General features: G+C 72.1%; 48 protein-coding genes and 3 pseudogenes. 33 read left to right on the top strand and 18 right to left on the bottom strand.

Going from position 1 to position 56,584, the window contains the following annotated elements; translation table 11 throughout:
- Positions 1–328: 328 nt before the first annotated feature.
- The gene (locus ABTY56_RS25915) at positions 329–532 is read right to left on the bottom strand and encodes a hypothetical protein (protein ID WP_350631573.1); all 204 of its coding nucleotides are present in this window, start codon (positions 530–532) and stop codon (positions 329–331) included.
- Positions 533–669: 137 nt separating this feature from the next.
- Here ABTY56_RS25915 and ABTY56_RS25910 point away from each other — a divergent pair, with 137 nt between their 5' ends.
- On the top strand, positions 670–1,428 hold the full coding sequence (locus tag ABTY56_RS25910; protein WP_350631572.1) for a GntR family transcriptional regulator: 759 nt from the start codon (positions 670–672) through the stop codon (positions 1,426–1,428).
- A 20-nt stretch (positions 1,429–1,448) separates the two neighbouring features.
- Here ABTY56_RS25910 and ABTY56_RS25905 read toward each other — a convergent pair whose 3' ends face one another.
- From ABTY56_RS25905 to ABTY56_RS25895, 3 genes are all read right to left on the bottom strand, one after another.
- On the bottom strand, positions 1,449–1,709 hold the full coding sequence (locus ABTY56_RS25905; RefSeq protein ID WP_350631571.1) for a Txe/YoeB family addiction module toxin: 261 nt from the start codon (positions 1,707–1,709) through the stop codon (positions 1,449–1,451).
- Entirely contained in the window at positions 1,706–1,978 is a 273-nt protein-coding gene (locus ABTY56_RS25900) for a type II toxin-antitoxin system Phd/YefM family antitoxin (protein ID WP_350631570.1), read from the bottom strand. The genes ABTY56_RS25905 and ABTY56_RS25900 overlap by 4 nt, the downstream gene beginning before the upstream one ends.
- 142 nt (positions 1,979–2,120) lie before the next feature.
- Entirely contained in the window at positions 2,121–3,788 is a 1,668-nt protein-coding gene (locus ABTY56_RS25895) for a fumarate hydratase (RefSeq protein ID WP_350631569.1), read from the bottom strand.
- A gap of 147 nt (positions 3,789–3,935) precedes the next feature.
- Between ABTY56_RS25895 and ABTY56_RS25890 the strand changes: the two genes are divergently transcribed.
- Both ABTY56_RS25890 and ABTY56_RS25885 read left to right on the top strand, forming a co-directional pair.
- Complete coding sequence (locus ABTY56_RS25890) at positions 3,936–4,697, top strand: DUF1707 SHOCT-like domain-containing protein (protein WP_350631568.1); 762 nt, start codon at positions 3,936–3,938, stop codon at positions 4,695–4,697.
- Positions 4,698–4,961: 264 nt separating this feature from the next.
- Entirely contained in the window at positions 4,962–5,393 is a 432-nt protein-coding gene (locus tag ABTY56_RS25885; RefSeq protein WP_350631567.1) for a WhiB family transcriptional regulator, read from the top strand.
- A gap of 133 nt (positions 5,394–5,526) precedes the next feature.
- On the opposite strand, the gene glpX is transcribed toward ABTY56_RS25885, so the two are convergent.
- A complete protein-coding gene (gene glpX / locus ABTY56_RS25880) occupies positions 5,527–6,567 on the bottom strand; it encodes a class II fructose-bisphosphatase (protein WP_350631566.1) in 1,041 nt (346 codons plus the stop codon).
- A 236-nt stretch (positions 6,568–6,803) separates the two neighbouring features.
- Here glpX and ABTY56_RS25875 point away from each other — a divergent pair, with 236 nt between their 5' ends.
- Positions 6,804–7,319, top strand: coding sequence for a DUF4245 domain-containing protein (locus tag ABTY56_RS25875; protein ID WP_350631565.1), 516 nt, complete (start codon positions 6,804–6,806; stop codon positions 7,317–7,319).
- A 71-nt stretch (positions 7,320–7,390) separates the two neighbouring features.
- Here the strand turns inward: ABTY56_RS25875 and ABTY56_RS25870 are convergent, their stop codons facing one another.
- The 4 genes from ABTY56_RS25870 to ABTY56_RS25855 form a co-directional block, all read right to left on the bottom strand.
- A complete protein-coding gene (locus tag ABTY56_RS25870; RefSeq protein ID WP_350631564.1) occupies positions 7,391–7,993 on the bottom strand; it encodes a malonic semialdehyde reductase in 603 nt (200 codons plus the stop codon).
- 165 nt (positions 7,994–8,158) lie between these two features.
- Complete coding sequence (locus ABTY56_RS25865; protein ID WP_350631563.1) at positions 8,159–8,419, bottom strand: exodeoxyribonuclease VII small subunit; 261 nt, start codon at positions 8,417–8,419, stop codon at positions 8,159–8,161.
- A gap of 32 nt (positions 8,420–8,451) precedes the next feature.
- Entirely contained in the window at positions 8,452–9,666 is a 1,215-nt protein-coding gene (gene xseA, locus ABTY56_RS25860) for an exodeoxyribonuclease VII large subunit (protein ID WP_350631562.1), read from the bottom strand.
- A 10-nt stretch (positions 9,667–9,676) separates the two neighbouring features.
- A complete protein-coding gene (locus ABTY56_RS25855; RefSeq protein WP_350631561.1) occupies positions 9,677–11,032 on the bottom strand; it encodes an APC family permease in 1,356 nt (451 codons plus the stop codon).
- A 109-nt stretch (positions 11,033–11,141) separates the two neighbouring features.
- Here ABTY56_RS25855 and ABTY56_RS25850 point away from each other — a divergent pair, with 109 nt between their 5' ends.
- Together ABTY56_RS25850 and ppgK are read left to right on the top strand one after the other, a co-directional pair.
- Complete coding sequence (locus ABTY56_RS25850) at positions 11,142–12,116, top strand: 4-hydroxy-3-methylbut-2-enyl diphosphate reductase (RefSeq protein WP_350631560.1); 975 nt, start codon at positions 11,142–11,144, stop codon at positions 12,114–12,116.
- 130 nt (positions 12,117–12,246) lie between these two features.
- Positions 12,247–12,993 (top strand): polyphosphate--glucose phosphotransferase, encoded by a 747-nt coding sequence (ppgK, locus tag ABTY56_RS25845; protein WP_350631559.1) that lies wholly within the window; start codon positions 12,247–12,249, stop codon positions 12,991–12,993.
- Positions 12,994–13,082: 89 nt separating this feature from the next.
- Here the strand turns inward: ppgK and ABTY56_RS25840 are convergent, their stop codons facing one another.
- Positions 13,083–13,562, bottom strand: a complete 480-nt coding sequence (locus ABTY56_RS25840) for a DUF6542 domain-containing protein (protein ID WP_350631558.1) — start codon at positions 13,560–13,562, stop codon at positions 13,083–13,085.
- A 298-nt stretch (positions 13,563–13,860) separates the two neighbouring features.
- Here ABTY56_RS25840 and ABTY56_RS25835 point away from each other — a divergent pair, with 298 nt between their 5' ends.
- The 4 genes from ABTY56_RS25835 to ABTY56_RS25820 all read left to right on the top strand — a co-directional run bounded on the left by ABTY56_RS25835 (position 13,861) and on the right by ABTY56_RS25820 (position 16,118).
- On the top strand, positions 13,861–14,250 hold the full coding sequence (locus tag ABTY56_RS25835) for a VOC family protein (protein ID WP_350631557.1): 390 nt from the start codon (positions 13,861–13,863) through the stop codon (positions 14,248–14,250).
- A gap of 84 nt (positions 14,251–14,334) precedes the next feature.
- Entirely contained in the window at positions 14,335–15,408 is a 1,074-nt protein-coding gene (ychF, locus tag ABTY56_RS25830; RefSeq protein WP_350631556.1) for a redox-regulated ATPase YchF, read from the top strand.
- A 177-nt stretch (positions 15,409–15,585) separates the two neighbouring features.
- Positions 15,586–15,867, top strand: coding sequence for a type II toxin-antitoxin system Phd/YefM family antitoxin (locus ABTY56_RS25825; RefSeq protein ID WP_344325967.1), 282 nt, complete (start codon positions 15,586–15,588; stop codon positions 15,865–15,867).
- Positions 15,864–16,118, top strand: a complete 255-nt coding sequence (locus tag ABTY56_RS25820) for a Txe/YoeB family addiction module toxin (RefSeq protein ID WP_350631555.1) — start codon at positions 15,864–15,866, stop codon at positions 16,116–16,118. Before ABTY56_RS25825 ends, ABTY56_RS25820 begins: the two co-directional genes overlap by 4 nt.
- Before the next feature lie 183 nt (positions 16,119–16,301).
- Here ABTY56_RS25820 and ABTY56_RS25815 read toward each other — a convergent pair whose 3' ends face one another.
- Positions 16,302–16,964 (bottom strand): HAD-IA family hydrolase, encoded by a 663-nt coding sequence (locus ABTY56_RS25815; protein ID WP_350631554.1) that lies wholly within the window; start codon positions 16,962–16,964, stop codon positions 16,302–16,304.
- Positions 16,965–17,021: 57 nt separating this feature from the next.
- Positions 17,022–18,163, bottom strand: a pseudogene (locus ABTY56_RS25810) (dihydrofolate reductase family protein).
- Positions 18,164–18,326: 163 nt separating this feature from the next.
- Here ABTY56_RS25810 and ABTY56_RS25805 point away from each other — a divergent pair.
- From ABTY56_RS25805 to ABTY56_RS25775, 7 genes are all read left to right on the top strand, one after another.
- Positions 18,327–19,145 (top strand): methyltransferase domain-containing protein, encoded by an 819-nt coding sequence (locus ABTY56_RS25805; protein ID WP_350631553.1) that lies wholly within the window; start codon positions 18,327–18,329, stop codon positions 19,143–19,145.
- Positions 19,146–19,294: 149 nt separating this feature from the next.
- A complete protein-coding gene (locus ABTY56_RS25800; protein ID WP_350631552.1) occupies positions 19,295–20,818 on the top strand; it encodes a DUF4190 domain-containing protein in 1,524 nt (507 codons plus the stop codon).
- 224 nt (positions 20,819–21,042) lie between these two features.
- The gene (locus ABTY56_RS25795) at positions 21,043–21,255 is read left to right on the top strand and encodes an SPOR domain-containing protein (RefSeq protein ID WP_350631551.1); all 213 of its coding nucleotides are present in this window, start codon (positions 21,043–21,045) and stop codon (positions 21,253–21,255) included.
- An 18-nt stretch (positions 21,256–21,273) separates the two neighbouring features.
- The gene (locus tag ABTY56_RS25790) at positions 21,274–21,774 is read left to right on the top strand and encodes a (deoxy)nucleoside triphosphate pyrophosphohydrolase (RefSeq protein ID WP_350631550.1); all 501 of its coding nucleotides are present in this window, start codon (positions 21,274–21,276) and stop codon (positions 21,772–21,774) included.
- A 139-nt stretch (positions 21,775–21,913) separates the two neighbouring features.
- Positions 21,914–24,658: a SpoIIE family protein phosphatase gene (locus tag ABTY56_RS25785; RefSeq protein ID WP_350631549.1), complete on the top strand. Its 2,745-nt coding sequence runs from the start codon at positions 21,914–21,916 to the stop codon at positions 24,656–24,658.
- A 240-nt stretch (positions 24,659–24,898) separates the two neighbouring features.
- Complete coding sequence (locus tag ABTY56_RS25780) at positions 24,899–27,508, top strand: SpoIIE family protein phosphatase (RefSeq protein WP_502893183.1); 2,610 nt, start codon at positions 24,899–24,901, stop codon at positions 27,506–27,508.
- A gap of 119 nt (positions 27,509–27,627) precedes the next feature.
- Positions 27,628–29,442, top strand: coding sequence for an ABC transporter family substrate-binding protein (locus ABTY56_RS25775; RefSeq protein WP_350631548.1), 1,815 nt, complete (start codon positions 27,628–27,630; stop codon positions 29,440–29,442).
- Here ABTY56_RS25775 and ABTY56_RS25770 read toward each other — a convergent pair.
- Complete coding sequence (locus ABTY56_RS25770) at positions 29,397–30,164, bottom strand: alpha/beta fold hydrolase (protein WP_350631547.1); 768 nt, start codon at positions 30,162–30,164, stop codon at positions 29,397–29,399. The two genes, ABTY56_RS25775 and ABTY56_RS25770, sit on opposite strands and share 46 nt — an antisense overlap.
- Positions 30,165–30,489: 325 nt before the next feature.
- Between ABTY56_RS25770 and typA the strand changes: the two genes are divergently transcribed.
- The 12 genes from typA to ABTY56_RS25710 all read left to right on the top strand — a co-directional run bounded on the left by typA (position 30,490) and on the right by ABTY56_RS25710 (position 45,943).
- Positions 30,490–32,394: a translational GTPase TypA gene (typA, locus tag ABTY56_RS25765; protein WP_350631546.1), complete on the top strand. Its 1,905-nt coding sequence runs from the start codon at positions 30,490–30,492 to the stop codon at positions 32,392–32,394.
- 431 nt (positions 32,395–32,825) lie between these two features.
- On the top strand, positions 32,826–34,469 hold the full coding sequence (locus tag ABTY56_RS25760) for a peptide ABC transporter substrate-binding protein (protein WP_350631545.1): 1,644 nt from the start codon (positions 32,826–32,828) through the stop codon (positions 34,467–34,469).
- Between the two features lie 144 nt (positions 34,470–34,613).
- Positions 34,614–35,540 (top strand): ABC transporter permease, encoded by a 927-nt coding sequence (locus tag ABTY56_RS25755; RefSeq protein WP_350631544.1) that lies wholly within the window; start codon positions 34,614–34,616, stop codon positions 35,538–35,540.
- Entirely contained in the window at positions 35,533–36,477 is a 945-nt protein-coding gene (locus ABTY56_RS25750) for an ABC transporter permease (protein WP_350631543.1), read from the top strand. The genes ABTY56_RS25755 and ABTY56_RS25750 overlap by 8 nt, the downstream gene beginning before the upstream one ends.
- A gap of 19 nt (positions 36,478–36,496) precedes the next feature.
- Positions 36,497–37,546 carry an ABC transporter ATP-binding protein gene (locus ABTY56_RS25745; protein WP_350631542.1) on the top strand — a complete coding sequence of 350 codons (1,050 nt, stop codon included), beginning with the start codon at positions 36,497–36,499 and terminating at the stop codon, positions 37,544–37,546.
- On the top strand, positions 37,539–38,555 hold the full coding sequence (locus ABTY56_RS25740; protein WP_350631541.1) for an ABC transporter ATP-binding protein: 1,017 nt from the start codon (positions 37,539–37,541) through the stop codon (positions 38,553–38,555). The genes ABTY56_RS25745 and ABTY56_RS25740 overlap by 8 nt, the downstream gene beginning before the upstream one ends.
- Before the next feature lie 194 nt (positions 38,556–38,749).
- Complete coding sequence (locus ABTY56_RS25735) at positions 38,750–40,372, top strand: peptide ABC transporter substrate-binding protein (protein WP_350631540.1); 1,623 nt, start codon at positions 38,750–38,752, stop codon at positions 40,370–40,372.
- Positions 40,373–40,482: 110 nt separating this feature from the next.
- A complete protein-coding gene (locus ABTY56_RS25730) occupies positions 40,483–41,409 on the top strand; it encodes an ABC transporter permease (RefSeq protein WP_350631539.1) in 927 nt (308 codons plus the stop codon).
- A gap of 76 nt (positions 41,410–41,485) precedes the next feature.
- Positions 41,486–42,400, top strand: coding sequence for an ABC transporter permease (locus tag ABTY56_RS25725; RefSeq protein ID WP_350631584.1), 915 nt, complete (start codon positions 41,486–41,488; stop codon positions 42,398–42,400).
- Positions 42,401–42,412: 12 nt separating this feature from the next.
- Positions 42,413–43,468: an ABC transporter ATP-binding protein gene (locus tag ABTY56_RS25720; RefSeq protein WP_502893184.1), complete on the top strand. Its 1,056-nt coding sequence runs from the start codon at positions 42,413–42,415 to the stop codon at positions 43,466–43,468.
- Positions 43,458–44,732 (top strand): ABC transporter ATP-binding protein, encoded by a 1,275-nt coding sequence (locus ABTY56_RS25715; protein ID WP_350631537.1) that lies wholly within the window; start codon positions 43,458–43,460, stop codon positions 44,730–44,732. The genes ABTY56_RS25720 and ABTY56_RS25715 overlap by 11 nt, the downstream gene beginning before the upstream one ends.
- Positions 44,733–44,893: 161 nt before the next feature.
- Positions 44,894–45,943 (top strand): ABC transporter ATP-binding protein, encoded by a 1,050-nt coding sequence (locus tag ABTY56_RS25710; protein WP_350631536.1) that lies wholly within the window; start codon positions 44,894–44,896, stop codon positions 45,941–45,943.
- A gap of 23 nt (positions 45,944–45,966) precedes the next feature.
- On the opposite strand, the gene ABTY56_RS25705 is transcribed toward ABTY56_RS25710, so the two are convergent.
- The 5 genes from ABTY56_RS25705 to ABTY56_RS25685 form a co-directional block, all read right to left on the bottom strand.
- A complete protein-coding gene (locus tag ABTY56_RS25705) occupies positions 45,967–47,685 on the bottom strand; it encodes an ABC transporter family substrate-binding protein (protein ID WP_350631535.1) in 1,719 nt (572 codons plus the stop codon).
- Between the two features lie 118 nt (positions 47,686–47,803).
- Complete coding sequence (locus ABTY56_RS25700) at positions 47,804–50,167, bottom strand: peptidoglycan binding domain-containing protein (protein ID WP_350631534.1); 2,364 nt, start codon at positions 50,165–50,167, stop codon at positions 47,804–47,806.
- Positions 50,168–50,410: 243 nt separating this feature from the next.
- Positions 50,411–50,869 (bottom strand): DUF6113 family protein, encoded by a 459-nt coding sequence (locus ABTY56_RS25695; protein ID WP_350631533.1) that lies wholly within the window; start codon positions 50,867–50,869, stop codon positions 50,411–50,413.
- Entirely contained in the window at positions 50,866–51,774 is a 909-nt protein-coding gene (gene mshB, locus ABTY56_RS25690; RefSeq protein ID WP_350631532.1) for an N-acetyl-1-D-myo-inositol-2-amino-2-deoxy-alpha-D-glucopyranoside deacetylase, read from the bottom strand. Before mshB ends, ABTY56_RS25695 begins: the two co-directional genes overlap by 4 nt.
- 31 nt (positions 51,775–51,805) lie before the next feature.
- Positions 51,806–52,000 (bottom strand): DUF2304 family protein, encoded by a 195-nt coding sequence (locus ABTY56_RS25685; protein ID WP_350631531.1) that lies wholly within the window; start codon positions 51,998–52,000, stop codon positions 51,806–51,808.
- Between the two features lie 316 nt (positions 52,001–52,316).
- On the opposite strand from ABTY56_RS25685, the gene ABTY56_RS25680 reads away from it, so the two are divergent.
- The 4 genes and pseudogenes from ABTY56_RS25680 to ABTY56_RS25665 form a co-directional block, all read left to right on the top strand.
- A complete protein-coding gene (locus ABTY56_RS25680) occupies positions 52,317–54,479 on the top strand; it encodes a S9 family peptidase (RefSeq protein ID WP_350631530.1) in 2,163 nt (720 codons plus the stop codon).
- A gap of 246 nt (positions 54,480–54,725) precedes the next feature.
- Positions 54,726–55,616: pseudogene (locus ABTY56_RS25675) on the top strand (ABC transporter ATP-binding protein); the annotation flags it as partial.
- Positions 55,613–56,335, top strand: coding sequence for an ABC transporter permease (locus ABTY56_RS25670; protein WP_350631528.1), 723 nt, complete (start codon positions 55,613–55,615; stop codon positions 56,333–56,335). The pseudogene ABTY56_RS25675 and the gene ABTY56_RS25670, both read left to right, overlap by 4 nt.
- A gap of 8 nt (positions 56,336–56,343) precedes the next feature.
- Positions 56,344–56,584 (top strand): annotated as a pseudogene (locus tag ABTY56_RS25665) (hypothetical protein); the annotation flags it as partial.

Below are 56,584 nucleotides of genomic sequence, written 5' to 3'. Positions count from 1 at the left end.
TGTTGTGACCGCCGGCTATGTGGCGACCGCCGCTGGTGCCTTCGCGAACGTCGTCGGCGGCCACCCGTAAACCGTGCCGCCCGAGTGCCCTGTGCCCCCGTGCCCCCGTCCGGGCGCGGGGGCGCTGTCGGTTATGTGCACGCCAGTTCGTGCGCTGGTGCGCCGGTGGCCGATTCCCGTCCCTGGCGCACGCATGGTGACCGGTGTCATCCGTAACGTGCCCGGCGGGGTGCGCGGGGCGTTCCGGAATTCCGGATTCACCGGGGGGATAGCAGGGTCCGGAATGTAGCCGTTCGCGTGGATTTCGCCGGAATTACCGGAGGCGAAGTCATTCAGCCGAATCGAGGGGTCCGGGGACGGGCGAGACGTGGTTCGGTTCGGCGGCCCATTCGAGGCCGCCGCCCTCGGGGCGCAGGTAGTGCTCGCCGCCGATGGTGTCCATGTAGATGCCGGTGCGTCCGGTCCTCCGGTCGAGGACGAGTTCACCCACGTGCGGTCGGTAGGCCGGGGCGTTGCGCTGTCGGATGCTCACCGCTGTGCTCCTCGCTCTGGCAGGCGACTGGCCAGCATCTCTAGAGAAGCTAATATCTCTAGAGATGTCAACGGTCGTATCGGCTTACTAGCGGCCGCGTGCGCGCCTACGATTTGTCCGAGGCAGAGGGAGCGGCGATGACCGGCAGCAGTGGCGACAAGCAGCCCAAGTACCAGCGGATCGCCGAGGCGCTGAAGGCGGCCATCGACGCCGGCCGGTACCGCGCGGGCGACCGTCTGCCCGGCGAGAACGACCTCATGGACGAGTACGGCGTGGCCCGGATGACCGCCCGCCAGGCGCTGGGCGTGCTGCAGAGCGAGGGCATCGCCGAGGCGCGCCGCGGTGCCGGGGTGTTCGTGCGGGACTTCCGACCGCTGCGCCGGCGCGGCATCCAACGGCTGGCGCAGGGGCAGTGGGGGTCCGGCCGGTCGATATGGTCGGCCGACATCGACAACCGCAGCCTGGTGGTCGACCAGGTGTCCGTCACCGAGCGGGGCGCGCCCGAGCACGTCTCCCGGGTGCTCGGCGTGGACCCGGGTGTCCCGATGTGCGTACGCAACCGCCGCTTCGTCCTGGACGGCAAGCCGGTGCTGCTCTCCACCTCCTACCTGCCCGCCGGTCTGGTCGCCGGTACGGCCATCACCCGTGAGGACACCGGCCCCGGCGGCACCTACGCCCGGCTGGCCGAGATCGGCGCCAAGCCCGTGCACTTCCGCGAGGAGGTCCGCTCCCGGATGCCCAGCGGGGAGGAGTCCACCCGCCTGGAGCTGTCCGCCGGCACCCCGGTGATCCTGATCTGCCGCACCGCCTTCGCCGACGAGGGCCAGGTGGTCGAGCTCAACGAGATGATCCTGGACGCCGCCTCCTACGTCCTGGAGTACGACTTCGACGCGTGAGCGCCCCTGGTGGCCCGGTTCTACTGGTAGTGGTAGCGGGCCTTGAGGACCTTCACTTCCTTCTCGTCGGCTCGGTACACCAGGCGGTGTTCGTCATCGATCCGGCGCGACCAGTAGCCGGCCAGGTCGCCCTTCAGCGGTTCGGGCTTCCCGATGCCACCGAACGGGTCGCGCTGGATCTCGCCGATGAGGCGGGTGATCCGTTGAGCCATCTTCCGGTTCGACGCGAGCCAGAACAGGAAATCCTCCCAGGCGTCCGGGTCGAAGTGAACGCTCCTCATACCTCACCCGTCAGGGATTCCAGCTCCTCCATGGTCCGGCTGACGCCGGCCTGGCCGGCCTTGTCGCGGGCGACGGCCGCCATGAGCCGTTGGGCGTTGGCGGGTGAGCGCAGGAGGTGGATCGTCTCCTGCCACGAGTCGTAGTCCTCGGCGGACATGAGGACCGCGTCCCCGTTCTTCGAGGTGATTCTTACGGGGGCGTGGTCGTCGTTGACCTTCTTGATCAACGGGAAGAGCTGCGAGCGGGCCTCGCTTGCGCTGATCGCCATCGACGTGCCTCCAGGTTCGTACCGTATCTCCGTACCGTGATGGTACGAGTTCTCGGTACCGTGCGCCACGAGAAGACCGCCCCGGTCGCAGGGGCGGCCGGGGCGGTCGGGGGGCGTGCGGGGTCACTCCCCGGGCGCGGGGTTACTCCTTGGAGCGGACCCGGAGGTTGGTGATCAGCGGGCCCTCCGTCGTCTCGCGGAAGAAGTCGTTGCCCTTGTCGTCCACCACGATGAACGCCGGGAAGTCCTCGACCTCGATGCGCCAGACGGCCTCCATGCCGAGCTCCGCGTACTCCAGCACCTCGACCTTCTTGATGCAGTCCTGGGCGAGGCGGGCCGCCGGGCCGCCGATGGAGCCCAGGTAGAAGCCGCCGTGCTCGGCGCAGGCGTCGGTGACCTGCTTGCTGCGGTTGCCCTTGGCGAGCATGACCATCGAGCCGCCGGCCGCCTGGAACTGGTCGACGTAGGAGTCCATCCGGCCGGCCGTGGTGGGGCCGAAGGAGCCGGAGGCGTAGCCCTCGGGGGTCTTGGCCGGGCCCGCGTAGTAGACCGGGTGGTCCTGGAGGTACTTGGGCATGCCCTCGCCGGCGTCCAGGCGCTCCTTGATCTTGGCGTGGGCGATGTCGCGGGCGACGACCAGGGTGCCGGTGAGCGAGAGGCGGGTCTTCACCGGGTACTTGGAGAGCTCGGCGCGGATCGCGGACATCGGCTGGTCGAGGTCGATGCGCACCACGTCGTCGTCGAGGTGCTCGTCGGTGGTGTCCGGCAGGTACTTCGCCGGGTCGGTCTCCAGCTGCTCCAGGAAGACGCCTTCGGCGGTGATCTTGCCCAGCGCCTGGCGGTCGGCGGAGCAGGAGACGGCCATGGCGACCGGCAGCGAGGCGCCGTGGCGCGGCAGGCGCACCACGCGCACGTCGTGGCAGAAGTACTTGCCGCCGAACTGGGCGCCGATGCCGATCTTCTGGGTCAGCTCGGTGACCTTGGCCTCCAGCTCCAGGTCGCGGAAGCCGTGGCCGGTCTTGGCGTCGCCCGAGGTCGGCAGGTTGTCCAGGTAGTGCGCCGAGGCGTACTTGGCGGTCTTCAGCGCGAACTCGGCGCTGGTACCGCCGATCACGATGGCCAGGTGGTACGGCGGGCAGGCCGCGGTGCCGAGGGAGCGGATCTTCTGCTCCAGGAACGAGAGCATGCTCGCCTCGTTCAGGATGGCCTTGGTCTCCTGGTACAGGTACGACTTGTTGGCGGAGCCGCCACCCTTGGCCATGAAGAGGAACTTGTACGCGTCGCCGTCGGTGGCGTACAGCTCGATCTGGGCCGGCAGGTTGTTGCCGGTGTTCTTCTCGTCCCACATGGTCACCGGGGCCATCTGGGAGTAGCGCAGGTTGAGCTTGGTGTACGCGTCGTACACGCCGCGCGCGATGGCGGACTCGTCGCCGCCCTGGGTGAGCACGTTCTGGCCGCGCTTGCCCATGACGATCGCGGTGCCGGTGTCCTGGCACATCGGGAGGATGCCGCCGGCCGAGATGTTGACGTTCTTCAGCAGGTCGAGCGCGACGAAGCGGTCGTTGGGGCTGGCCTCCGGGTCGTCCAGGATGCGGCGCAGCTGGGCGAGGTGGGCGGGGCGCAGGTAGTGCGAGATGTCGTGCATCGCCTCGGCCGTGAGCAGCCGCAGGGCCTCGGGCTCGACCTGGAGGAAGGTGCGACCGCCCGCCTCGACGGTGGAGACACCCTCGGAGGTGAGCTTGCGGTACGGGGTCGGGTCAGCGCCCAGGGGGAGCAGGTCGCTGTACTCGAAGTCTGGCGTGGGAGCCATCGGGGCGGTCCTTAGCTATCCAGTGGTCCGGCTGCGTCGTCGAAGCACCATCCAGGGTAGGACCCGGCCGGAGCCGTCCTGCGGACAGGTCAGCCTTGCGTGACCGGGCTCACTCGGGCAGTAGTGCGAGCGACTAGGCTGAGCCCCGTGGACAACTCGCCGTCGCACGACGATCCGGGGCAGCCGGTGCCGGCGCCCGTACCGATGACCAAGTCCGAACTCAAGCCCGAGCTCAAGCCGGAGGCGAAGCCCGAGGCCAAGCCGAAGCCGCCGCACGCGCCGGCGGCGGAGGCGGAGATGCGCGTCTCGGACGCCGACCGGGAGAAGATCGCGGAACTGCTGCGCGACGCCTACGCCGAGGGGCGGCTGGACGCGGACGAGCACGCGGAGCGCATCGAGGCCGCGTACGCCGCCAAGACCTTCGGCGACCTGGCGCCGCTGACCCGGGACCTGCCGGCCCGGCCGCTGTCCTTCGAGAAGCAGCCGCTGGGCGCGGCGGCCCCGACCCCCCAGCCGCCCGCGCGGCAGGAGTCGCCGGCGGTGGTGGCGATCTTCGGCGGCGCGTCCCGCAAGGGCCGCTGGCGGGTGGGTTCGCACCTGAAGGCCTTCGCCGCGTTCGGCGGCGTGGAGATCGACCTGAGCGACGCCGTCTTCGAGTCGCCCGAGGTCGAGATCGTGGTCGTGGCGATGTTCGGCGGGGTTGAGGTCCGGGTGCCGGAGAACGTCAGCCTGCAGGGCGGCGGGGTCGGCCTGTTCGGTGGCTTCGACGTCCGCGAGCAGACCGCCGCGGACCCGTACGCTCCGGTTGTCCGGGTCAAGGGCCTTGCGATGTTCGGCGGTTGCACCGCCAAGCCGCGCCGGGGCAAGAAGATCAAGGAGTGGGTGCGCCGCCAACTCGGTGCCGAGTAACCCCTGTTGACCAGTGCAGAGCCCGACCGTGGACCAACTCCCGGTCGGGCGCTCGACGTTGTGGCCGGTGCACTCCGTAGTCGATTGCGTGCAGTGTGCATGAATCGCGGCCGGGCGGGGTAGTTCCTTCCGCACATCGCTTCTTGTACGGCTGCGCACCGGAGGCGGCCGAGCGGCCGTTCCGGAGGGTTGGACAGCGGGGGCTCGCAGCCGGGCAGGGGAGCGGGGTTCCCCGTGTCCGAGAGCCTCGTCAGGAGTACGGCCGTGCTGCATCCGATCGAGTCCCGCACCACCTCGCCAGTCGCCGCCGCGCAGCTGCTGGAGCGCCGGCCGGGCGTCCGTCCGCAGCCGCAGCCCCCGGGCGGCCCGACGGGTGCCCCCGCGGGCGAGGACGACCCCTGGCACACCGGCGCGGCGTGCCGGCGGGACGAGGCGGGGTTGTTCTTCGCGCCCTCCAAGGAGCCGACGGCGGCCCGGCTGTCCCGCGAGGAGCAGGCCAAGCAGGTCTGTGCCCGCTGCCCGGTGCTGCTGGAGTGCCGCGAGCACGCGCTGGCCCAGCCGGAGCCGTACGGCGTCTGGGGCGGGCTGACGGCCGCCGAGCGGCGGGTGGTGCTGGCCCGGCGGCGCCGCCGGGACGGCGAGCTGCGCGAGGCGGCCCGGGTGACGGCGGCCGCCGGGCGCCGGATAGCCGGGTGACGGCGGTCCGAAGACCCGGGGGTCGGGCGCCGCGGGGCCGGGGGCCCGGGGCCGGACGTGCCGCGGCCCCGGCGGAGGGGGATTCCGCCGGGGCCGCTGCCTGCTGTCCGCAGGACGCGCCGTTCGCCGGTCGTCAGTTGGCGCGGTCGAAGTCGATCGCGCTGTAGGCCCGCAGCTTCGAGAGCTTGTGGGTGGAGTGGATCTCGCGGATGGTGCCGCTCTTGGAGCGCATCACCAGCGAGCTGGTGGTGGCGGTCTCCGAGCGGTAGTGCACACCGCGCAGCAGCTCGCCGTCGGTGATGCCGGTGGCGACGAAGAACACGTTCTCGCCGCTGACCAGGTCGTCGGTGGTGAGCACCCGGTCCAGGTCGTGGCCGGCGTCCAGGGCCTTCTGCCGCTCGGCGTCGTCCTTGGGCCACAGCCGGCCCTGGATCACGCCGCCCATGCACTTCATCGCGCAGGCCGCGATGATGCCCTCCGGGGTGCCGCCGACGCCCATCAGCAGGTCGACGCCGGTGCCCTCGCGGGCGGCCATGATGGCGCCGGCCACGTCACCGTCGGAGATGAACTTGATCCGGGCGCCCGCCTCGCGGATCTCCCGGACCAGGCCGTCGTGGCGCGGGCGGTCGAGCACGACGACGGTGACGTCCTCGACGGCGCTGCCCTTGGCCTTGGCGACCCGGCGGATGTTCACCGCCGCCGGGGCGGTGATGTCGACGAACTCGGCGGCCTCCGGGCCGGCCACCAGCTTGTCCATGTAGAACACGGCGCTGGGGTCGAACATGGTGCCGCGGTCGGCCACGGCCAGCACGGCCACGGCGTTGTTCATGCCCTTGGCGGTGAGGGTGGTGCCGTCCACCGGGTCCACCGCGACGTCGCACTCGGCGCCGGTGCCGTCGCCGACCCGCTCGCCGTTGTAGAGCATCGGGGCTTCGTCCTTCTCGCCCTCGCCGATGACGACGACGCCGTTCATCGAGACGGTCGAGACCAGGGTGCGCATCGCCTTGACGGCCGCGCCGTCCGCGCCGTTCTTGTCGCCACGTCCGACCCACCGGCCGGCGGCCATCGCGGCCGCCTCGGTGACCCGGACGAGTTCGAGTGCGAGGTTCCGGTCCGGAGCCTCGGGCGCGACCTCCAGGGCACTGGGAAGGTGGTGCGGGTACTGCGTGGTCATCGTCGTTACCTCTCTGTACGCGACGGCCAGTGAGCGCCCGACTACTGCCAGGTCGAACGCCGTGGTGAGGGTTCTGCGATCGTATCTGCCCACGAGATGACTGTCTGTGGCGCGGGTCGCCGCGCTCAGGCGAAAAGCGCCGCTTCGTCCCGGTTCACCCGTACGTGGGCACCCCGGGTGGCCGCGTCGTTGTGTGGATGAGTCACCATGTGGGGGTGGCTGCAGAGAGCAAGGGCATGAGAGGTCGCCAGAGCGTACGGGACATGGTCCTGTCGATGCTGGCGGTCGGTTTCGTCGTCTGGATCGGGTACCTGTTTCTCCCGCACGACGCCGACGGCGACCCGGTGCACGTGGTCGAGTACAAGGTGGCCGCGGCCACCGCCAAGCGTGCCGCGCCGTACCCGCTGCTCTCCCCGGACGGGCTGTCCGACAAGTGGCGGGCCACCTCGGTCAGCTACCGGTCGGCCGACCAGAGCAACGGCAAGGGCAACGCCTGGCACCTGGGCTTCGTGACGCCCTCCGGCCAGTACGCGGCGGTCGAGCAGAGCGACGCTCCGCGCGACTCGCTGCTCGCCGACAAGGTCGCCGGCGGCAAGCCGGACGGCACCTCCGACGTGGCCGGCCGCACCTGGGACCGGGTGCAGGGCGAGAAGGCCCGCGCGCTGACCGTGCAGACCGGCTCCGGGACCACCGTGCTCACCGGCACCGCCTCCTACGACGAGCTGGCCGAGCTGGCGCAGGCGCTCAAGTAGCACCGGCCCGCACCGGACGCCGAAGGGCCCCGCATCGGACGAACCGGTGCGGGGCCCTTTCGCGCGGCGGGTCAGACCGTGGTGACGACCTCGTCGTAGGCCAGGCGCGGCGAACGCGGGAACCAGGCGTCCTCGCCCGGCTTGCCGATGTTGACCACGGCCAGCACCGAGTGCTCGCCGTCGCCGAAGAACTCCTTGTTGATGCCCTCGGCGTCGTAGCCGGTCATCGGGCCGGCGGCCAGGCCGGCGGCGCGCACGCCGATGATGAAGTAGGCGGCCTGCAGGGCGCCGTTCAGCGTGGCGGACTGCTCGCGGACGCTGCGCTCCGAGAAGAACATGTCCTTGGCCTGCGGGAAGTGCGGCAGCTGGGTCGGCAGCTCCTCGTGGAACTCGTTGTCCTGGGCCAGGATGGCGACCAGCGGGGCGCCGGCGGTCTTGGCCTTGTTGCCGTCCGACATGTGCTGGACGAGGCGCTCGCGGGCCTCGGCCGAGCGGACCAGGACGACGCGCAGCGGCTGCTGGTTGAACGCGGTCGGGCCGAACTTGACCAGGTCGTAGATGGCCTGGACCTGCTCCTCGGAGACCGGCTCGTCGGTGAAGGTGTTCGCGGTGCGGGCCTCGCGGAACAGCAGGTCCTGCGCGGCGGCGTCGAGTACCAGGGCGTCGGTGGTCATGCTTCTGCACCTCATGCGGGAGGGGGTTCGTCGGAGTGACCGGCCTCGGCCGATCACTGGATCCAACATAGGTGAATCTTCAACTATTCCCCAAGTGAATGTGACTCGAATCACTTCTGCCCGTCGACCGTGCTCCCGCCGCCGGGCCTGCCCTCCTCGGCGGCCTCACTCGCCGCCCGGGGCCCCGCCCTCCTCGGCCGCCAGCGCGGCGTCCAGCCGGGCCCGGGCGCCGTCCAGCCAGCGCTGGCACACCTTGGCCAGCTGCTCGCCGCGCTCCCACAGGGCCAGCGACTCCTCCAGCGACGTGCCGCCGTTCTCCAGCTGCCGGACCACGTCCAGCAGCGCGTCCCGGGCGTGCTCGTAGCCCAGTGCGTCGTCCGGGTTCGGGGCCGCCGCCGCGCCCTGCTGCTCCTGCTGCTCTGCCATGCGTGCCAGCGTAGGGGGTGGGACGGACACCGCTAGCCCTCCTCAGCCACCGTGACCGGGAAGCCGCCGCCCGCGACCCGGGCGTGCAGCCCCTCGCCGGGCGCGACCTGCGCCGGGTCGGTCACCACCGTGCCGTCCGTCCGCTGGAGCACCGCGTAACCGCGCTCCAGGGTGGCCGCCGGGGAGAGCGCGACCACCCGGGCGAGGGTGTGCCCGAGGTCGCTCTGCGCGTGGTCCAGCCGGTGCCGCAGGGTGCGCCGGGCCCGCTCCAGCAGGCCCTCCACCTCCTGGCCGCGCCCGTCCAGCATCCGGTGCGGGGCGGCCAGCGACGGCCGGCTGCGCAGCCCGTCCAGCCCGTGCTGCTCGCGCTCGACCCTGGCCAGCACGTGCCGGCGGGCGCGGTCGCGCAGCTGGCGGACCTTGGCCAGCTCCTCGCCGACGTCCGGAACCACCCGTTTGGCGGCATCGGTCGGGGTGGAGGCGCGCAGGTCGGCGACGAAGTCCAGCAGCGGCTGGTCCGGCTCGTGCCCGATCGCGCTGACCACCGGCGTACGGGCGGCCGCGACCAGCCGCACCAAGCCCTCGTCCGAGAACGGCAGCAGGTCCTCCACGCTGCCGCCGCCGCGGGCCACGATGATCACGTCGACCTCGGGGTGCTCGTCCAGCTCCCGCACCGCCGCGCTCACCCGCTCCACCGCGCTGACCCCCTGCACCGGGACGTTGCGCACCTCGAAGCGGACGGCCGGCCAGCGCCGCCGGGCGTTCTCCAGCACGTCCCGCTCGGCCGCCGAGTCGCGCCCGGTGACCAGCCCGACGCACTGCGGCAGGAACGGCAGCGGCCGCTTGCGCTCGGCCGCGAACAGGCCCTCCCCGGCGAGCCGCCGCTTCAGCTGCTCCAGCCGGGCCAGCAGCTCGCCCAGGCCCACCGGCCGGATCTCCGAGGCGCGCATCGACAGCTGCCCGCGCGCCGCGTACCACTCCGGCTTGGCGTGCACGACGACCCGCGCGCCCTCCTGCACGACGTCCGCGACCTGGTCGAACACCGAGCGGAAGCAGGTCACCGTGAGCGACACGTCCGCCTGCGGGTCCCGCAGGGTCAGGAACACCACGCCCGCCCCCGGGCGGCGGCTGAGCTGGGTGATCTGCCCCTCCACCCACACCGCGCCGAGCCGGTCGATCCAGCCGCCGATCAGCGCGGAGACCTTGCCGACCGGGAGCGGGGCTTCGGGGGAGCTGGTGTTGGCCATGCGTACGAGGCTAGCGGCGCCTGCCGACAGTTCCCGGCGAACCCTGCACGCCGAGCACCACCAAGCCGACCGCCAGCCAGACCAGCCCGACCAGCTGGGCGGTGGCCGAGGCCTCGTAGACCACCGCGCCGATCACGGCGATCCCCAGCAGCGGGACGACGAGGTGCCGCAGCCGGTCCCGCGAGCCGTGCAGCACGGTGTACCAGCCGATCACCGAGGCCTGCAGCAGCGCGAAGGCGGTCAGTGCGCCCACGTTCACCACCGAGGTCAGCCGGTCCAGCCCGTCGTCCCGGTTCGCCGCCCAGACCGCCGCCGCCATCGTGATCACCGCGGCCGCCAGCAGCGCCCGGCGCGGCACCGCACTGGCCGGGTCGACCGAGCCGAGCGGGCGCGGCAGCCGCCCGTCCCGGGCCATCGCGAAGACCAGCCGCCCGGCCGCCGCCTGCCCGGCCAGGGCCGCGAAGGCCGCGCCGATCGCCTTGCTCGCCGCCACCAGCACGTGCAGCCAGTGCCCGACGCCGCTCTCCACCGTGTCGTAGAAGGCCGATCCCTGTGCCACCGGGTCGACCGCCAGCTGCCGCGGCCCCAGCGGCTCCAGCAGCGCCGCCAGGTAGGTCTGCGCGACGAACAGCACCCCGGCCAGCGCCAGGCACCAGAGCAGCGCCCGGGCCACCGCCGCCGAGGCGCCGACCGCCTCCTCCACGAAGGTCGCGATCGCGTCGAAGCCCAGGTAGGAGAGCACCGCGACGGACACCGCCGAGACCACGGCGGTCGCCGAGAAGCCGCCGACGGCGGTGAACGGGGTGTCCCAGCCGCGCCGGGCGCCGTCCTGGGCCCGCGCCACCACGGCTGCGACCACGAACACCAGCAGCACCGCGATCTCCATCGCGAGCACCGCGAAGCCGACCGCCGCGGCCGTCCGCACCCCGACCAGGTTGAGCGCGGTGGTCACCACGACCGCGACCGCCGTCCACACCCAGCGCGAGACGCCCGGCACCAGCGAGTGCAGCGCGATCCCGGAGAACAGGTAGGCCACCGCCGGGATCAGCAGGTAGTCGAGCATCGCCATCCACCCCGCGATGAACCCGAGCCCCTCGCCCAGCCCGGCCCGTGCGTACGCGTACACCGACCCGGTCTGCGGCACCGCACGCACCATCTGGGCGTACGAGAAGGCGGTGAAGCCCATCGCCACCGTCGCGACCAGGTAGACCGTGGCGACGGCCCCGTGGCTCTTGGCGTCCAGCACGCCGAACACGCCGACCGGGGCCATCGGGGCGATGAACAGCAGCCCGTAGACCATCAGATCGCGGACGCCCAGGCTGCGGCGCAGGCCGCTCGGCGTCGCCTGCTCGCTCACAGAGCTCATAGACACCACATTTGAGCACTCGTGATCGGGTCTGCATGGAAAGTGCCCGCTGTCGGCGCGGCTCTCCGCCCCGGGCGGCGCCGCCCGCAGCCGCCCGTACGATGGAGCCATGTCCAACACCGCGCAGCGCCGTGTCCTGCTCGCCGCTCCCCGGGGCTACTGCGCGGGTGTCGACCGCGCCGTGATCGCCGTGGAGAAGGCCCTGGAGCAGTACGGGGCACCCATCTACGTCCGCAAGCAGATCGTCCACAACAAGTACGTGGTGCAGACCCTGGAGAAGAAGGGCGCGATCTTCGTCGACGAGACGGAGGAGGTGCCCGAGGGCTCGATCGTGGTCTTCTCCGCGCACGGGGTCGCCCCGTCCGTCCACGACGAGGCGCGGGCCGGCAAGCTCGCCACCGTCGACGCCACCTGCCCCCTCGTGACCAAGGTGCACAAGGAGGCCGTGCGCTTCGCCGACGAGGGCTTCGACATCCTGCTGGTGGGCCACGAGGGCCACGAGGAGGTCATCGGCACCATGGGCGAGGCCCCGGACCGGATCCACCTGGTGGACGGCGCCGAGGACGTCGCCAACGTGCAGGTCCGGGACGAGTCCCGGGTCGTCTGGCTGTCCCAGACCACCCTGTCGGTGGACGAGACCATGGCCACCGTCGGTGAGCTGAAGAAGCGCTTCCCGGCGCTGGTCAGCCCGCCCAGCGACGACATCTGCTACGCGACCCAGAACCGCCAGGTCGCGGTCAAGCAGATGGCTCCCGAGACCGACCTGCTGATCGTGGTCGGCTCCAAGAACTCCTCGAACTCGGTCCGCCTGGTCGAGGTCGGCCTGGAGTACGGCGCCAAGGCCGCCCACCTGGTCGACTTCGCCGAGGAGATCCGTGAGGAGTGGCTGGAGGGCGTCGGCACCGTCGGCCTGACCAGCGGCGCCTCGGTCCCCGAGATCCTGGTCGAGGGCGTGCTCGAATTCCTGGCCGCGCGCGGCTACGACACGGTCGAGACGGTCAAGACCGCCGAGGAGCACCTGACCTTCTCGCTGCCCAAGGAACTGCGCCGCGACCTGCGCGCCGAGGCGGCCGGCAAGCTCTGACGCCTCGGGAGGACCCGGCGTCCCCTCGGGGGTGCCGGGTCCTCTGCTGTGCGGGCCCGTGCGCCCTCTCGTAGTTTTGTTCACAGGCTGTGGACAAGCGGGTCCGCGGCGGCAGCGGAGGGTGGATGTGATGACGGCGGTATTCGGCGTGGACATCGGCGGCTCGGGCATCAAGGGCGCACCGGTCGACCTCGCCCGGGGCGCGCTCGCCGAGGAGCGCCACAAGGTCCTCACCCCGCAGCCGTCCGCCCCCGAAGCCGTGGTCGCCGCCGTGTGCGAGGTCGTCCGCCACTTCGACCACCGCGGCCCGGTCGGGCTGACCTTCCCCGGCGTGGTGGTCGGCGGCCGGACCAGGACGGCGGCCAATGTGGACAAGGGCTGGATCGGCCTGGACGCCGAGGGCCTGTTCCGCGAGGCGCTGGACCTGCCGGCGACCGTCCTCAACGACGCCGACGCGGCCGGCCTCGCCGAGATCACGCACGGCGCGGGCCGCGGGCGCTCCGGCCTCGTCATGGTGCTCACCTTCGGCACCGGCATCGGCAGCGCGCTCTTCGTGGACGGCGCGCTGGTGCCCAACACCGAGCTGGGCCACCTAGAACTGCGCGGCAAGGACGCCGAGCGGCGGGCCTCCTCGGCCGCCAAGGAGCGGCACGGGCTGAACTGGGCGCAGTGGGCCGGGCGGGTCGACGAGTACCTGGACCTGGTGGAGATGCTGTTCTCGCCGCAGCTGATCGTGATCGGCGGCGGGGTGAGCCGCAAGCACGAGAAGTTCCTGCCGCTGCTGAAGGAGCGCGAGGCGGGGGTGGTGCCCGCGGAGCTGCGCAACGACGCGGGCATCGTCGGGGCCGCCATGGCGGCGGCCCGGGCGGCGGGCTGAGGCCCGCGCCCGGTGGTCCGGCCGGTTCGCGGGGTCGGTCCGCTGCGGCTGCCGGGCCGGCCGCTCCCGCCGGGGTCGGCGGGAGCGGTTCAGCGGGAGCGCTGGATCCGGCGCTGGGCGACGAAGCGCGCGAGCACGATCAGCGCGGCGAGCCCGGTGCCGGAGAACAGCCACCCGGCCCGCAGGGCCAGTCCGGTCGCCAGCGAGACCACCTGGGCGGTGACGCCCGAGGAGCCGACCGGTGCGAGCAGCAGCAGCGCCACGGCGAAGGCGATCGGCCCGCTGATCGGCGCGGCCAGCAGGTCGATGTAGCGGACCCGGACGGCCAGCTGGAAGCAGACCACCAGGTAGCCGAGGCCGAACAGCCAGCCCAGGTCGCCGAAGAGCAGCCGGTCCAGGCCCGCCACCGCGAGCGTGGCCAGGACGGCGACCACGCCGGCGCCGATGGCCGTCAGCCGGGCCGGCCGACCGGTCCGGCGCCGCCCGTACGGCTGCTCGTCACCGCGCCCGCGCAGCGGCAGCCGCAGCCGCGGGCCGGCGGGACGTGCGGGGCCGGACGGGCCGGTCACCGGCCGTAGCCGGGAGGCGGGGGCGGACCCGGCCGTCTCGGGAGCCCGGCCTGGACCGGGGACGGAGGCTGCGGCCGCGCCGTTAGGCGGACGGCGTCTGGGCCCTGGCGGCTGGGTTCGGATGCGCTGCTCCACCCGCCCAACGTACGGTCCGATCATCGCCACACTGTGTAATGGACCGTTCAGGTCTTGTCCCGTGTCTCCGGATGGCGTAGTCATGTGATCGTCGCTCAGATGGGCTGACCTGCCCGGCCGAGTCGACGCACCATGATCATCGGATGGTCGCACGGGGGTTCGTATGACCGGTTTCACGTTCGAACGGCTCGACCACGTCCAGCTCGACATCCCGGCCGGCACCGAGGACGAGTGCCGCGCGTTCTGGTCCGGCGTGCTCGGCATGACGGAGCTGGCGAAGCCGCCGGTGCTCGCCGCCCGCGGCGGCTGCTGGTTCCGCGGGGGAGGGGTCGAGGTGCACCTGGGGGTGACCCCCGACTTCCGCCCGTCCCGCAAGGGGCACCCCGGGATCCTGGTGAGCTCGCTGGACGCGCTGGCCGAACGCCTCGCCGCGCACGGCCACGAGGTGCTCTGGGACGACAACCTGCCCGGCCACCGGCGCTTCCACAGCGCCGACACGCTGGGCAACCGGCTGGAGTTCCTGGAGCCCCGGGCGGCGGCGACCGACGCGTGAGGCAGCGCGGGTGCTGCCCGTAGACTTGGGGGTCGGCCCGTACGGTGCCGACCCAACTCCTCCAAGCCCACGGGACTGCGCTTCATGTCGCTCACGATCGGAATCGTCGGCCTGCCGAACGTCGGCAAGTCGACCCTGTTCAACGCCCTGACCAAGAACGACGTGCTGGCGGCCAACTACCCGTTCGCCACCATCGAGCCGAACGTGGGCGTGGTCGGCGTCCCGGACGCGCGGCTGGCCAAGCTCGCCGAGATCTTCGGCTCGCAGCGCATCCTCCCGGCCACCGTCGACTTCGTCGACATCGCCGGCATCGTGCGCGGCGCCAGCGAGGGCGAGGGCCTGGGCAACAAGTTCCTCGCCAACATCCGCGAGTCGGACGCGATCTGCCAGGTCGTGCGCGCCTTCACCGACCCGGACGTGGTGCACGTGGACGGCAAGGTGTCGCCCAAGGACGACATCGAGACCATCCACACCGAGCTGATCCTGGCCGACCTCCAGACCGTCGAGAAGGTCCTGCCCCGGCTGCAGAAGGAGGCGCGCCTCAAGAAGGACACCGCCCCGGTGCTGGCCGCCGCCGAGGCCGCGCAGGCGATCCTGGAAACCGGCAAGACCCTCTTCGAGGCCGGCTTCGACACCGCCCCGATCCGTGACCTCCACCTGCTGACCGCCAAGCCCTTCCTCTACGTCTTCAACGTGGACGAGGACGAGCTGGCCGACGAGGACTTCAAGAACGCCCAGCGCGAGCTGGTCGCCCCGGCCGAGGCGATCTTCCTCAACGCCAAGATCGAGTCCGAGCTGATCGAGCTGGACGACGCCGAGGCCCTGGAGCTGCTCCAGTCGATGGGCCAGGAGGAGCCCGGCCTGGCGACCCTCGCCCGGGTCGGCTTCGACACCCTCGGCCTGCAGACCTACCTGACGGCCGGCCCCAAGGAGACCCGGGCCTGGACCATCAAGAAGGGCGCCACCGCCCCCGAGGCCGCCGGTGTCATCCACACCGACTTCCAGAAGGGCTTCATCAAGGCCGAGGTCATCTCCTTCGCCGACCTGGTCGAGACCGGCTCCATCGCCGAGGCCCGCTCCAAGGGCAAGGCCCGCATCGAGGGCAAGGAGTACGTCATGCAGGACGGCGACGTGGTGGAGTTCCGCTTCAACGTGTGATCGTTTGATTACTTTGAGATAGATCGATCTGTCAAATGCGCAGGTCGGACGGGGCCCGCCTCCTTTGAGGTGGGCCCCGATCTCTTTTCCGTGCTGACTTGGTGCTGACTTCTTCGTCCCGTTGCATCCTCGTGAGTGGTACGTTATGTGGTACCACTCATGGAGGGAGTTCAGTCCATGTCGATCACTGCCAGCGAGGCGCGCAAGGCTCTCTTCCCGTTGATCAAGAAGGTCAATGACGATCACGAGGCCATTGAGATTGTCTCCAAGCACGGAAATGCCGTACTCGTGTCGGCCGAGGACTATGCCGCCTTGCGTGAGGGCTCCTACCTGTTGCGCTCGCCGGTGAATGCCCGCCGCTTGCTCAAGGCGTACGAGAACGCCCTTGGCGGCATAGGGCTTTCCGAGCGGGAGCTCATCGACCCTGATGCGGCGGATGGCGAGAAGGGTGCCGCGTGAGGCTCGTCTTCGAGGAGACCGGCTGGGAGGACTACACCTCCTGGCTCAAGAACGACCGCAAGATGCTCGCCCGGATCAACAAGCTCATCGAGGACGTGTTGCGCGACCCGTTCACTGGCATCGGCAAGCCCGAGCCGCTGAAGTACCACTTGCCCGGGGCCTGGTCGCGGCGGATCGATGACGAGCATCGCCTCGTCTACTTGGTGACGGACCGGGAGATCATCGTTCTGGCCGCCCGCTACCACTACTGATGGCTGGCTGCGAGTTCGAGTCACCGTGCTGATTCCGTGCTGACTTGAGCCGTCAGAATCGACGTTTTCGCAGGTCGCAGCGTTGTGGTGGAAGTTCCGCTTCAACGTGTGACCGGCTGATGCGTGATCGGACCGCCCGGCCCCGTGAGTACGGGGCCGGGCGGTTCGGCGTTCGCCGGGTGCTCAGCCGACGGTGACGGTGAGCAGGCCGTCGGGGGCCGGTGTGACGGTGACGGTGGTGAGGGTCTCGGCGTGGGCGTCCGGGTGGTGGGCGGCGGCGCGGGGGCCGATGCCGACGACGCGGATGCCGGCCGCCCTCGCGGCGGCGATGCCGGCGCCGGAGTCCTCGAAGGCGAGGCAGTCGGCCGGGGCGAAGCCGACGGCGGCGGCGCCCTTGAGGAAGCCCTCGGGGTCCGGCTTGCTGGCGCCGACGGACTCGGCGGTGATCAGGACGGGCGGCAGAGGCAGCCCGGCGGCGTCCATCCGGACCCGGGCGAGCGGCTGGTCGGCGGAGGTGACCAGGGCGTGCGGGAGGCGGGCCAGCGAGGCGAGGAAGGCGGCGGCGCCGGGGACCGGGACGACGCCCTCGGTGTCGGCGCGCTCGTGGTCGAGCATCCGCGCGTTCTCGGCGAGGTTGACCTCGACCGGGCGGTCGGGGAGCAGGGCGGCCATGGTGGCGTGGCCCTGGCGGCCGTGGGCGACGGCGAGCACCTCGGCCGGGTCCAGGCCGTGCTGCTCGGCCCAGCGGCTCCACCAGCGTTCGACCACGGCGTCGGAGTCGACCAGGGTGCCGTCCATGTCCAGGAGGAGGGCGCGGGCGGTCAGCCGGATGGGGACGGCGGGCATGGGGGCTCCTCGGCGGAAACGGAACGCGAGCTGTTTGTTCCTCGATGATACAAAAGATCAGCCGAGCAGGTGGGCGTTGACCGCGCGGGCCTCCTCGGCCAGCTCCGGCAGTTCCACCACCTCGACCCCGGCCGCCTCCAGCAGGGCGGTGCCCTGGCAGTCAGTGACGAAGAGGTCCGGCTCGCGCCAGGCGACCACCACCCGCGGCACACCCGCCGCGATGAGCCGGCGGGCGCACGGCACCGGCCGCGAGGCGCGCTGCCCGCAGGGCTCCAGCGAGCTGTAGACCGTCGCGCCGCGCAGCCGGGGGTCGTCGGCCGGGAGCTTGGCCAGGGCGGCCTCCTCGGCGTGGTCGTGGGGGTCCGCCTCCCGGCTGTAGCCCTCCGCCAGCACCCGGCCGTCGGCGCCGACGATCACCGCGCCGACCGAGAACGCCGTCTCGGACGGCGGGCAGCGGCGGGAGAGTTCGACGGCCCGGCGCAGGTGGTCGAGGTCGGTGGTCGCGGGGCGGTTCACGGCGCGGGCTCCTTCGGGGCGTACCTGAGCAGGACGACGTCGCCCACGGTACGTGCCTCCAGCAGCCGCATCCGCCGGGCCGGGCCGCCCGGGAAGGCGGCCGGGCGGACGAACCGGGGCGCCTCGGCCTGGCCGACCAGCAGCGGGGCGACGGCCAGCTGCAGCTCGTCCGCGAGGCCCAGGGCCAGGAACTGGGTGTGCACGCCCCCGCCGCCCTCGACCATCAGCCGGCGCACTCCGCGCGCGCCCAGGTCGTCCAGTACCGTGCCGAGGTCCACCGTGCCGCCGAGTGCGACCACCTCGGCCCGCCCGTCCAGCCGGGGGCGCAGGACCGCCGCCCCGGCGTCCGTGGTGTAGGCGAGCTTGGCGCCGCCGGTGTGCCAGAACCGCAGGTCGGCGTCGAGGTCGCCGCTCGCGCTGAGGGTGACCTTCAGCGGGTACTCGGGCCGGCCCGCCGCCAGCCGGGCGGCCCGGCGCGCGGGGTCGTTGACCAGCAGGCGCGGATTGTCGGCGCGCAGGGTGTTGCCGCCGACCAGGATCGCGTCGGCGGCGGCACGCTCCTCGTCCACCCGGTCGAAGTCGGCGGCGTTGGAGAGCAGCAGTCGCTCGGGGGAGGCGTCGTCGAGGTGGCCGTCGAGCGACACGGCGGCGCTCAGCAGGACGAAGGGGCGCTGGCCGGGCATGGGCGGGACCGTTCTGTCGGGGGCGCCTCCACGGTACGGCGACGGAGTGCGGGCGGAACGCCGCACGGTCGGAATGTGAGACGGAACTTCTCGACATGCGGGATGGGGAGTAGCGTCGAGGTGTCGAGGAGAACGGAAAACCGACCACGCCCAGGGGGATCCCATGTCCGGACCGCAGCCCTCCGTCGTCTACACCCACGGCCACCAGGAAGCCGTGCTGCGCTCGCACCGCTCCCGTAGCGCCGCCGATTCGGCCGCCTACCTGCTGCCCGAACTGCGGCCGGGGCAGGCCCTGTTGGACATCGGCTGCGGGCCCGGCACGATCACCGCCGACCTGGCCGAGCTGGTCGGCCCGGACGGTCGGGTGGTGGCGGTGGACACCTCCGCCGAGGTGCTGGAGCGGGCCGCCGACCACGTGGCCGGACGCGGTCTGTCCAATGTGGTCTTCGAGCAGGCCGATGTGCACCGACTGCCCTACCGGGACGGCGAGTTCGACGTGGTGCACGCCCACCAGGTGCTGCAGCACGTGGCCGACCGGGTGGCCGCGCTGCGCGAGATGCGACGGGTGGCGGCTCCCGGCGGCGTCGTCGCGGCCCGGGACGTCGACTACGCCTCGATGACCTGGTTCCCCGAGGTGCCCGCGCTGGACCGGTGGCTGGAGCTGTACCGGCGCACTGCCCGCGCCAACGGCGGTGAGCCGGACGCGGGCCGACGGCTGCTGTCCTGGGCCCGCGCGGCGGGCTTCGCGGAGGTCACCGCGAGCGCCACCACCTGGACGTACGCGACGCCCGACCGACGCGCCTGGTGGGGCGGGATGTGGGCGGACCGGGTCACCGGTACCGCGCTGGGCCGGACGGCGGTCGAGCGGGGTTACGCGGAGCCGGAGGAGCTGGAGCGGATCGCGGCCGGCTGGCGGGAGTGGAGCGCCGCGGGGGACGGCTGGTTCTCGATGCTGCACGGCGAGGTCCTGGCCCGCGGCTGAGCGGCCGACGGGGGGCCGGCCGGGGCGGGCAGGTGTTCGGAAAGATCGGGTAAAGTCGCGCGACCGTTCACATCGGGCCCGTTGGGGGGTCCGAGCCATGGTGCCGAACGCCGAGCAGATGCCCGCCCCGGCGGGTTGGGGGAGTCCACGTGTCCAAGCCCGAGTCCGAGCCGTCCGCCCCGGGGCCGGAGACGCCCGCGCGGACCGGGCCGGACACGGGCACGGGCACGGAGGCGGACATGGGGGCGGACGCGGCTCCGACGACGGGTCAGGACCCGAGGGTGGACTTCCGCAAGGAGGCCGACGAGTCGGTGGCCACCCCGGTGCACCCCGAGCCCGCGGCTGCCCCGGCGGGCCCCGAGCCCGCCCCGCTCGCACCCACGGCCCCGGCGGCCCCCACCCTGCCCGCGGACGCCGTGCAGCCGCCCGCCCCCGCCGACCCCTGGGCCGCGCCCGACCTCCTCGCCGCGCCCGCCGCCGCGCACCCGCAGCCTCTCGCGCACCCGCAGCCCGCCCCCCTGCCGTCGGCCGCCCCGCCCCAGCCGCCGCACCCGCTGCCCGCCGGCGGCTGGGCCTCCGTCACACCCTCCGCCCAGTCCGGCTTCCGGACCGACCACCCGTACCCGCAGCCGCCCGGTCCGGCGCCCACCAACGGCTTCGCGGTCGGCTCCCTGGTGACCGGCCTGGTCATGGTGGCGCCGGTGGCCCTGGTGTTCGGCATCGTGGCGCTGGTCCAGATCAACCGGCGCAAGGAGCGCGGCTTCGGCTTGGCGGTGGCCGGCGTGGTGCTCGGCACGATCGGCACGCTCCTGCTCTCCCTGCTGCTGGGCGCGGGGAACTTCAGCGGTGCCGGCGGCGGCCGGTTCGCCCACGCGCCGAAGGCACCGGCCGGCTCCGTCCACTGGTCCGACCTCAGGACCGGCGACTGCTACAGCTCCCCCGGCGGGGGATCGGTGACCGGCGCCGACGGCGACGAGACGGTCTACTGGGTGAACCGGGTGGCCTGCGCCGAGCCGCACCACGGCGAAGTGGCCGGCACCGCCCCGTTCCCCGCGAGCAACGGCCCCTACCCGGGGGAGAGCGAGGTCCGCGAGTCGGCCGCCCGGCTGTGCCGCAAGGTGCTGGACGACTACGCGCTCGACCAGTGGGTCGTGCCGGACGGCATGGACGACGTCTACCTCTACCCGACCGCGAACAACTGGGCGGCCGGCGAACGGTACGCCACCTGCGCCTTCGAGGACCGCGACGACCAGCACCGGGGCACCGTCCGCACCGACCGGAGCCGCCTGAGCGCGCCTCAACTGGCCTACCTGGAGGCGGTCCGGGTCTTCAATGACGCCTACCTGGACCAGCCGAAGCAGGACGTCTCCGAGGCCGGGGCCGACTACCGGAGCTGGGCCCGCCGGATGGCCGTCGCCTCCCGGACCGAGGCCGCCGTGCTCGGCGCGCCGTCGACGGACTGGCCGGCCGACGTCCGGCCGAACGTCGCCAAGCTCGTCGAGGCCCAGTCCCAGGCGGCCGCCGCGTGGGACGCCGCGGCCTCCGCCGACGACCTGGAGGGTGCCGTCCGCCGCGCCAAGGGCCTGGTGGCCAAGACGGTGCCGGTGAGCGTGGACATCCGCCGCGGGCTGGGCCTGTCCACCGGCGAGCAGGTGCCCGACCTGCGGGTCTGAGCCTCCGTGCACGTGGTTACCGGCCGTTAACAACGCCCATACCTGCCGGTAGCGAACGCCGCGTAGCGTCGCGGGTGTGCCCCCGGCCCGACCCCCACGCGAGCCGGGGGCACGACGGCATCCGGCCGGCCGGACGAGGCGGACCTGCCGGTCCTGCCAGGTCGGCAGGACCGGCCGACGGAGGCCACCGGAGGCGTCGGCGGAGCGCCGGATATCCTCCCGCCATGGGCACCTATCGGGTGATGCGGCAGGACGACAATGGCAACCGCTTCCTGGTCGCCGACGGCTTGGACGGCGCCGAGGCGCACCGGCTGGCCGCCGAGTTCGAGGCCCGCGGCCACAAGCAGCTGTACTGGGTCGAGGCGGTCGGGGCCGTACGTGCGACGGAAGCGACGGAACCGGCCGAGCGGGGGAACGGAGCCGCCCGGAACGCCTGAGGCCGTAGGGTCGGGGCCATGGACGCCCCGCACGCCCCGCACTCCACCGACCACCCCACCGGCCACCCCGTCGGCCGCCCCACGGACAGTCCCGCCGGGCCCCGGATCGTGGTCGGCGGCGCGCTGGTCCGTGACGGCCGGGTGCTCGCGGCCCGGCGCAGCGCGCCCGCGGCGGTGGCCGGGCGCTGGGAGTTCCCCGGCGGGAAGGCCGAGCCGGGCGAGACCGAGGCGCAGGCGCTGGAGCGCGAGCTGCGGGAGGAGCTGGGCGTCCGGGCGCGGGCGCTGACCCGCCTGCCCGGCGCGTGGGCCGTGCGCCCCGGCCTGGAGTTGCGTTTCTGGGCGGCTGAGCTGCTGGCCGGCGAGCCGCGCGCGCTGCAGGACCACGACGCGCTGCGCTGGCTAGGCCCGGACGAACTGGACGCGGTGGACTGGATCGACCACGACCGCGACGTGTTGCCGTACGTCGCCCGGCTGCTCGCGGGGCCGGGGGCCGGGGGCGACGCGCAGTCCGCCGGGTAGGTCAATCGGACAAGACGACCCAGCGACCGGGATAGCCTGGGATCTGCTGGGTATGTCACTTTTCGGCACTATTCGTCACCATCGGTGAGCCGCCCCCAGCCGGCGACGCCGATCCCGACCAGAGCCGGAGGCCCCGTCGGTGTCGAGTACCGGGAACGGCGGCGGGGGAGAGCGGCGGGCAGGACCCGCGGGCAGCGCGGCCGCCCGCGCCCGGCTGCGCCGCGCCGCCCGCCCGACCGCCCCCCAGCCGCCGGCCGGTCGCCGCCGCGGTCCCGTCGCCGCCCCCGACACCGAGCGGCCCGCCCAGCCGGCGCCGACCCTGTCCCTGCCCGAACCGGGCGCCCGGTCCGGACTGCGCAGCCGCCCCGGCCGCCCGTTCCCCGGCGGGCCCGGCGACGCCCCGAACGCGCTCGGCGCGTCGTCCGGGGGCGGCCTGCTCGACATGCTCAAGGTCGCCATCGCGATCCTGGACACCGCGGGCCGGGTGGTGCTGTGGAGCCCCGCCGCCGAGGAACTGCTCGGCTGGCCGAACGAGTTGCTGGTCGGCCGCCGGATCGACGAGCTGATCCCTGACCAGGAGCAGGTCGTCCGGATCCGGGCCGCGATTCAGGACACCCTGCGGCACGGCCGCTGGGCCGGTTACGCGGAGCTGCGCGACCGGGACGGCGTGCCGGTCGCCATGGAGGCCCGGATCTCCCTCCTGGTGGACGGTGACGGCACCCCGTTCCTGCAGGTCAGCATGGCCGAGTCGGCCGCCGTGGGGGCCGTCGAGCGCGACCTCGCGGTGCGCGACGCGCTGTTCGAGCAGTCTCCGCTGGGCATCGCCATCCTGGACACCGAGCTGCGCTACACCGCGGTCAACCAGACCCTCGCCGAGATGAACGGCGTCGCCCTGGAGGACCACGTCGGCCGCACCACCGGCGAGACCCTGCCCGAGCGGGCCGCCGACGAGATCACCGCCATCCAGCGCCAGGTGCTGGCCACCGGCGAACCGGTCATCGACGTCACCCTGGCCTCCCCGGTCACCACCCGGGCCGGCTACCGGTCGATCTCCTACAGCCGGATGACCGACCGCTCCGGCCGGGTGCTCGGCATCTCCGGCACGGTGATGGACGTGACGGAGCGCTACCGGGCTGTCGCCAAGGTCGAACACGCCCGGCGCCGGCTCTCGCTGCTCAACGAGTTCGGCTCCCGGGTGGGCGACCTGCTGGACGCCTCCCGGATCGCCCAGGAGCTGGCCAGCTCGGTCGTCCCCCGGCTCACCGACCACTCGGCGGTGATCCTGCTCCAGGCCGTCGCACACGGCGACGACCTGCCCCGGCACGGCCACGACAGACGCACCTCGCTGCTCCAGCTCGGCACCGCCTCCGTCCAGGACGGCCCCGAGGTGGACGTGATGCTGCGCCGCGGCGCCCGGATCACCTTCGCCGAGGACTCCGTCTGCGGCCGGGTGCTGCGCACGGGAGTGCCCGAGCTGCTCTCCGGGGCCGAGCAGCTGGACGACGTCACCTACCCGGGCGACCCGAAGATGCAGGCCGCCCGGGACCTCGGGGTGCACTCGATGCTGGCCGTCCCGCTGCGTGCCCGCGGCATCGTGATCGGCCTGCTGCTGGTCAGCCGGGCCGGCTACCGCGAGGCCTTCGACCGGGACGACCTGGCCTTCACCGTCGAGCTCGCCGACCGGGCCGGCAGCTCGCTGGACAACGCCCGCCTCTACGCCCGCGAGCGCACCGCCGCGCTCACCCTCCAGCGCACCCTGCTCCCGCAGCAGGTCCCGCAGCCCACCGGCGTCGAGGTCGCCTACCGGTACGTGCCCGGCAGCAGCGGCACCGAGGTCGGCGGTGACTGGTTCGACGTCATCCCGCTGCCCGGCGACCGCACCGCGCTGGTGGTCGGCGACGTGATGGGCCACGGCCTGCGGGCCGCCGCCACCATGGGCCGGCTGCGCACCGCGGTCCGGGTGCTGGCCGCCCTCGACCTGCCGCCGGACGTCCTGCTGCGGCACGTCCACGAACTGGCCGACGACCTCGCCCAGGGCCCGGACGAGGCGCTGCTCGCCACCTGCGTCTACGCGGTCTTCGACCCGGCGACGGCCCGGCTGACCGTCGCCAAGGCCGGGCACATCCCCCCGGTGCTGGTGGTGCCGGGCCAGGAGAGCGAGGAGCCCACCCGCAACGGCAGCCCGCTGCCCGGCGGCGCCGGCCGGATCCTCGACCTGCCCTCCGGCGCCCCGCTCGGCGTGGGCGGAGTCCCGTTCGAATCGGTCGAACTGAAGATCCCCGAGGGCAGCCTGCTCGCGCTGTGCACCGACGGCCTGGTCGAGTCCCGGGACAAGGACCTGGACGTCGGCCTCGGCCGGCTGCTCACCGTCCTCCAGGAGCCGCACGCCTCCATCCAGGCCGCCTGCGAGGCGGTGCTCGACACCATGGAGCAGGGCCGCGAGCCGGACGACGTCGCGCTGCTGCTGGCCAGGCTGGGGCACGGCCAGGCCGGCACCCCGACGGCCGGCTGGACCCTGCCGGCCGAGCCCACCGCCGTCTCCCGGGCGCGTCGGCTGGTCCGCGCCACGCTCGCCGAGTGGGGCGTGGAGGCGCTCACCGACACCGCCGAGTTGCTGGTCAGCGAGCTGGTCACGAACGCCGTCCGGTACGCCAGTGCCCCGATCGGGGTACGGCTGACGCTCGGCGAGACGTTGCTGGTCGAGATCTCCGACCCGCTGCCCGACCCGCCCCGGGAGCGGCACGCGGCCGAGGCCGACGAGGGCGGCCGGGGCCTGGAGCTGGTCCGCCGGCTGGCGCTGCGCTGGGGCGCCCGGGCCGAGGGCATCGGCAAGGTGGTCTGGTTCGAGCAGGCGCTGCCGGGTAATGAGCCCGACGAGTCGTGACTCGATCGAACGCCGGACGACGTGCCAGGAGAGCGGTGCCGCATATGCCATCGGGGGCCCGGGGGGAGCGCGCGCCCCGGAAGGGGGCGCGAGCGTGGCATTGTGGTTGCGCGGGCGGTAGGACAAAAACCTTCGCCCGATCTGATGTTGTGATGTTGAGGGCGTGTGAACGCACCCCTCGATGATGAATACTCGGTCTTCTCGACATCCGGACGGTCGCGGGTTGGAGGGGTCGGTCCGTTGAACAGCACTCCGGCGCGGAGCGCGCCGATCAGCAGCGGTCATGCCGCTGTGCCCGGGCAGGCCGGCTCGTTGCACCTGCCCGTACCGGCGACCCGGCCGGACGGCGACAGCGCGAGCCGCGGCGCCCACCCCGGCGCCGAGGCGCGACCGTGGGGCGCCGGCGACCCCGGCACGATCTACGACTACATCCGGGTCGCGACCTTCGCGATCGGCCCCGACGGGCGGATCAATCAGTGGAGCGAGCGCGCCGCCGAGTTCTTCGGAGTCCCGGCCGCCGACGCCGTCGGCGCCGACCCGATCACCACCTTCGTCCCCCGCGAACTCTGGCAGCGCGGCCGCGCCCGGCTGGAGCGCACCCTGGCCGGCGAGGAGTGGGTCGGCACCACCCCGTACCGGGCCGCCGACGGCGGCGAGGGCCTGGCCGAGCTCTACCTGATGCCCGACAGCGCCCTGCCCACCGCGGGCGCCACCTGCCTGGCCGTCGACCTCGGGCGGCTGCGCCGGATCGAGACCGACCTCGCCGCCTCCGAGGCCGTCTTCGGGCAGACCCCCACCGGCTTCGTGCTGTTCGACGACCGGCTGCGCCTGCAGCGGGTCAACGACGCCTTCGCCTCCGGCATGGGCCTGGTCCCCACCGACCTCGAAGGCCTCACCCCGCACGACCTCTTCCCGCCGTCCGAGGCCGACCGGCTCACCGCCGCCCTGCGCAAGGTCCTCGCCACCGGCGAGCCCGTGTTCGACCTGCGCTTCCACGGGGCCGTCCCGACCCGCGACGGCAACCGGCTCTGGGCCGTCTCGCTGTACCGCCTCAACGGCGCCGCCGGGCAGCCGATGGGCGTGGCCGGACAGGTCTCCGACGTCACCAGCCGGCACGTCGCCGAGCGCGAGGCCGACGGCGTGCGCCGCAACCTCGCCCTGCTCAACGAGGCCAGCGCCCACATCGGGTCCACGCTCGACCTGGAGACCACCGCCAAGGAGCTGCTGGACGTCGTCGTCCCGCCGTTCTGCGACCTCGCCACCGTCGACCTCTACACCGCCCTGCTCTCCGGCGAGACCGTCCCCAGCGCCGGCCGGCTCGGCGACACCGTGCTCACCGACGGCAGCGGCGAACTGCGCCGGGTCGCCGTCTCCAGCGTGGTCGGCGGCGCCTCCTCGGTGCTCGGCTCGGTCACCGGCCTGCCCATCGCCGAGGCCGGCGGCACCCTCTGTTACCCGCGCCGCTCCCCACACGCCCGGGCACTGCGCACCGGCCGCAGCGTCGTCCCCGAGCCCGGGCCCGACCCGCTGCTGCGCTCCACCCTGATCGTCCCGCTGGTCGCCCGCGACCAGGTGCTCGGCCTCGTCCAGCTCTCCCGGGCGATCGGCAGCGAGCCCTTCGACGCCCGCGACGTCGCGATCGCCGAGGAGCTCGTCGCCCGCGCCGCCGTCTGCATCGACAACGCCCGGCTCTACCGCCGCGAGCACGAGCGCGCGCTGATCCTCCAGCGCAGCCTGCTGCCCCCCGGCAACCCGGCCGCCAGCGGCCTGGAGATCGCCTGCCGCTACCTGCCCAGCAACAACAACACCGAGGTCGGCGGCGACTGGTTCGACGTCATCCCGTTGCCCGGCAACCGCACCGCGCTGGTCATCGGCGACGTGATGGGCCGCGGCCTGCGCGCCGCCGTCGCCATGGGCCAGCTGCGCACCGCCGTCCGCACCCTCGCGATGCTCGACCTCGAACCCGCCGAGGTGCTCACCGCCCTGGACGAGATCGCCCGCGGCCTCGGCGACGACTCCGTGCCGGCCGGCCCGCCCACCCCGTACGGGCGGCTCACCTCGACGGCGGACGAGGAGGCGCGCGAGGTCTACCTGGCGACCTGCGTCTACGCGGTCTACGACGCCGTCACCCGGCGCTGCTGGATCGCCAACGCCGGACACCTCCCGCCGGTGCTGCTCAGCCCCGGCGAGGGCGCCCGGATGCTCGACGTGCCGCCCGGCCTGCCGCTGGGCGTCGGCGGCGAGCCCTTCGAGGAGGTGGAGGTGGACCTCCCGGACGGCGCCGTGCTCGGCCTCTACACCGACGGCCTGGTGGAGAGCCGCAAGCACCAGCTGGACGAGGGCCTGCGCGCCTTCCGCTCGGCGCTCTCCGTCGAGGGCAAGGGCCTGGAGGACCTCTGCGACCACGTGCTCGGCGAGCTCAACCCGCACCACGGCGAGGACGACATCGCCCTGCTGATGGCCAAGGTGCACGCGTTCCCCGAGGACGCCGTCGGCAACTGGTTCCTGCCGCCCGAGCCCACCTCCGTCGCCAAGGCCCGCGAGCTGGCCTGCAGCTGGCTGCTGACCAGGGGGCTGGAGGAGCTGGTCGACACCACCGAGCTGCTGGTCAGCGAGCTGGTCACCAACGCGCTCAAGCACGGGCGCGGCGAGATCCGGCTGCGGCTGCTGCGCGAGCGCGGCCTGGTCTGCGAGGTCTGGGACGACGGATACGCCCAGCCCCGGCAGCGGCGCGCCCAGGAGACCGACGAGGGCGGGCGCGGCCTGCAGCTGGTCAGCCTGCTGGCCGAGCGCTGGGGCAGCCGGCGCACGCCGAAGGGCAAGATCGTCTGGTTCGAGCTGGCGCTCTAGCCGGACCGGGAGCCGCCGTGGACGGCCCGACCGCACGGGTTGGGCCGTAAGGGTGCAGTCACCCCCGGTTCGCCGTGTCGGCGCGGGTCGGGCCGTGCGGGCGGCGTTCGATGGCCGCCATGCGCGTCCGCCAGCTCACCGCCGCAGCCGCCGCGCTGCTGCTCGCCGCCGGTCTCGGCGGCTGCTCCGACGACCCCGCCCCCGGCCGTACCCCGGCCCCGGCCCCCGCGCCGGCCTCGGCCGATCCCACCGCGACCACCGGGGACGTCCGGCCCGCCGATCGCACCGACGTCCGGGGCGGCGGCACGCTGCGCTGGGCGGTGGACGGCGTCCCGACCACGCTGAACGTCTACCAGGGCACGGCGACCGCCGACTCGGCGCTGCTCGCCCACGCGCTGTACCCCTCGCTGTTCCGCCCCGACGAGCACGGCCGGCTGGTGCCCGATCCGGACTACCTGGCGGGCGCGGAGTCCACCCCGCCCGGGCAGCAGCCGCAGGTCGTCACCTACCGGCTCAACCCGCACGCCGTCTGGAGCGACGGCACCCCGCTCTCGGCCGCCGACCTCGCCGCCCAGCGGGCCGCCCTGTCCGGACTGGACCCGTCCTACCGGGGTGCGCACCCGGCCGGGTACGAGGCCATCGACTCGGTCGCCCGGGGCGAGGACCCGCACGAGGTGCGGGTCACCTTCCGGCGGCCGTACGCCGAGTGGCGCTCGCTGTTCGGGCCGCTCTACCCGGCGGCCGAGACGGGCACCCCGGACACCTTCGACCGGGCACTGACCGACGGCGGCCACCCGAGCGCCGGGCCGTACACCGTCTCCCGGTACGACGCCGCGGGCGGGCGGGTCACCGTGACGCGCAACCCGCTCTGGTGGGGCGACGTGCCGAAGACCGACCGGATCGACTTCCTCGCCGTGCCGGCCGAGCAGCGGCTGGACGCGCTCGACCAGGACCGGCTGGACATCGCCCTGCTCACCGCGGCGGTGGACCGGGCGGCGCCGCAGCCCACTGCGTCCGCCCCGGCACCCGGCGCGTCCGCCCCGGCGGCTGCGCCACCGGCTGCGGCACCCGAGGCGTCGGCGTCGGCGCTGCGGCGGGCCGAGTCGCTGCCCGGCGTCACCGTGCACCGGGCGGCCGCGGCCTCGCTCACCCAGCTCACCGTCAACGCCGCCCGCGGTCCGCTCACCGACCCGGCCGTGCGGCGCGCCCTCGCCCGGGCCGTCGACCGGCGGCGGATCGCCGACGCCGCGCTCACCCCGCTCGGCCTGCCCGCCGCTCCCCTCGGCAACCACCTGCTCGCCGGGGACCAGGAGGGCTACCGGGACAACAGCGTGGCGGTCGGCCCGCAGGACGCGGCCCGGCTGCTGGACGCGGCGGGCTGGAAGCGGTCCGCCGGCCGGGGCACCCGGACCAAGGACGGGAAGCAGCTCGCCCTCACCCTGCTCGTCCCGGCCGGTTCGGCGATCGCCAAGCGCACCGCCGACGCGCTCACCGCCGACCTCGCGGAGTCCGGGATCGCCCTGAAGCCGGTGACGGCGCCCGCCGAGACCTTCGTCCGGGACCACCTGTCCGTCGGCGACTACGACCTCGCGCTCTTCTCCTGGCCGGCCGGCCCCGGCCCGGTGGGCGAGCAGCGCCCCGCCTACGCCAAGCCCCGGCCCGGCCCCGACGGCGCACTCGACGCCGGCACCAACTACGGCCGCAGCGGCACCGAGGAGATCGACCGGCTGTTCGACCGGGCGTCCGCCGAACCGGACCCGGCGGCCCGGCTGGACCTGCTGCAGGAGGCGGACGTCCGGATCTGGCAGCTCGGGCACTCGGTGCCGCTGTACCAGCGGCCGGAGCTGGTCGGTGTCCGGGAGGGAGTGGCGGGCGCCGGAGCGTTCGGCTACGGCTGGCCGCGCTTCCAGGACGTGGGGTGGACGGGCTCCTGAGGAGCGGCCTCCAGCTCCCGGGCGAAGCGGCACAGCGCTGCGGTGAAGGCCGCGGGGTCGTCGAAGTTCGCCAGGTGGCGGGCCCGCGGGATCAGCTCGATCCGGGCCCGCCCGTGCGGGTGGGCGGCGGCGAAGGCACGCTCGCCGGAGCGGAAGGCCGGGTCCTTCTCCCCGTTCAGGATCAGGACCGGCGCCTCGACCCGGCGCAGCGCGTCCGGGGCGAAGCGGCCCAGCACCGAGGCCCAGGCGGCGGGCAGGGCCTCGAAGGCGTACCCGGTGCGGATCGTCTCCGCCACCACCTCCGGCGGGTGGAGCCGGCGCAGCAGCCGGTCGTTCCAGCGGGCCAGCAGCGCCGCCGGGAGCCGCGGCACCAGCGCGCCGACGGCCCGGTAGGGGAGCGCCCAGGGCCCCCGGGTGTCGGCGCTCGCACCCGCCAGGACCAGCCCGCGCAGCCGTTCCGGCGAGCGCAGGGCGAACTCCAGCGCGACGTACCCGCCCAGCGAGTGCCCGACCACCAGGGCGGGCCCGCCGCCCAGCGCGTCCACCCCTTCCGCCACGGCCTCGCAGGCGGCGGTCAGGCTCCACGGCTCGCCGCGCCGGGCACCGTGCCCCGGCAGGTCGACGGCGGTGACGGGGAACTCCTTGCGCAGCCCGGGCAGCTGCGGGCTCCACTGCGCGGCACTCAGCCGGGTGCCGTGCACCAGGACGACGGGGACGGTCATCGCACGGCCTCCACGGGGACGGCGGCGTTGAACGGGCGGGGCAACGGGTTGCCGGGTCGCTGGATCACGAACGGCAGACTGTCGGAGCGCGGCCGCCGGGTGAAGAGCGCGTGACCCACCTGTGATCTTGATCCCGCCCGACCTGCTCGTTTCCGCCCACCTGGGCCCTTCCCCGTACGATAGGAGGAAGCCGAGGCATGTCCATATGCCCGGCGGGTGGACCGGTAGTAGCAGGCGGAACGGGCGGCGGCGATCGACAGGGATCGCAAGTGCGCGTCACGCAGCCGGGCGCCGCAACCCACGATTCCGGGAGAATCCGCAAGGCATGCCCACGCGCAACGACATCCGTAACGTCGCCATCGTCGCCCACGTCGACCACGGCAAGACCACGCTGGTCGACGCCATGCTGAAGCAGGCCGGCGCCTTCGCCGCCCACCAGCAGCTCGACGACCGCATGATGGACTCGAACGACCTGGAGCGCGAGAAGGGCATCACCATTCTCGCGAAGAACACCGCGGTCAAGTACCACCCCAAGGACGGTGGCGCGCCGATCACCATCAACATCATCGACACCCCGGGCCACGCCGACTTCGGTGGCGAGGTCGAGCGCGGTCTGTCGATGGTGGACGCCGTCGTCCTGCTGGTCGACGCCTCCGAGGGCCCGCTGCCGCAGACCCGCTTCGTGCTGCGCAAGGCGCTCACCGCGCGGCTGCCCGTCATCCTCTGCATCAACAAGACCGACCGTCCGGACTCCCGGATCGACGAGGTCATCAACGAGACCTACGACCTGTTCCTGGACCTGGACGCGGACGAGGACCAGATCGAGTTCCCGATCGTCTACGCCTGTGCCCGTGACGGCGTCGCCTCGCTGACCAAGCCTGAGAACGGCACCGTCCCGGCCGACAGCACCAGCCTGGAGCCGTTCTTCTCCACCCTGCTGGAGCACGTCCCGGCCCCGAGCTACGACGCGGACGCCCCGCTGCAGGCGCACGTCACCAACCTGGACGCCGACAACTTCCTCGGCCGCATCGCGCTGCTGCGCGTCGAGCAGGGCGAGCTGCGCAAGGGCCAGACCGTGGCCTGGATCAAGCGCGACGGCTCCATCTCGAACGTCCGCATCTCCGAGCTGCTGATGACCGAGGCACTCACCCGCAAGCCGGCCGAGGTGGCGGGCCCGGGTGACATCTGCGCCGTCGCCGGCATCTCCGAGATCATGATCGGTGAGACCCTCGCCGACCCGGAGAACCCGATCGCGCTGCCGCTGATCACGGTGGACGAGCCGGCCATCTCGATGACCATCGGCACCAACACCTCGCCGCTGGTCGGCCGTGGCGGCAGCGGCAAGGGCGCGGACGCGAAGTCCGGCGCCAAGGTGGACCGCAAGGTCACCGCCCGCCAGGTGAAGGACCGCCTGGACCGCGAGCTGATCGGTAACGTCTCGCTGCGCGTCCTGGACACCGAGCGCCCGGACGCCTGGGAGGTGCAGGGCCGCGGTGAGCTGGCGCTGGCCATCCTGATCGAGACCATGCGCCGCGAGGGCTTCGAGCTGACCGTCGGCAAGCCGCAGGTGGTCACCAAGGAGGTCAACGGCAAGACCCACGAGCCGGTCGAGCGCCTCACCGTGGACGTCCCCGAGGAGCACATGGGCGCGGTCACGCAGCTCATGGGCATCCGCAAGGGCCGGATGGACAACATGTCCAACCACGGCTCGGGCTGGGTCCGGATGGAGTTCGTCGTGCCGTCCCGTGGCCTGATCGGCTTCCGGACCGAGTTCCTCACCAACACCCGCGGCACCGGCATCGCCCACTCGATCCACGAGGGCCACGAGCCGTGGTTCGGCACCCTGACGACCCGCAACAACGGCTCGCTGGTCGCCGACCGGGCCGGCGTGGTGACCGCCTTCGCGATGACCAACCTGCAGGAGCGCGGCGTGCTCTTCTGCGAGCCGGGCACCGAGGTGTACGAGGGCATGATCGTCGGTGAGAACTCGCGCTCCGACGACATGGACGTGAACATCACCAAGGAGAAGAAGCTCACCAACATGCGGTCCTCGAACGCCGACGTGGCCGAGTCGATCGTCCCGCCGCGCAAGCTCTCGCTGGAGCAGTCGCTGGAGTTCTGCCGCGAGGACGAGTGCATCGAGGTGACCCCGGAGACGGTTCGCATCCGTAAGGTCGTCCTGGACCAGAAGGACCGCGGACGCACTGCCTCGCGCGCCAAGAAGGCGTGATCCGGACGCACTGACGGCCATTGGCCGGAATGTTTCGCCCCCCTTTCCAATGGAGAGGGGGGCGAACTTTTTCAACTACTCCAAGTTGTCAGGGCCGGTATTAACCGAATAACGCTCATCACACCCGGGTGTCCGCTGAGCGGACGCGACGGTTCGTCATGCATGACGACTGTCCGTTTGGTACCTGTCTGGCTATGTCTCAAATGTCCGGTTTTCGAAACTTACCGACTGTTCATGTGACCTAATTGAGATCGTCACTGGTCACTTTCGTGTCCGTGCGTGACGGATAGTGGAGCCAGTCAGGCTCGGGTCAAGGGTGAACGCGCAGGGGTGCGCGCCGAAACCACGAGCGCGGACGGCATTACGGGCCCGGTGACAACCGTTCCGTGGTGCCCTCCTCGTTGCAATCGTCGAATTCAGGAGGCACACCGATGCGTGGTGGGAGCCAGGCCAAGTGGGTTGTCGCAGCTGTTGCGGTCGCCCTTGCCGCGACTGCTTGTAGCAGCAGCAGCGACTCCTCCAGCGGGGGCAGCTCGGACGGTGCCGCGGTCAACCCCGCGGGCGTCTTCAGCTACCAGAGCGCCGAGCCGCAGCGTCCGCTGCAGCCGGCCAACGCCATGGAGAACCAGGGCGGCCGTATCGTCAAGCAGCTCTTCACGGGCCTCGTCGACTACGACCCCGCGACCGGTGCCCTGCGCAACCAGGTGGCCGACAAGATCGAGACCACCGACTCGAAGACCTACACCGTCACGCTGAAGTCCGGCTGGACCTTCCACGACGGCACTCCGGTCACCGCCTCGTCCTTCGTCAAGTCCTGGAACTGGTCGGCCAACCCGGCCAACAACCAGATCAACTCGGACTGGTTCTCGGACATCGTCGGCTACGACGCCGTCCACCCGGACAAGGACAAGGGCGCCCCGACGGCGAAGGAGATGTCGGGCCTCAAGGTCATCGACGACACTCACTTCACCATCGAACTGACCGACACCGTCTCGTACTTCACGTACAAGCTCGGCTACTCGGCCTTCTTCCCGCTGCCCGAGGGCTTCTTCTCCGACCCGGACGGCTACGGCCAGAAGCCGATCGGCAACGGCCCCTACAAGTTCGTGTCGTGGGAGCACAACAAGGCCATCACGCTGGCCGCCTACGACAAGTACACGGGCACCAACAAGGCGAAGAACGGCGGAATCGTCTTCCGCAACTACACCTCGCCCGAGGCCGCGTACAAGGACCTGATGTCCGACACGCTGGACGTGCTGGACCAGGTCGACTCGACCGACCTGCCGAAGTACAAGGACGACCTGGGCAAGCGCGCCGTCGACCAGGCGCAGGGTGCCATCCAGAACATCTCGTTCGCCCTGTACAACGCGGACTGGAGCGACCCGGCCAAGGCCAAGGTCCGCCAGGGTCTGTCGATGGCGATCGACCGCGACACCATCACCAAGACCGTGCTGAACAACAGCCGTCAGCCCGCCGACTCGTTCGTGGCGCCGGGCGTCATGGGCTACAAGGCCGGCACCTGTGGTGACGCCTGCAAGTACAACCCGGAGAAGGCCAAGGCGCTGATCGCCGAGGGCGGCGGCGTCCCCGGCAACAAGATCACCGTCCTGTACAACTCCGACGGTGGCCACAAGGAGTGGGTGGACGCGGTCTGCAACTCGATCCGCCAGGCGACCGGCGTCGAGTGCCTCGGTGACCCGAAGCCGGACTTCAAGACCGCGCGTGACCTGATCACCAAGAAGACGGTCCCGAGCATGATGCGTACCGGCTGGGTGCAGGACTACCCGCTGAACGCCAACTTCCTGCGTGACGTCTACGGCACCGGTGCCGCGGCCAACGACGCCGGCTACTCCAGCGCCGAGTTCGACAAGCTGTCGCACGAGGCCGACGCCGCCACCTCGGTCGAGAAGACCGCCGACCTGTACCAGCAGGCCGAGGCCGTTCTGGCCAAGGACATGCCGGCGATCCCGCTCTGGTACTACAAGACCAACTCGGGCTACTCGAACAAGGTCCAGAACGTCAAGTTCAACTCCTTCGGCGACCCGGTCTACACCGACGTCGAGGTCAAGAAGTAGTAATCGGTCGGCACCGCCTGACCCGGTGACAACGGCCGGTGCCCGTCCCATCCCCACAAGGGCGAGGACTGGCACCGGCCGTTGGCACGCCGACTTATCTCTTGCCGGGTTGACGGGCCCGGCAGAGTCATACATGGAGGCACGATGGGGCGCTTTGTCGCGAGGCGACTGCTCCAGATGATCCCGGTGTTCCTCGGAACGACCGCACTCATCTTTTTCATGGTGCACTTGCTGCCCGGTGACCCGCTGGCAGCGCTGTGGGGCGACAAGGCACCGGACCCGGTGCAGCTCGCCGCCCTGAAGCACCAGCAGGGCTTCGACAAGCCGCTGGTCCAGCAGTACCTCGACTACATGGGCAAGCTGTTCACCGGCGACTTCGGTACCTCGCTGGACGGCCGCCCGGTGCTCGACAAGATCACCGAGGCGCTCCCCGTGACGGTCCGACTGGCGCTGTTCGCGTTCGTCATCGAGATCGTGATCGGCATCGGCATCGGCCTGTTCTCCGGCCTGCGCCGCGGCAAGCTGTTCGACAAGGGCACCCTGGTCTTCACCCTGCTGCTGATCTCGATCCCGGTTCCGGTGCTCGGCTTCATCGTCCAGACGGTCTTCGGGCAGAACCTCAAGTGGGTCACCCCGACCGTCCAGGACAGCAACGACATCACCCAGCTGGTGCTGCCGGCCGTCGTGCTCGGCTCGCTGTCGCTGGCCTACGTCGCGCGCCTCACCCGTACCTCCATAGCCGAGAACATCAAGGCCGACTACGTCCGCACCGCGGTGGCCAAGGGCCTGCCGCGCCGGAAGGTCATCGGCACCCACCTGCTGCGCAACTCGATGATCCCGGTCGTCACTTTCCTCGGCACCGACCTCGGTGCCCTGATGGGCGGCGCGATCGTCACCGAGGGCATCTTCAACGTCCAGGGTGTCGGTCACGCGCTGTACCAAGCGATCAACATGAAGGAGGGCGCGACCGTCTCCGGCTTCGTGGCCTTCCTGGTGATCGTGTACCTGGCCGCCGGCCTGATCGTCGACCTGCTTTACGCGGTCCTGGACCCGAGGATCCGTTATGCCTGACCTGACCGAGAAGAAGACCGCCGGGGACATCCCGGCCCAGCGCGGCGCGGACGCCCCGGCGGCCAAGCCGGAGAAGCCCCGCAGCCTCGGCTCGGACGCCTGGCACGATCTGCGCCGCAAGCCGATCTTCGTGATCTCCGCGCTGCTGATCCTGCTGCTGATCGTCATCGCGATCGCCCCGGGCCTGTTCACCTCGGTGGACCCGCGCGCCGGCGACCTGCGCAACCACTACCTGACGAAGCCGAACTACGGCCACTTCTTCCAGGCCGACTGGTTCGGCTACGACCTCCAGGGCCGTAGCATCTACGCCCGCGTCGTCTACGGCGCGCGCGCCTCGGTCGTGGTCGGCATCACCGTCACCCTCGGTGTGACCATCCTCGGTGGCCTCACCGGTATGCTCGCCGGCTACTTCGGCGGCTGGGTCGACACGATCATCTCCCGGGTCACCGACATCTTCTTCGGCATCCCGCTGCTGCTCGGCGCCCTGGTGATCCTGAACGCCTTCACCTCGCGCACCATCTGGAGCGTGGTCTTCGCGCTGGTGGCCCTGGGCTGGACCCAGATGACCCGCGTCATGCGCGGCTCGGTCATCACGGTCAAGCAGTCCGACTTCGTGACGGCGGCCAAGGCGCTCGGCGCCGGCACCGGCCGGATCATGTTCAAGCACATCCTGCCGAACGCGATCGCCCCGGTGATCGTCGTCGCCACCATCGCGCTCGGCGGCTACATCGCCACCGAGGCGACGCTGAGCTTCCTCGGCATCGGCCTGCAGGACCCGACCATCTCCTGGGGTATCGACATCAACTCGGCCCAGAAGGTGATCCGGACCGCGCCCTTCGCGCTGTTCTTCCCCGCCGGAATGCTGAGCATCACGGTGCTCGCGTTCATCATGCTCGGCGACGCGGTGCGCGACGCCCTCGACCCGAAGCTCCGCTGAGAGAAGAGGTGACGACCCGATGACCACCGTGATCGAGAACAACCAGAAGAACGACCGTCTCGAAGTCGGAACCCCGCTCCTGGAGGTCAAGGACCTCCACGTGGAGTTCCACACCCGGGACGGGATCGCCAAGGCCGTGAACGGCGTCAACTACTCCGTCGCGGCGGGCGAGACGCTCGCCGTGCTCGGTGAGTCCGGCTCCGGCAAGTCCGTGACGGCGCAGACCATCATGGGCATCCTGGACATGCCCCCGGGCAAGGTGACCCAGGGCGAGATCCTGTTCCGCGGCCGGGACATGCTCACCATGAGCAACGAGGAGCGCCGGAAGATCCGCGGCCAGAAGATCGCGATGATCTTCCAGGACGCGCTCTCCGCCCTCAACCCCGTGCTCAGCGTCGGCTACCAGCTCGGCGAGATGTACCGGGTGCACCAGGGCGCCTCCAAGAAGGAGGCGAAGGAGAAGGCCATCGAGCTGATGGACCGGGTGCGCATCCCCGCCGCCCGGCAGCGGGTGAACGACTACCCGCACCAGTTCTCCGGCGGCATGCGCCAGCGCATCATGATCGCGATGGCGCTCTCCCTGCAGCCCGACCTGATCATCGCCGACGAGCCCACCACCGCCCTGGACGTCACCGTCCAGGCCCAGGTGATGGACCTGCTCGCCGAACTGCAGGCCGAGTACAACATGGGCCTGATCCTGATCACCCACGACCTCGGCGTGGTCGCCGACGTCGCGGACAAGATCGCCGTGATGTACGCGGGCCGGATCGTGGAGACCGCCCCGGTGCACGAGCTGTACGCGAACCCCGCGCACCCGTACACCAAGGGCCTGCTCCGCTCCATCCCGCGCCTGGACCAGAAGGGCCAGGAGCTCTACGCGATCAAGGGCCTCCCCCCGAACCTGCTGAAGGTCCCGGCCGGCTGCGCGTTCAACCCCCGTTGCGACGTCGCCACCGACCTGTGCCGCACCGAGATCCCGGCGCTGCACCACGTGACCGACAAGGACGGCAAGGAGCTCACCGGCCGCCGCAGCGCGTGCCACCTTTGGAAGGAGACCCTCCATGGCTGAGAACATCCTGGAGGTCAAGGACCTGGTCAAGCACTACCCGCTGACCCAGGGCATCCTGTTCAAGAAGCAGGTCGGCGCCGTCAAGGCCGTCGACGGCATCTCCTTCGAGCTGAAGAAGGGTGAGACGCTCGGCATCGTCGGCGAGTCCGGCTGTGGCAAGTCCACGCTGGCCAAGGTGCTGATGAACCTGGAGCGGGCCACCTCCGGTCAGGTGCTGTTCAAGGGCGAGGACATCTCGCAGCTGTCCGGCGCGGCGCTCAAGTCCGTCCGCCGCAACATCCAGATGGTTTTCCAGGACCCGTACACCTCGCTCAACCCGCGCATGACGGTCGGCGACATCATCGGCGAGCCGTTCGAGATCCACCCCGAGGTGGCGCCCAAGGGCGACCGCCGCAAGGCCGTCCAGGACCTGCTGGACGTCGTGGGTCTGAACCCGGAGTACATCAACCGGTACCCGCACCAGTTCTCCGGCGGCCAGCGCCAGCGCATCGGCATCGCCCGCGGTCTCGCGCTCAAGCCCGAGATCATCATCTGTGACGAGCCGGTCTCCGCCCTGGACGTGTCCGTCCAGGCGCAGGTGATCAACCTGCTGGAGCAGCTGCAGAACGAGTTCGACCTGTCGTACATGTTCATCGCGCACGACCTCTCGATCGTCCGGCACATCTCCGACCGCGTCGGCGTGATGTACCTGGGCAAGATGGTCGAGATCGGCAGCGACGAGCAGATCTACGACAACGCCACCCACCCGTACACCCAGGCGCTGCTCTCCGCGGTGCCGGTGCCGGACCCGACGGCGCGCGAGTCCCGCGACCGGATCATCCTGACCGGCGACATCCCCTCGCCGGCCAACCCGCCGTCCGGCTGCCGCTTCCGCACCCGCTGCTGGAAGGCGGAGGACCGCTGCGCCGAGGAGGTCCCGCTGCTCGCGGTCCCCTCGGTGCTGAAGGGCGCGGCCGCGCACGACTCGGCCTGCCACTTCCCCGAGGTCCGGGAGCAGGCCGCGGCCTGATCCCCGCTCTCCCCGGAAGGGCCCGTGGCTTCCCGCCACGGGCCCTTCCGTCATTCCGGCGCTGCGTGGATCCGGCGCTGCGTCAACTCGGCAGGGGGGTCGAGGCACCCGTCCGGGTGCACCCGACTCGCGCCGTCGCCGGGGCGCGCTTCTCATGGGGTGTGATGCGACACACACCATGAGGAGGGACCTCCATGCCCGTAGCCGCCCGTGCTCGTTGGGTCCTCGCCGTTGCGACGTCCGTGGCCCTGGTGGCCACCGGGTGCAGCAGCAGCGGCGGAGGAGGCAGCAGCTCGTCGGACACCAGCAAGACCTTCAGCTACCAGAGCAACGAGCCGCAGAACCCGCTGCAGCCCGCCAATGCGAACGAGGTCGGTGGTGGTCGCATCATCCAGAACCTCTTCAAGGGCCTGGTCGACTACAACCCGAGCAATGCCCAGCTCCGGATGCAGGTCGCGGACTCGATCGACACCAGTGACTCGCAGACCTACACCGTCACGCTGAAGAGCGGCTGGAAGTTCCACGACGGCACCCCGGTGCAGGCCAAGAACTTCGTCAACGCCTGGAACTGGGCCGCCAACCCGGCCAGCAACCAGATCAACAGCTCCTGGTTCTCGGACATCGAGGGCTACCAGGACATCCACCCGGCCACCGGGAGCCCGACCACGGACAAGATGTCCGGCCTGACCGTCACCGACGACCTGCACTTCACCATCAAGCTGAACCACAAGGTCTCGTACTTCGAGTACAAGCTCGGCTACATCGCCTTCTCGCCGCTGCCGGACGGCTTCTTCAGCGATCCGGCCGGGTACGGGCAGAAGCCGGTGGGCAACGGCCCGTACCAGTTCGTCAGCTGGGCGCACAACACCCAGGTGGTCACCAAGTCCTTCCCGGACTACCAGGGCGTGGACAAGCCGAAGAACGGCGGCATCGTCTTCAAGATGTACACCACGGCCGAGGCCGCCTACGCCGACCTGCAGTCCAACAACCTGGACGTGATGGACCAGGTGCCGCCGTCCGCACTGGCGACGTACAAGAGCGACCTCGGCGACCGGGCGGTGGACACCCCGCAGGGCGCCATCCAGAACATCGGCTTCACGCTCTACCAGGCCGACTGGGCCGCGCCGGAGAAGGCCCAGGTGCGCCAGGGCCTGTCGATGGCGATCGACCGCCCGACCATCACCAAGACGGTGCTGCAGGGCTCCCGGGCGCCCGCCAGCGCCTGGGTGGCCGAGGGCGTCCAGGGCTACAAGGCGGGCACCTGCGGGGACTTCTGCAACTTCGACCCCGCCAAGGCCAAGCAGCTGATCCAGCAGGGCGGCGGTGTCCCCGGCAACAAGGTGCTGATCACCTACAACGCGGACGGCGGCCACAAGGAGTGGGTCGACGCGGTCTGCAACTCGATCCGGCAGAACACCGGCGTCGACTGCCTCGGCGACCCGAAGCCGGACTTCAAGACCGCACGGGCGGCGATCACCGCGCACCAGCTCAACGGCGCCTTCCGCACCGGCTGGGTGCAGGACTACCCGCTGAACGCCAACTTCCTGGCCGACGTCTACCGCACCGGCGCCGCGTCCAACGACACCGGGTACAGCAACCCGCAGTTCGACCAGCTGTCGACCCAGGCGGACGAGGCCCCCAGCGTCAGCGACTCGACGACCGGCTACCAGCAGGCCGAGGCCGTGCTGCAGGGCGGCATGCCGGCCATCCCGCTCTGGTACTACCGCACCAACTCGGGCTACTCGACCAACGTGCAGAACGTGACGTTCGACTCCTTCGGCAACCCGGCCTGGACCCAGGTCGAGGTCAAGGGCTGATCCCCGGGCCCTGATCCCCTCGCGCCGGCCCCGCCCTCCCCGCACGGAGGGCGGGGCGCGGCCTCCCGGCCGACCGGCCCGCCGGTCGGGCACCTAGGAAGGAGGCCCGGATGGGCAGTTACGTGCTGCGGCGGGTGCTGCAGATGATCCCGGTGTTCTTCGGCACCACGTTCCTGATCTTCGTGATGGTCTACACACTGCCGGGCGACCCGGTGGTGGCGCTGTTCGGCGAGAAGGCCGCCGACCCGGCCGTGGTCGCCAGCATCAAGCACACGTACTACCTCGACCAGCCACTCTGGAAGCAGTACCTGCACTACATGGGGAACCTGTTCCAGGGGGACTTCGGGACCAGCTTCACCGGCCGCCCGGTCGCCGACATCATGGCGGACGCCTTCCCGGTCACCATCCGGCTGGCGCTGCTGGCCTTCGTCTACGAGATCGTCGTGGGCCTCGCCCTCGGTGTGCTCTCCGGGCTGAAGCGGGGCAGCATCGCGGACACCCTGGTGCTGGTCCTGACCCTGGTGGTGATCTCGATCCCGGTCTTCGTGCTCGCGTACATCGCGCAGACCGTGTTCGCCACCAACCTGGGCTGGGTCACACCGACCGTGCAGGACAGTTACGACCTCACCCAGCTGATCCTGCCGGCGATCGTGCTGGGCTCGCTCTCGCTCGCGTTCGTCGCCCGGCTCACCCGGACGTCCATCGGCGAGAACCTGCGGGCCGACTACATCCGCACCGCGACCGCCAAGGGGCTTCCCCGGCGGACCATCGTCTCCCGCCACCTGCTGCGCAACTCGCTGATCCCGGTGATCACCTTCCTCGGCACCGACCTCGGTGCGCTGATGGGCGGGGCGATCGTCACCGAGGGCATCTTCAACGTGCAGGGCATCGGCAACGTCCTGTACCGGGCGATCAACCAGAAGGAAGGCCCGACCGTGGTCGGCATCGTGACCGTTCTGGTGATCATCTACCTGATCGCCAGCCTGCTCGTCGACCTGCTCTACGCGGTCCTGGACCCGAGGATCCGCTATGCCTGACATCCACGACGAGGGCTCGTACGAGCCGCACCCGAAGCCGGGTGTGTCGCACCTCGACTACGCCGGGGAGCAGGGCATGGCGGTCGAGCAGGAGACGCTGATCGAACCCGACGTGGAGAAGCGGGAGGAGGCCCGCAGCCTCTGGGGCGACGCCTGGCGGGACCTGCGGCGGCGGCCGATCTTCCTGATCTCCGTGCTGCTGATCGTGCTGCTGGTGCTCATGGCGATCTTCCCCTGGGCCTTCACCGACGCCAATCCGCGCAAGGCCGACCTGGTGCACGACTACCTCAAGCGGCCGGACTGGACGGACTTCTTCGGCGCCGGCTGGTTCGGTTACGACGCCCAGGGCCGGTCCATCTACGCCCGGGTGGTCTACGGCGCCCGCGCCTCGATCACCGTCGGCATCGTCGTGACCGCCGGGGTCACCGTGCTCGGTGGACTGACCGGAATGGTCGCCGGGTACTTCGGTGGCGCGCTCGACGCGGTCATCTCCCGGATCATCGACATCTTCTTCGGCATCCCGCTGCTGCTCGGCGCCCTGGTGCTGCTGAACGGCTTCTCCAGCCGTACGGTGTGGGCCGTGGTCTTCGCGCTGGTCGTCCTCGGCTGGACCCAGATCGCCCGCGTGATGCGCGGCGCGGTGCTGACCGTCAAACAGTCGGACTACGTGGTGGCCGGCCGCGCGCTCGGGGCCGGGACCGGGCGGCTGATGTTCCGGCACATCCTGCCGAACGCCGTCGCCCCGGTGATCGTGGTGGCGACCATCGCGCTCGGCGGCTACATCGCGACGGAGGCGACGCTGAGCTTCCTCGGGATCGGCCTGCAGGAGCCGACCATCTCCTGGGGCATCGACATCTCCTCCGCCCAGAAGGTGATCCGGACCGCGCCCTACGTGATGTTCTTCCCGGCCGCGGCACTGTCCATCACCGTGCTGGCCTTCATCATGATGGGCGACGCGGTGCGCGACGCCCTCGACCCGAAGCTTCGCTGAGCGAGGGAGCGCATCGTGAACACAGCGGTGGACACCACCAAGGGCGGGCGGGAGGCACCGTACGAGGGGCCGCTGCTCGACGTCCGGGACCTGCACGTCGAGTTCGTCACCCGGGACGGCGTCGCCAGGGCCGTGAACGGCGTCAACTACTCCGTCGCGGCGGGCGAGACGCTCGCCGTGCTCGGCGAGTCCGGCTCCGGCAAGTCGGTGACGGCGCAGGCGATCATGGGCATCCTGGACATGCCGCCGGCCCGGATCCCGCGCGGCGAGATCCGCTTCCGGGGCCAGGACATGCTCAAGCTGAGCAAGGAGGAACGGCGGAGGATCCGCGGCGGGCGGATCGCGATGATCTTCCAGGACGCGCTGTCCGCCCTCAACCCGGTGCTGTCGGTGGGCTTCCAGCTGGGCGAGATGTTCCGCGCCCACCGGGGGGTCTCCCGCGCGGAGGCCAAGGCGAAGGCCGTCGAGCTGATGGACCGGGTGCGCATCCCGGCGGCCAAGGACCGGGTGAACGACTACCCGCACCAGTTCTCGGGCGGTATGCGCCAGCGCATCATGATCGCGATGGCACTGGCCCTGGAGCCGGACCTGATCATCGCGGACGAGCCCACCACCGCCCTGGACGTGACCGTCCAGGCCCAGGTGATGGACCTGCTCGCCGAGCTGCAGGCCGAGTTCCACATGGGGCTGATCCTGATCACCCACGACCTCGGCGTGGTCGCCGACGTCGCGGACAAGATCGCCGTGATGTACGCGGGCCGGATCGTCGAGACCGCCCCGGTGCACGACCTGTACGCGCGCCCCGCGCACCCGTACACCCGGGGCCTGCTGGACTCCATCCCGCGGCTGGACCAGAAGGGTCAGGAGCTCTACGCGATCAAGGGCCTGCCGCCCAACCTGCTGCGGATTCCCCGGGGATGCGCCTTCAACCCGCGCTGCCCGCGCGCCCAGGACGTCTGCCGGGCCGAGGTGCCGGACCTGTTCCCGGTGACCGAGGACGACGAGACACCGCTGGAGGGGCGCGGCAGCGCCTGCTTCTTCTGGAAGGAGACCCTCCATGACCGCTAACGGGGCCAGCGCACTGGGCGCGGCGGTACCGGAGGAGGTCGTCTTCGCGCAGGAGGTGCCGCGCGGCGAGCCGATCCTCGAGGTCCGGGACCTGGTCAAGCACTTCCCGCTGACCCAGGGCGTCCTGTTCAAGAAGCAGGTCGGCGCGGTCAAGGCGGTCGACGGGGTCAGCTTCGACCTGATGCAGGGCGAGACGCTCGGCATCGTCGGCGAGTCCGGCTGCGGGAAGTCCACGCTGGCCAAGGTGCTGATGAACCTGGAGCCGGCCACCGGGGGCTCGGTCCGGTACAAGGGGGAGGAGATCTCCCGCCTCTCCGGGGGCGCGCTGAAGGCCGTCCGCCGGAACATCCAGATGGTGTTCCAGGACCCGTACACCTCGCTCAACCCGCGCATGACGGTCGGCGACATCATCGGCGAGCCGTTCGAGATCCACCCCGAGGTGGCGCCCAGGGGCGACCGCCGCAAGGCCGTCCAGGACCTGCTGGACGTGGTCGGGCTCAACCCGGAGTACATCAACCGGTACCCGCACCAGTTCTCCGGCGGCCAGCGCCAGCGCATCGGCATCGCCCGGGGGCTGGCGCTCAAGCCGGAGGTCATCATCTGCGACGAGCCGGTGTCGGCGCTGGACGTGTCGGTGCAGGCGCAGGTCATCAACCTGCTGGAGCAGCTGCAGGGCGAGTTCAACCTGTCGTACATGTTCATCGCGCACGACCTCTCGATCGTCCGGCACATCTCGGACCGGGTCGGCGTGATGTACCTCGGGAGGCTGGTCGAGATCGGCAGCGACGCGGAGATCTACGACCACGCGACCCACCCGTACACCCAGGCGCTGCTCTCCGCGGTGCCGGTGCCGGACCCGATGGCCCGCGCGTCCCGGGACCGGATCGTGCTCACCGGGGACGTGCCCTCGCCGGCCAACCCGCCCTCCGGCTGCCGCTTCCGCACCCGCTGCTGGAAGGCGCAGCAGCGGTGCGAGGTCGAGGTGCCGCTGCTCGCCTCGCCGTCGTGGCTGGACGGGGCGGCGTTCCACGACTCGGCGTGTCACTTCGCGGCGGAGCGCGAGATCGAGCAGAGCGCGACGGAGCGCGAGGTCGGGCAGAGCGCGGCGGAGCGCGAGGGCGAACAGGGCGCGGCCGGGCAGGGCGCGGCGGAGCGCGAGGGCGAACAGGGCGCGGCCGGGCAGGGCGCGGCGGAGCGCGAGGGCGATCAGGGCGCGGCCGGGCAGGGCGGCGCGGAGCCCGAGAACGGGCCGGGAACCGACTGAGGTCTCTCTCCAGGGCGCGTCCTCGTCGCGGGGGCGCGCCCTTCGCCGTCCGTCCCGTGATGGAAAAGAGATCTGCCGCAGGCTCGCCAAGTGCGGTCCGTTCCTTGATAGTTGCTCTGCGCCTGTCGATGGTCGCTGCTGCGCTGAGGAGGGCTGCCCACATGGACGCGGTGGAGGTGACCGGCGGCGGCCGGGAGGGCCTGGCGCCCGGGACCCCGTTGCTGGAGGTCGAGGATCTGCACGTGGAGTTCCACACCCGGGACGGCGTCGCCAAGGCCGTCAACGGGGTGAGCTACTCCGTCGCGGCCGGCGAGACGCTGGCGGTGCTGGGCGAGTCCGGTTCGGGCAAGTCGGTGACGGCCCAGGCGGTCATGGGCATCCTGGACGTACCGCCGGGGCGGATCACCTCGGGGCGGGTGCTGTTCCGGGGCGAGGACCTGCTGACCATGAGCGCCAACGCCCGGCGGGCCGTCCGGGGCCGGCGGATCGCGATGATCTTCCAGGACGCGCTGTCCGCCCTCAACCCGGTGCTCAGTGTGGGCTACCAGTTGGGCGAGATGTTCCGGGTGCACCACGGCGTCACCCGCAAGGAGGCCCGGGAGAAGGCCGTCGAGCTGATGGAGCGGGTGCGCATCCCGGCCGCCCGGCAGCGCGTCGGCGACTTCCCGCACCAGTTCTCGGGCGGTATGCGCCAGCGCATCATGATCGCGATGGCTCTGGCCCTGGAGCCGGACCTGATCATCGCGGACGAGCCCACCACCGCGCTGGACGTGACCGTCCAGGCCCAGGTGATGGACCTGCTGGCCGATCTGCAGGCCGAGTTCAACATGGGCCTGATCCTGATCACCCACGACCTCGGCGTGGTCGCCGACGTCGCGGACAAGATCGCCGTGATGTACGCGGGCCGGATCGTGGAGACCGCCCCGGTGCACGAGCTGTACGCGCGCCCGGCCCACCCGTACACCAAGGGCCTGCTGGCCTCCATCCCGCGGCTGGACCAGAAGGGCCAGGACCTGCACGCCATCAAGGGCCTGCCGCCGAGCCTGCTGCGGATCCCGGAGGGCTGCTCCTTCAACCCCCGCTGCGACCGGGTGCAGGACCGCTGCCGGAGCGAACTCCCGCCGCTGCTCCCGGTGGTGGGCGAGCACGGGGAGGAGCTGGCGGGCCGCCACAGCGCCTGCCACTACTGGCGCGAGACGCTGCACGGCTGAGCCCGCCGCCGGGCCGCTCCGGCCTACTTCAGGAAGCCGACGTTCTCCCAGACGATGTCGGACAGGCCCTGCGCGCCGATGTTGGCGAGGTCGGCGCGGGCGCCGTACAGCTGCGGGCGCTGGTAGAGCGGCAGGACGCCGGCCACCTTCCAGAGCTCGCCGTCGGCCTGGTTGATGGCTTCGGAGGTGGTGGCCGCGTCGGTCGCCGCGGCGGCCCGGTCGAGCGCGGAGTCGACCGCGGCGCTGCCCGCGCCGACGTGGTTGGTGCCGCCGTTCTGGACGAAGTTGGCGCGGCTGCCGCTGGCCGGGAAGGGGGTGCCGAGCAGCGAGTAGGCGGTGATGTCGAAGTCGTTGCGGTTGATGTACTTGTCGAAGAACTCGTTGGCGGCGGCGGTCACCGTACTGACCTTGATGCCGACGTCCTTGAGCATCTTGGTGGTGGTCGCGGCCTCGTTCTGGGCCTGGGTGACGCCGGCCGGGATGACCATCCGCAGGTTGAGCTCGCGGCCGTCCTTCTTGCGCACGTCGCCGTCGAGCTTCCAGCCGGCCGCGTCCAGCTTGCGGGCGGCCTCGGTGGGGTCGTAGCGGGCCAGGCCCAGGGAGTTGTCGCGGTAGCCGCTCTGGTTGGCGACCAGCAGGTGGTTGTTGAGCGTCACGGGGGGCCAGTCCAGGCCGTTGAGGTCGGCGCGGATGACGACGTCCCGGTTGATCGCCTGGAACACGGCCTGGCGCACGGCGGCGTCGCTCAGCGCGGGGGTGCGGGCGTTCAGGGTGATCTGGCGGAAGTCCGGACCGCCCGCCCGGCGCACGACGGCGCCCTTGGTGTTCCGGATGGCCTGGTAACCGGCCACGTCCGGGCCGATGTTGACGAGGTCGAGCCGGCCCTTGGCGAAGGCGTCGGGCATCGCGTCGGGGAGCATCGCGTGGAAGACGATCCGGTCCAGCATCGGCTTGTCGCCCCACCAGGTGGGGTCGGCGACCAGGGTGACGGTCTGCGTGGCGCGGTCGAGCTGCTCGACCTTGAACGGGCCGGCGGTGACCGGGATGGCGTCCAGGTAGGCGGTGTTGAACAGGTCCGGGGTGGAGATCCGGCCGGCCGGCAGCAGCGGGGCGTTGGCGGCGCCGTTGAACATCGACTGCCACTCCGAGAAGGGCCGGTCGAAGGTCATCACGGCCTGGAAGTCGTCCTTGCCGCGCTCGACCGAGGAGACCAGCTCGAACCCGGTGCTGCTGGACGGCTTGTAGGCCGGGTCCTTGCCGTTCAGGGCCCGCCAGTTGGCCTCGATGTCGCGCCAGGTGATCGGGGTGCCGTCGGACCAGTGGGCCTTCGGGTTGAGCGTCCAGGTGACCACCTGCCGGCCGTCCTTGAACTCGGCGTGGGCCTCCTGCAGATAGGCCGGGTTGACGGTCTGGGCGCCGGCGGCGTCCGAGCGGAAGAAGGTCGGCAGCAGCGGCTTGGTGACGGCGATGGTCGAGGACTCGCTGCCGTCGCCGTGGATCGGCGACCACTGGCGGGAGAACTGGGTGATCGCCACGTTCAGCGTGCCGCCCTGGCGCAGTTGGCCGCGGTCGTGGGGGTTGATGTCGACCGAGGTCAGCTTGGGCGTCGCGGGGGCGGACGCCACTGCGTCGATGCCGTCGCCGCCCTGGCCGGAGGCGCAGGAGCAGAGGGCGAGCGAGAGGGTGAGGGCGGTGAGACCGGCGAGCAGGGCCGTCCCGTGGTGCTGGAGGCGGCGGCTCATCGGCGTGCTCCCGGGGTGGGTGTGACGGAAGGTGTGGCGTCACATCTTGCTGACCGGGAGGTGGGGTTGTCGAGGGGCGGGACCGGTGCGGCCCCGCCCCCCGACGGGAGGCGGTACGTCAGACGGCGAACTTGAAGGTGCGGTCCTTGTCGCCGGTCTTGTCGAAGACCGAGGCGATGCCGTCCGCGACGTCCTGCGGGGTGATCGCGACGGTCTGGCCGTTCTTCTTGAACTTCACCTTGTCGAACACGCCGCCCAGCTGGGCGGAGAGCGCGTCGAGGTCCCACTTGGGCACGATCTTGCCGGAGGCGTCCGGGACGAGCGTGAGCGCCTTGGCGGCGGTCTTGCCACCGAAGTCCCAGGTCTTGGTGCCGGCCGCGACGTGCACCTTGCCGGCGGCCACCTGCTTGCCGAGGCCGTCGGCGGCCGCCTGCAGGGCCTGGGCGGAGACCTTGGGCTGGGCGGCGGTGACGGCGAGGGCGATCGGCTGGTCGGGCTTGCCGTCGGCACGGTCGCGGTAGGCCTGCTCGACCACGTCCAGGGCGCTCGCCGAGTCCACTGCCTGGCCGGCCCGGCCGGGGACGACGATCGGCTCGCCGTTGGGCTCGCCGAACTTGACGTAGCCCTCCTGCAGGCCCTGGCCCGAACCGGCCGTCAGCGAGTCGAGGGCGGCCTTGAGCTTGGCCCGGTCGACCTTGACCTCCGGCGCGACGGCCTTGCTGCCGCCCTGGATCGACTTGATGACGTCGACCGGGTTGTAGCTGTGCTGGGCCAGGCCGTCCACGGTGGCGGTGGTGTCGAAGCTCAGGCCGGCGACCGTCGGGTCGAGGTCGAGGGTCTGGTCGCCGATCTTCAGCTTGAGCGGCTGCTGACCGGCCTTGCCGACCGAGGAGTCCAGCGAGTGGATCGCCTGGTCACGGCTGTTGCCGCCGATGTCCGTGCCGAGCACCACGGTGCCCTTGGGGACGTCGGACTGGTTGAGCATCAGGCCGGTGCCGTACGCGGCGGCGCCGAGGAACAGCACACCGCCGATGCCGTAGACGCCCAGCTTGACCAGCTTCTTGCCGGCGCCGCCGCGCTTGGTCTTGGCGGGCGCGGGGGCGGACTGGGCCTTGGCGGGGGCCGGGGCCGGAGCCGGGGACGGCGCCGGGGCGGGCGAGGGAGCACCCTTCCCGCCCGGGGCGCCCGGCGGCCGGGGGCCGGCGGGCGGGGTGGGCAGCGGGGTGAACTCGGTGGCCTCGGGGTCGGAGCCGGCCTGCTGGGGACGGCCGGGCTGCGGGCCCGCGCCGGGCGTGCCCGGGAAGAGCCCGCCGGGCGCCGCCGGGGCGGCGGGGCCGTCCTGGCCGGGGGCGGCCGGGCGCTGGGTGGCGAACGGGTCGGCGCCGGTCGGCGCCGAGGCGAACAGGCCCGGCTGGGTGCGGCCGTCGGCACCGCGCGGGGCGCCGTTGCGGGGCGGGCCGGATATCCCGGCGGGCGGCGGGGTGTTCTCGCGGATCGGCTGGAAGCCGTCGACCGAGGTGTCCTCCGGGTTCGGCTCGGCCGGCGCACCCTGCGGGCCGGCCGGGCGGCCGTTCGGCCGGAGGCCGTCCTGCGGGCCGCCCTGGCGGGGGCCGTTCTTCCGGGCGCCGTTCTGACGCGCCCCGTTCTGCTGCTGCGGACGGTTCTGCTGGGGGCGGCCGCCGCGCGGGCCACGGGTGCCGGCGTCGGGGCCGGGGGTCGGGCCGAACGGGTCGGCCACGGGCGCGAAGGGGTCGGCGGGCTCGTAGACGCCGGGCTCCTCCGCCGGGGCGTCGGCGCGGAACGGCGCGGCGGGGGCACCCGGGTTCGACGTCTTGCCCTGGGCGGGCACCGGACGGCCCTTCGGAGCGCCGTTGGCACGGGCGGCAGCGCCGCCGGCCGGGCGGGCACCCTGCGGTCGGGCCTCGGCGGCGGCGCCCGACGGGGCGTCCGGCGCACTCGGGGCACCGGCCGGCACGGCGGCCGGGGCGGGCTCGGCGGTCGGCGCCTTCTTCTGGCGCGGCCGGAACCACGCGCCGGTGGACTCCGACTCGGAGGTCGCCGGCGGGATCGGCGGGATCTCCCACTCCGGCGGCAGGTTCGGCGGGGTGGCCGTGCCGCTGCCGCCGTCCATCACGCCGAGGACGGGCGAGGCCGGCGCGGAGCGGTGGCGCGGGCCGCCCTGCTCGGCGGCGGCCGGGGCCTCCTCGGCGGGGCCGTCCTCGTTCTTGACGGTGCTGCGGACGACGACCGGCGGGATCGGACGCGAGCCGGGGATGTTGATCCGGACCCGGGTGGTCAGGGTGGTCTCGGTCTTCGGGCCGTCGTCCTCGCCGCCGTCCGCGGTGCCCTGGCCGGTACCGGCCCCGGCCCGGTCGCCGCCGGAGGGCCCCGGCGTGCCGTAGGGCGGGGTGCCCGACGGGTAGGCGTCCGGGCCCGTGCGCCGAGGCGTCGGGTGGGCGTTGTCAGATTCGCGGCTGCTCAATGCTGCTCTGCTCCGGGTTCGCGGGCGGGCCGTGCGGCGCGACCGCGGTTCGTGGTCGCCGGGCCCGGCTGGGGCGGGCGGCGGTCGGGTACGGCGTTCTGCGGGACCACCATACTGGGAAGATCTGAGCGGTGAACGGCTTCGGACAGATCCTGATACGTCCGGTTCCTCCGGTATGAGAGTAAGGCCGTGTGCTCCTGACTGCGCGTCGTACGCGGTACCGTACGCCGCGCTCCGCCGTGGTCAGCGCGGGGGGCCGGGCACCCCGGGGAACCAGCTGGTGCGGGTGGGCAGGGTGGCGCAGATCACGCCCAGCACCGAGCCGGCGAACAGCCAGGCCAGCGAGGTGGCGTTGGACCACAGCACGTTGTCGCCCTCCGGCCGGGGCACGATCAGCAGCAGCATCGCCAGGAACCAGCCGGCCGCGGGCGCGCCCGCGCCGAGCCGGGTGCCGGTGACCCGCAGGCCGCCGTAGAAGGTCGCGGCGGTCGCGGCGAGGGCCAGCAGGACCCCCACGGGCGGCCACAGGGCCTGCACAAAGGATCCGCAGACCGACACCGCGATGCCCAGCAGGAAGAACAGGACATATGCCGCGATCCGGGCGGCGCGCGGGGGTTGGGGCTCGGCCAGGCGCTCCTCGCGGGTGCCGAGCACCCTCGCCGGGAGGGAGCGGCTCGGGGGCTGCGGGGCGGGCTTGCTCATCGCGCGCCCTCCCCGGCACCCGCGGCCGCGTCGCCGAGGCCCGCGAACAGGTCGTCCTCCGGCGCTCCCGGGCCGGCCTGGCCGCGCACCAACTGGTAGTACTCGGTGGCGAGCAGGGGCTGGCCGAGGTCGTTGGAGAGCGCGAAGAAGGCGCCGTCCACGGTGATCTGGGTGGCGTGCGCGGCCATCGCGGCCGCCTTGCGGCCGGAGTACGCGGCGCCGTCCAGCGCCGTGGTGACGGCCTCGTCGGCGACCACGCCGGGGACGTCGGACGGCTGGGCGACGCCCGGGAAGGACGCCTTGGCGGCGGTCTCGGCGAGCCCGGCCTCGATCACCGAACGCGGCATCCGGTTCCAGTACACCTTGCCGATCCGCCAGGCCGGGCCCAGCTCGGGGCGGTGAGCCGGGTCGGCGGCCAGCTCGTACGCGCGCATCGCGACCCGGTGCGCCTGGATGTGGTCCGGGTGGCCGTAGCCGCCGTTCTCGTCGTACGTGACCAGCACCTGCGGCCGCACCTCGCGGATCACCGCGACCAGGTGGTCGGCCGCCTCGTCCACGTCCGCCTGCCAGAAGCAGCCGGGCACGTCGTTGTCGGCCACGCCCATCATCCCGGAGTCGCGGTAGCGCCCCGGGCCGCCGAGGAAGCGGTGGTCGGTGACGCCCAGGGCGCGCATCGCCTCGGTCAGCTCGCCGATCCGGTACGCGCCGAGGGTGTTCTCCCGATCGGCCGTCAGGTGGGCCAGCTCCGGGGGGATCACCTCGCCGCCCTCGCCGAGGGTGCAGGTCACCAGCGTGACCCGGGCGCCCTCGGCGGCGTACCGGGCCATCGTGGCGCCGTTGCCGATCGACTCGTCGTCGGGGTGCGCGTGCACCAGGAGGAGTCGGCGGCCGGTAGTCGCGGTCATGGGAGGAAGCCTAACCACCGGCCGGGTGGGGTCAGAGCCTCAGGCCGTTGATCATCCCGGCGAGGTTGGTGGTGACCTGGCTGATCGACGGGGCGATCGAGCTGGAGGCCAGGTAGAAGCCGAGCAGCGCGCAGACGATGGCGTGGGCCAGCTTCAGGCCGGAGCGGCGGATCAGCAGCACCACGATGACCAGCATCAGCACGGCTGCGGAGATGTTCATGGCCATGTCGGCTCACAACCCCTTCTCGGGCGCGCCACCCCCCTGGGGAGGGCGGCGGTGGAACGGTGCGGGACTGGGGCTGCGGGCGACCGGGGCCCGGGACGGGGCCGACGATCACTCGCCTGACCAGTCATACCCGATGGGTAAGGGGGGCATTACATTCAGTGAGTCCCCGCGCGCCGGGGCATCGTGGCACTCACGGGGCGCATGGGCCGGTCGGAGGGGGTTTGGAGCTCTTTGGGGCGTACTTCGCGACGATGCTCCGAACGAGTGATCACCAGCCTCCCGGCAGCGGCAGTTCGGCGTCGTAGGGTCTGGTGCCATGACCTCCCACACCCCTGCGGACACCTTCCCCCGGCAGTACGCGCGGACCCTGCGCTACACCGTCGGCGCGCCCCGCTCCTTCTCCGTCGCACCGGACGGCTCGCGGGTCCTCTTCCTCCGCTCGTCCTCCGGCGGCGACCGGGCCAACCTGCTCTGGGTCCTCGACACCGCCACCGGCGAGGAGCGGATCGCCGCGGACCCGGCGGTCCTGCTCGGCGGCGGCGAGGAGGACCTCTCGCCGGCCGAGAAGGCCCGCCGCGAGCGCAGTCGCGAAGGTTCGGCCGGCATCGTCGGCTACGCCCTGGACGCGGCCGGCGCGCTGGCCGCCTTCGCCCTCTCCGGGCGCCTGTTCACCGCCGACCTTGCGGCCGGCACCACCGCCGAACTGCCCGCCCGGGGGCCGCTGTTGGACCCGCGCCCGTCGCCCGACGGCAGCCACGTCGCGTACGCCAACACCGCCGGCGAGCTGCGGCTGTCCCGGACCGACGGCAGCGGTGACCGGGTGCTCGCCGAGCCGGACGGCCCGAACGTCACCTGGGGACAGGCCGAGTTCATCGCCCAGGAGGAGATGGACCGCGACCGCGGCTTCTGGTGGTCCCCGGAGAGCGACCGGCTGCTGGTCGAGCGCGCCGACGACAGCCCGGTGCGCCGCTGGTGGATCGCCGACCCGGCCAACCCGGACCGCGAGCCCGCCGAGGTCGCCTACCCGGCGGCGGGCACCCCCAACGCCGAGGTCGGCCTCTGGGTGCTCGACCTGCACGGCGGGCGCACCGAGGTGGTCTGGGACCGCGCCGCCTTCCCGTACCTCGGCCGGGTGCACTGGTCGAAGGGCGGCGTGCCGCTGCTGCAGGTGCAGTCCCGCGACCAGCGCAGCCAGCGGATCCTCGGCCTGGACGTGGCCACCGGCGCCACCGAGGTGCTGCACGAGGAGAAGGACGGGGCCTGGCTGGAGCTGTTCCCGGGCGTCCCGGCGTGGACCCCGGACGGCAAGCTGGTGCGGATCTCCGACGAGGGGGGCGTGCGCGCGCTGGTGGTCGGCGACCGGGCCGTCACCGGGGCCGACCTGCACGTCAGGTCCGTCATCACCGTCACCGAGGACGAGGTGTTCTTCACCGCCTCCGGCGGCGCCGCCGAGACCGACCCCGAGCCCGGCTGGATCGCCGTCGGCCGGATCAGCCACGACGGCAAGCGGCTGGGCTGGGAGTCCGCCAACGGGCGGCCGTTCACCTCCGTCACCAACGCCGTGCACGGCGGCGGGGTCACCGTGCGGGCCACCGCCGAGCCCGACCTGCCCGGCACCCTGGTGCAGGTCGCCCGCGACCTGCCCGAGGGCGTGGTGGTCGACGACATCGCCACCGTCGCCTCGTACGCCGAGACCCCGGTGATCACCGCCCGCCCGGTGTTCCGCTTCGCCGGTGAGCGCCGCATCCCGGCCGCCGTCTTCCTGCCCACCGGCTACGACCGCGAGCGCGACGGCCAGCTGCCCGTCCTGATGGACCCGTACGGCGGCCCGCACGGCCAGCGCGTCGTCCAGGCGCACAACCCGCACCTCAACTCGCAGTGGTTCGCCGACCAGGGCTTCGCGGTGGTCGTCGCCGACGGGCGCGGCACCCCCGGGCGCGGGCCGGCCTGGGAGAAGTCGATCGCCTCCGACTTCGCCGGGGCCACCCTGGACGACCAGGTGGAGGCGCTGCAGGCGCTCGCCGGGGAGTTCCCGCTGGACCTCGGCCGGGTCGCCATCCGCGGCTGGTCGTACGGGGGCTACCTCTCCGCGCTCGCCGTGCTGCGCCGCCCGGACGTCTTCCACGCGGCGGTGTCCGGCGCGCCGGTGACCGACTGGGCGCTGTACGACACCCACTACACCGAGCGCTACCTGGGCGACCCCGCCGAGCGGCCCGAGGTGTACGCCGCCAACTCGCTGAACGGGTACGCGGCCGGCCTGGAGCGCCCGCTGATGATCATCCACGGGCTGGCCGACGACAACGTGGTGGCCGCGCACACCCTGCGGCTCTCCTCGGCGCTGCTCGCCGCAGGCCGCCCGCACACCGTGCTGCCGCTGTCCGGCGTCACGCACATGACCCCGCAGGAGGAGGTCGCGGAGAACCTGCTGCTGCTCCAGGTCGACTTCGTGAAGCGCTCGCTGGGGATGCAGGGCTCCTGACCGACGCGTCCGACGGCCGGTACCCCGACCGCCCCACCGGGCTGACACGGGTACCGGCCGTCGGCATGACATCCGTCATACCGAAGGCACGACGGCGGACACTGCCGTCGGCCCCCGCCCGCGCGGGACTCTGAGGTGGTGCGAACAGCAAGGGACGCGACACCAACAGGGAAGAGGAGCCGGGCGATGGACACCGAGGTGGTGGCCGCCTTCCGCGGCGTGGGCAAGAGCTACGGGCGGGTGCGCGCCGTGGACGGGCTGGACCTCGTGCTGCGGCCGGGCGAGACCGTCGCCCTGCTCGGCCCGAACGGCGCCGGCAAGTCCACCAGCCTGGACCTGCTGCTCGGACTGCGCGAGCCCGACCAGGGCAGCGTGACGCTGTTCGGCGGCACCCCGCGGGCGGCGATCGGGACCGGCCGGGTCGGCGCGATGCTGCAGAGCGGCGGGCTGATGTCCGACGTCAAGGTGCGCGAGCTGGTGCGGCTCGCCTGCGACGTGCACCCGCGCGGCCGGTCCGTCCCGGAGGTGCTGGCCGACGCCGGGATCACCGAGCTGGCGGAGCGCCGGGTCGACAAACTGTCGGGCGGTCAGGAGCAGCGGGTCCGCTTCGCCCTGGCGATCGCGGGCGACAACGACCTGATCGTGCTGGACGAGCCCACCACGGGCATGGACGTCAGCGTCCGGCAGTCGTTCTGGGCGAGCATGCGGGCGCAGGCCGACGCCGGGCGCACGGTGCTGTTCGCCACCCACTACCTGGAGGAGGCCGACTCGATCGCCGACCGCGTCCTGGTGCTGCACCGGGGCCGGCTGATCGCCGACGGCAGCTCCGCGGAGATCAAGGCGCGGGCCGGGGCCCGCCGGATCGCCTTCGAACTCCACGACGCGGACGGCCGGTTCGAGGAGGCCGTGCTGCGCACCCTGCCGGGCGTGCAGTCGCTGGACGTCACCGCCCGGGTCCCGGGCGTGCGGACGGTGCGGATCCGTACCGCGGACGCCGACGCGAGCGTCGCCGGGCTCTACCGGGCGGGCCTGTACCCGCGCGGACTGGAGGTCACCGGCGTGGGCCTGGAACAGGCCTTCCTGACCATCACCGGCGAGCTGGACCGGAACGACGCGGCCCTGGAGAGTGCGCGATGACCACCCTGATCAAGCTGGAGGTCCTGCGGACCTTCCGCAACCGGCGCTACCTGTTCTTCACCGTGGCCTACCCGGCGCTGATGTACGTCTTCTTCATCCACGCCTACGGCGCCGCCGGCCAGGCCGGCGGACTGCCGGTGAAGACGTACTTCATGGTCTCGATGGCCACCTTCGGGGCGGTCGGCGCGGTGCTCACCGGCAACGCGCAGCGGATCTCGCTGGAGCGCAAGACCGGCTGGACGCGCCAGCTGCGGCTGACGGCGCTGCCGGGCCGGGCGTACACCATGGGCAAGATCGCGGCGAGCGCGGTGACCACGCTGCCGGCGATCCTGGTGGTCTTCGCGGTCGGCGCGAGCCAGGGCGTCTCGCTGGGCGCGGCGCAGTGGATCGGGCTGGCCGCCGCGCTGTGGCTGGGCAGCTTCGTCTTCGCGGCGCTCGGGGTGGCGCTCGGCTACGCGGCGGCGCCGGACTCGGTGCAGCCGATCGTGATGATCACCTACATGGCGATGGCGCTGCTCGGCGGCACCTGGTTCCCGGTGAGCGACTCGCTGGAGCGGTTCGCCCGGTTCAATCCGGTGTTCCTGTACAACAAGCTGGCCACCTTCACCCAGCCCGGGCACTCGCCGGACACCGTCGCGGCCGCGGGGCTGGCCGGCTTCCTCGTGGTGTTCGTGGTCGCCGCGGCGGCCCTGTACCGCCGTGACACCCGCCAGGCATGATGATCCACATGAGCGACGCGCGCCGGACCCACCGCACCGACGAGTCGCCGGAGGTGGGTGTGGCGCGCGCGTCGTTCATGAACGTCCCCGGCTCCCCGGTGGAGACCAGGCGGCAGATGCTGGTCAAGGTCGCCTGGATGCTGCTGTGGATGACCTACCTGGCCTACCCGGTGAGCAGCCTGGTGAACGGTGGGCACAGCACGGGCGCGCGGGTGCTCGGCTGGATCTGCCTGGGCTTCTTCGTGGGCA

This window comes from Kitasatospora sp. NPDC097691 (assembly GCF_040302665.1).
In the GTDB taxonomy this organism is placed as follows: domain Bacteria; phylum Actinomycetota; class Actinomycetes; order Streptomycetales; family Streptomycetaceae; genus Kitasatospora.
Note: the sequence above shows the minus strand (reverse complement) of the source record. Positions and strands in the feature narration are given on the sequence as shown.

Excerpts from the sequence above, each read along its gene's own strand:
- ychF (WP_350631556.1), top strand. The coding sequence starts at position 14,335 with ATGTCGCTCACGATCGGAATCGTCGGCCTGCCGAACGTCGGCAAGTCG.
- ABTY56_RS25705 (WP_350631535.1), bottom strand. The coding sequence starts at position 47,685 with ATGAGCCGCCGCCTCCAGCACCACGGGACGGCCCTGCTCGCCGGTCTC.
- ABTY56_RS25680 (WP_350631530.1), top strand. The coding sequence starts at position 52,317 with ATGACCTCCCACACCCCTGCGGACACCTTCCCCCGGCAGTACGCGCGG.
- ABTY56_RS25730 (WP_350631539.1), top strand. The coding sequence starts at position 40,483 with ATGGGCAGTTACGTGCTGCGGCGGGTGCTGCAGATGATCCCGGTGTTC.
- ABTY56_RS25850 (WP_350631560.1), top strand. The coding sequence starts at position 11,142 with ATGTCCAACACCGCGCAGCGCCGTGTCCTGCTCGCCGCTCCCCGGGGC.
- xseA (WP_350631562.1), bottom strand. The coding sequence starts at position 9,666 with ATGGCCAACACCAGCTCCCCCGAAGCCCCGCTCCCGGTCGGCAAGGTC.
- ABTY56_RS25875 (WP_350631565.1), top strand. The coding sequence starts at position 6,804 with ATGAGAGGTCGCCAGAGCGTACGGGACATGGTCCTGTCGATGCTGGCG.
- ABTY56_RS25835 (WP_350631557.1), top strand. The coding sequence starts at position 13,861 with ATGACCGGTTTCACGTTCGAACGGCTCGACCACGTCCAGCTCGACATC.
- ABTY56_RS25815 (WP_350631554.1), bottom strand. The coding sequence starts at position 16,964 with ATGCCCGCCGTCCCCATCCGGCTGACCGCCCGCGCCCTCCTCCTGGAC.
- ABTY56_RS25905 (WP_350631571.1), bottom strand. The coding sequence starts at position 1,709 with ATGAGGAGCGTTCACTTCGACCCGGACGCCTGGGAGGATTTCCTGTTC.
- ABTY56_RS25855 (WP_350631561.1), bottom strand. The coding sequence starts at position 11,032 with ATGAGCTCTGTGAGCGAGCAGGCGACGCCGAGCGGCCTGCGCCGCAGC.
- ABTY56_RS25685 (WP_350631531.1), bottom strand. The coding sequence starts at position 52,000 with ATGGCCATGAACATCTCCGCAGCCGTGCTGATGCTGGTCATCGTGGTG.
- ABTY56_RS25790 (WP_350631550.1), top strand. The coding sequence starts at position 21,274 with ATGGACGCCCCGCACGCCCCGCACTCCACCGACCACCCCACCGGCCAC.
- glpX (WP_350631566.1), bottom strand. The coding sequence starts at position 6,567 with ATGACCACGCAGTACCCGCACCACCTTCCCAGTGCCCTGGAGGTCGCG.
- ABTY56_RS25895 (WP_350631569.1), bottom strand. The coding sequence starts at position 3,788 with ATGGCTCCCACGCCAGACTTCGAGTACAGCGACCTGCTCCCCCTGGGC.
- ABTY56_RS25740 (WP_350631541.1), top strand. The coding sequence starts at position 37,539 with ATGGCTGAGAACATCCTGGAGGTCAAGGACCTGGTCAAGCACTACCCG.
- ABTY56_RS25865 (WP_350631563.1), bottom strand. The coding sequence starts at position 8,419 with ATGGCAGAGCAGCAGGAGCAGCAGGGCGCGGCGGCGGCCCCGAACCCG.
- ABTY56_RS25750 (WP_350631543.1), top strand. The coding sequence starts at position 35,533 with ATGCCTGACCTGACCGAGAAGAAGACCGCCGGGGACATCCCGGCCCAG.
- ABTY56_RS25910 (WP_350631572.1), top strand. The coding sequence starts at position 670 with ATGACCGGCAGCAGTGGCGACAAGCAGCCCAAGTACCAGCGGATCGCC.
- mshB (WP_350631532.1), bottom strand. The coding sequence starts at position 51,774 with ATGACCGCGACTACCGGCCGCCGACTCCTCCTGGTGCACGCGCACCCC.
- ABTY56_RS25695 (WP_350631533.1), bottom strand. The coding sequence starts at position 50,869 with ATGAGCAAGCCCGCCCCGCAGCCCCCGAGCCGCTCCCTCCCGGCGAGG.
- ABTY56_RS25735 (WP_350631540.1), top strand. The coding sequence starts at position 38,750 with ATGCCCGTAGCCGCCCGTGCTCGTTGGGTCCTCGCCGTTGCGACGTCC.
- ABTY56_RS25670 (WP_350631528.1), top strand. The coding sequence starts at position 55,613 with ATGACCACCCTGATCAAGCTGGAGGTCCTGCGGACCTTCCGCAACCGG.
- ABTY56_RS25715 (WP_350631537.1), top strand. The coding sequence starts at position 43,458 with ATGACCGCTAACGGGGCCAGCGCACTGGGCGCGGCGGTACCGGAGGAG.
- ABTY56_RS25805 (WP_350631553.1), top strand. The coding sequence starts at position 18,327 with ATGTCCGGACCGCAGCCCTCCGTCGTCTACACCCACGGCCACCAGGAA.
- ABTY56_RS25770 (WP_350631547.1), bottom strand. The coding sequence starts at position 30,164 with ATGACCGTCCCCGTCGTCCTGGTGCACGGCACCCGGCTGAGTGCCGCG.
- ABTY56_RS25710 (WP_350631536.1), top strand. The coding sequence starts at position 44,894 with ATGGACGCGGTGGAGGTGACCGGCGGCGGCCGGGAGGGCCTGGCGCCC.
- typA (WP_350631546.1), top strand. The coding sequence starts at position 30,490 with ATGCCCACGCGCAACGACATCCGTAACGTCGCCATCGTCGCCCACGTC.
- ABTY56_RS25760 (WP_350631545.1), top strand. The coding sequence starts at position 32,826 with ATGCGTGGTGGGAGCCAGGCCAAGTGGGTTGTCGCAGCTGTTGCGGTC.
- ABTY56_RS25870 (WP_350631564.1), bottom strand. The coding sequence starts at position 7,993 with ATGACCACCGACGCCCTGGTACTCGACGCCGCCGCGCAGGACCTGCTG.
- ABTY56_RS25900 (WP_350631570.1), bottom strand. The coding sequence starts at position 1,978 with ATGGCGATCAGCGCAAGCGAGGCCCGCTCGCAGCTCTTCCCGTTGATC.
- ABTY56_RS25725 (WP_350631584.1), top strand. The coding sequence starts at position 41,486 with ATGGCGGTCGAGCAGGAGACGCTGATCGAACCCGACGTGGAGAAGCGG.
- ABTY56_RS25775 (WP_350631548.1), top strand. The coding sequence starts at position 27,628 with ATGCGCGTCCGCCAGCTCACCGCCGCAGCCGCCGCGCTGCTGCTCGCC.
- ABTY56_RS25825 (WP_344325967.1), top strand. The coding sequence starts at position 15,586 with ATGTCGATCACTGCCAGCGAGGCGCGCAAGGCTCTCTTCCCGTTGATC.
- ppgK (WP_350631559.1), top strand. The coding sequence starts at position 12,247 with ATGACGGCGGTATTCGGCGTGGACATCGGCGGCTCGGGCATCAAGGGC.
- ABTY56_RS25795 (WP_350631551.1), top strand. The coding sequence starts at position 21,043 with ATGGGCACCTATCGGGTGATGCGGCAGGACGACAATGGCAACCGCTTC.
- ABTY56_RS25745 (WP_350631542.1), top strand. The coding sequence starts at position 36,497 with ATGACCACCGTGATCGAGAACAACCAGAAGAACGACCGTCTCGAAGTC.
- ABTY56_RS25755 (WP_350631544.1), top strand. The coding sequence starts at position 34,614 with ATGGGGCGCTTTGTCGCGAGGCGACTGCTCCAGATGATCCCGGTGTTC.